Source organism: Glaciecola sp. SC05 (genome assembly GCF_041380235.1).
Lineage (GTDB): Bacteria > Pseudomonadota > Gammaproteobacteria > Enterobacterales > Alteromonadaceae > Glaciecola.
This window is the reverse complement of sequence record NZ_JBGIYY010000006.1, coordinates 1-57671: the sequence shown is the minus strand read 5'-3', so window position 1 is coordinate 57671 and position 57671 is coordinate 1. Positions and strand designations below refer to the sequence as shown.

Genomic DNA, 57671 nt, shown 5'->3' with positions numbered 1-57671 from the left:
TGGACCCGACTTTACGTAAAGTAGAATTGGCAGAAGTCGGTTCTGCTATATTAGCCGATACGGTTGGTTTTATTCGCCATCTTCCCCATGATTTAGTGGCTGCGTTTAAAGCAACCTTACAAGAAACTCAAGAAGCAGACCTGTTGTTGCACGTTGTTGACTATTCTGACGCGCAATATCGAGAAAATATGGAACAAGTCAATGAGGTTCTTACCGAGATTGAGGCGCATGAAGTACCGCAGCTCATTATTTGTAACAAAATAGATTGTTTGGAAAACGTTGAGCCAAAAATAGACAGGGACCAAGAAGGCCGTCCAATTCGCGTTTGGCTGTCAGCCCAAAAGGGCCAAGGCATTGATTTATTAAAAAAAGCCCTCACTGAGTGTCTAAGGAAGTCAATGGTGACTCATACTTTGCGTATTCCGCCAGATGAAGGCAGACTGCGAGGCATGCTGTATGAGCTCAATTGCATAACAGAACAAAGCTACTCAGAGCAGGGTGATTGGCTTGTTGATATTAAGATGTTGACCGCCGATTGGCACAGAATTGACAAAAAAGTGGAACATAAGCTTAGCGGATTTGTCATTCATTAGAACGAAGCACAATATATATTTGCTGAAGAGCAAAACTATTCGTAGCTAGAACTAGTATATTAATTAGTATCTTTAATTTCGGAGTATGAGTATGGCTTGGAATGAGCCGGGTGGTAATGACAAGAAAAACGACCCGTGGAAAAATCGTGGCAGCAAAGATCAAGGCCCGCCTGATTTAGACGATGTATTGAAGAACCTTTTTGGTAAGTTTGGCAAAGGTGGCGGCGGTTCCGGCGGCACTGGCGCAAGCTTCACTGGGAAAGGTATTGGTATTGTGGCAATTTTGGCCATAGTGATTTATGTACTCAGTGGCTTTTACACAATAAAAGAAGCTGAACGCGGAGTGATATTACGTTTTGGTGAATTCCATTCTCTTGCCCAGCCAGGCTTGCAGTGGAAGTTAACGTTTATCGACCAAGTTTTGCCGGTTAATGTTCAGTCTATTCGCAACCAAGGGTCTTCTGGCTCGATGCTTACTGAAGATGAAAATATGGTAAGCGTTGAAATGGAAGTGCAATATCGCGTATTTGACCCTCAGCAGTGGGTGTTTGCGGTAGTCAATCCAGAACAAAGCTTAAGCCAAGCCTTCGATAGTGCTATTCGTTACGTGGTGGGTCATTCAAGAATGGATGATGTGTTGACGGAAGGTCGTGAAGTGGCTCGCCAGAGAGTACTTGAAGAACTCCAAGGAATAATAACTCCATACAACATGGGTGTGGATATTATTGATTTAAACTTTACGAATGCCCGCCCGCCTGAGCAAGTAAGAGCGGCCTTCGATGACGCGATCGCTGCACAGGAAGATGAACAACGTTTTATTCGAGAAGCTGAGGCCTATCAAAGAGCGATTGAACCTGAAGCTCGCGGTAGGGTGAATCGTATGAACGAAGAGGCACAAGCGTATAAAGAACGTTCAATTTTAGAAGCTCAGGGTGAAGTTGCCCGCTTCGAAGAGTTGTTACCTCAGTATGTTGCAGCGCCTGAAGTAACGCGTCAGCGTATCTATCTTGAAACGATCGAAAGCGTTTTTAGCAATACTAGTAAAATAATGGTGGATACTGAAGGCGGCGGAAATATCATGTACTTGCCACTAGATAAGATCATGGATCAACGCGATACTTCAAGACAAACGATTAATCGTAACTCAACTAGTTTTGAAGAGATTCGAGATAGAGTGAATAATAGCCCGAATGCTGCACCTATGCTGAATAATAATTCGCGCAACGATGCTGGTAGGCAGGGGAGAAACTAATGAAAAATATAGTTGCTATACTAATTGTAGTGCTGGCAGTTTTGGGCTTTAGTTCAATCTTTGTGGTTGCTGAAGGGACTAGAGCAATAGTCATTACCTTTGGTAAAGTCGGTCAGAACGCCGACGGAAGCACAATGGTGTATGAGCCTGGTTTGCATTTAAAGATCCCATTCTTTGACCGTGTGCAGCGTTTAGATGCACGCATTCAAACACTCGATGAGCGCGCTGATCGTTTCGTTACGGTTGAAAAAGAAGATTTGATTGTTGATTCATATGTGAAATGGAAGATTGAGGACTTTGGACGTTACTGGCTGTCAACTGGTGGTAACAAAGAACAAGCTGAAATCTTATTGAAGCAAAAAGTGAACAATGGACTGCGCTCAGAATTTGGTTCTCGCACCATACAACAGATTGTATCGGGTGAGAGAAGCGAATTGATGGATGAAGCAATGATCCAAGCATCAGGTAGCTCGAATGAGCTGGGAGTTCAGATTGTTGATGTCCGAGTAAAGCAAATCAACCTGCCGCAAGAAATCAGTAACTCAATCTTTGAACGTATGCGTGCTGAGCGTGCTGCTGCCGCTAGAGAGTATCGTTCAGAAGGTCAGGAGCAAGCTGAAATTATTCGCGCAAACGTCGACGCTAAAGTCACCGTTATGTTGGCAGACGCAGAGCGTAACGCCAGACAGTTGCGCGGTGAAGGTGATGCACAAGCGGCACAAATCTATGCGCAAACATATTCGAAAGACCCGGAGTTTTTCAGTTTCTTGCGCAGTATGGATGCCTACCGAGCTAGCTTTAATACCAAGCAAGACGTGATTGTGATTTCGCCGGACAGTGATTTCTTCCGGTACTTGAATAATCAATCTGGTGTCAGATAAACCCAATAACTTTATACCTTAGAAAAAGCTGCTTTTTAGCAGCTTTTTTATTGCCTATTTCTTGCTCGAATCAGTGTAAATAAAGCGCCATATGCAATTAAATATGAAAGTTAGACAGAACTTAGGTAATATTTACAACATAATAACAACACATAAAGAGATCTACCTTTTGTCTTCTAACACTCCGCAATCATCTTCAACTCAAAACGACCTCGCAAACAGCGGTTGGTTTTCTCGATTTTTGAGTGGCGTTGAGTGGTTAGGCAATCTGCTGCCTCATCCAATTACCCTATTTGCTTCCCTTGCGCTTTTTATCGTTTTTCTCAGCGGCATTCTGGGTTATTTCGATGTTAGCGTAATGGACCCACGCCCACTCGGCGCTAAAGGGCGTGAAGCTGACGGCATTATCGAAGTCATCTCTTTAATGAATGCTGAGGGCCTGCAAAGAATTGTTACTGGCTTGGTCACTAACTTCACTGGTTTTGCGCCCTTAGGCACAGTGTTGGTTGCTTTGCTAGGTGTGTCTGTTGCAGAACATTCAGGCTTATTAAGCACGGTAATGCGCTCCATGGTGATGAACGCGTCTAAGCAAGTTGTAACAGTGGTTATCGTATTTGCTGGTATCGTCTCTAACACTGCTTCTGAGCTAGGCTACGTGGTGCTGATCCCGTTAGCGGCGATGATATTTCATTCTTTAGGAAGACACCCATTAGCGGGCCTTGCAGCCGCCTTTGCGGGTGTTTCGGCTGGATACAGTGCAAATCTATTACTTGGAACCGTAGATCCTCTGCTGGCAGGGATTACGCAAGATGCTTCTCGAATGATTGACCCAGAATATGTCGTGGGCCCTGAAGTGAATTGGTATTTTATGTTTGTGAGTACTTTTGCTGTGGCTATCATGGGTGCGATTGTAACTGAAAAAATTGTTGAGCCGCGATTGGGTGTCTACAATCCAGACGATGCCTCGATTGATTTAGGTAAGCAGCAGATGGATGCACCTACCCCGGTTGAAATAAAAGCGATGAAATGGGCAGGATTTACCTTTGTTTTAGTGTGTGCTCTGCTGGCCTTTACTATTGTTCCTGAAAACGGAATTTTACGCCATCCAGAAACCGGAGAAGTCGCAGGCTCACCGTTCTTGCGCGGTATCGTAGCGTTCATTTTCATTACCTTTGCCATCCCGGGCTTTGTATATGGGCGAATTGCCGGCACCATGAAAAATGATCGTGATGTTATAGATGCTATGGCCAAAAGTATGAGCTCGATGGGGCTTTATATTACCCTAGTGTTTTTTGCAGCCCAGTTTGTGGCATTTTTTAAATGGACCAATTTAGGCACTGTATTAGCGGTTAAAGGCGCAGCATTTTTGCAGGCCACAGGCTTTGATGGGCCCGAAGTTTTCATTCTCTTCATTTTAATGTGCGGTATTGTGAATCTTTCCCTAGGCAGTGCCTCTGCGCAGTGGGCGGTAACTGCCCCTATTTTTGTTCCAATGTTGATGCTAATTGGTTTTGCGCCAGAGCTTATTCAGGCTGCTTATCGAATAGGAGATTCGGTGACCAACGTTATCTCTCCAATGATGAGCTATTTTGGCCTGATACTCGCGATAGCTGCTAAGTACAAAAAGAATCTTGGTATGGGGACTCTCATCGCTACGATGTTACCGTACTCACTTGTGTTTATAGTTGGGTGGACAATTCTATTTTACGTTTGGGTGTTTTTGTTTGGTTTACCTGTCGGGCCAGGTGCAGCAACGTATTATTCTCCGGGGCCATAGAGGCGCCCACTGTATCGTGGCAAAAATAGAAATTAGCTTTGGACTAGTCCAAAGCTAATGTTAATACGTATTTTTAAACATTCGCCCTAAAGACAACATTAATAATTCTATGAAGTATCGTTCGCAAGAAGCCTTTACCCATGTGCAAGCTGACAAAATCGGAGTGTTGATTAGTAATCTTGGCACACCACAAGCTCCTACTAAACAGGCGCTTAGACCCTATTTAAAACAGTTTTTGTCTGATCCACGAGTAGTTGAAGTACCAAAACTAATTTGGTGGTTTGTTTTGAATATTATCATTTTAAACATTCGCCCCGCTCGTTCGGCAAAGGCATATCAAACCGTTTGGACAGACGAAGGCTCACCTCTACTCACTCATACCAAGCATCAAGCTGAGGGCTTAGCAAAACGCTTTAGTGAAAAGTATGGAGATGATGTGGTTGTGGAGTTTGCCATGCGTTACGGCGAGCCATCGGTATCAACCGCTGTGGAGAGTTTGCTGGCGCAAGGTGCACGTAAGATTATTTTATTGCCACTGTATCCTCAATATTGTGCGTCTACTAGCGGCTCAACCTTTGATGCTTTGGCAGAAGATTTTACCAAGCGTCGTTGGTTGCCTGATTTTAGGTTTGTTAGCCACTATCACGATAACGACAATTATATTGCTTGTTTGGCTGACAAAATACAGGCTCATTGGGACAAACATGGGCGTGCTGACAAGTTGATATTTTCTTATCACGGAATTCCTAAGCGATATTTGAAAAACGGCGACCCTTATCACTGCGAGTGTCACAAAACTTCTCGATTAATTGCTGAAAAACTCTCTCTTAAAAGTGATGAGTACATGACGACATTTCAGTCTCGCTTTGGACGCGAGGAATGGTTAACGCCATATACTGACGAAACCTTTAAGAAGCTGCCTAGTCAAGGTGTGAAGTCTTTGCAAGTAGTCTGCCCTGGGTTTTCCTCTGATTGTCTAGAGACAATTGAAGAGATAGGCGAAGAAAATTGTGAGTATTTTATGCATGCTGGCGGAGAGCGTTATGAATATATCGAATGCTTAAATAGCGACGATGCGCATTTAGACATGCTGTTTACCTTATTGGTAGACAATATGCAGGGCTGGAAAGTTGGGGATGACTACCAGCAGCGTGAGCAATTGGCAAAGGGACTGGGTTCAGAAAAATGAGTCAGGATCTGCAGCCCACTCAGGCAAAGCCTCTTGCCGAAACGACGGAAGCTTTAAAGGCGCCAGATGCCCTTTTAGAGGCGCAAGGTCTTGCGAACTTATTGGATACCGCAGTACGCATTCCATTCATCGGGATTAAAGTCGGTTTGGATTTTTTGGTGGGCCTGATTCCGGTCATCGGTGATCCTATTATGATGCTTGCTTCTTTTAGAATTATACAGTTAGGGCATTCTTTAGGTGTTCCGAAGGCATTAAAAATCAAGATGTTAGGCAATTCCCTCATCGATTTTTTATTGGGTTTTGTGCCAATATTAGGAGACATCGCCGATATTTTCTTTAAAGCTAATCAGCGCAATGTCAGAATTATTGAACAATGGTGGGTCTCAGAAAATAAAGACAAAATCGATGCCTTGAGGGCTCAGATGGTAAAAGATTGGGAAGATAAGCAAAAAGTGCCGTCTGATCAGGACGACACCAGCCATTAGGTTTTTAGTGCATATTCTTGTAGTACTTCTAATGGAATAAGCGCTAATGATTTGCTGTTGGTTGCTCCTAGGATGACTGGAGGCGCAACATTAGCAGCAATTGCTTGATACCATCGACTCGCGCACAAGCACCAGCGGTCGCCCGCTTTAAGGCCTTTAAAGTCATACATCGGGTTGGGGGTGATTAAATCATTGCCGCAAGCTTTAGAATATTGCAAAAATTCGTCGGTCATCACAGCACAAACACTGTGATTGCCATAGTCACTGTTAGGTACATAGCAAAAGCCCTCTCGGGTGTAGCCAGTGTTGCCGCAGCAAAGTTGCAAAGGGTCGCCTAATACGTTGGTTTCGTTCGCCATGTTGGTCCTTTTAAATTACATACTTATGAGGGTATACGATGTTAGATAAGAGTCAGCTTAGTTCAGTGACAAAAGAAACGGAAAATATTTCTGCAGAAGAAATTGCTAAGTTCGACAAACTCGCTGAAAACTGGTGGGATCCAAACGGCAAATACAAGACTGCATTGATTTTTAATAAAGCCCGTTCTGAATATTTTATCGAACAGATAGCAAAGCATTTTGGCCGCAACCATCATTCAATCGACTGCCTCAAAGATCTCACGATACTCGATGTAGGCAGTGGCGGCGGTTTAGTCAGTGAAGCACTTGCTAAAGCAGGGGCGAGGGTCACAGGTATTGACGCGAGCGAAATGAGCGTGCAAGTTGCCCGCCGTCATGCTCTCAAGAGTAAGCTCGATATTGAATATCGCCATATGCTGGCTGAACATGCGCTTAAAGACAATATTCAATATGATGCGGTGATCAACGCTGAAGTCGTGGAACATGTGCCAATGCCCAAAGAGTTGGTGCAAGAGTGCAGTCAATTGACAAAGCCGGGCGGTTGTTTGGTATTCGCTACTTTAAATCGTACCTTGCGCTCATACTTAATTGGGATTGTTGGTGCAGAATACATTATGCGCTATTTACCCATCGGTACGCATAACTGGCATATGTTTATCAAACCTATTGAGCTAAACAGCTGGGCCTCTATCAATCGTTTACAGTTAATTGACGAAAAAGGTATGGTTTATAACCCTTTCACTAAGCAATGGCGTCTAAGCAAGAGCCTTGCGGTGAACTACATTCAAATTTATAGAAAACTATCACCTAAATAAGTAAGTGCTTAGATATAGGTGTATTACTATAAAGCTCGATATAAAAGGGTGCACACTTTTCAAGCACAGTTAACGATTGACCACAGGATATTGTTTACATGAAAATTTACGATACTAAGACTGCTCCTACGCCGCGCCGCGTCAGAATATTTTTGGCTGAAAAAGGCATTGAAATGGAATATGTACAGGTCGATATTGAAAAGGGTGAAAACCTTTCCAAACACATGCGCGCAAAGAACCCGATCGGTAAAGTTCCTATTTTAGAGCTAGATGATGGAACCTGCATTAGTGAAAGCGACGCAATATGCACCTATTTTGAAGCTCTGCAACCTGCGCCCTATTTGTTTGGTGAAACGGCTCTAGAAAAGGGGCAAGTAATGATGTGGCAGCGCCAAGTAGAATTTTGCTTGTTCATGCAAATTGGTATGTGTTTTCAGCATAGCACCGGCTATTTTAAAGATAGGATGACGCCCGTGCCTGAGTATGGAAAAGAAGCCGGTATCAATGCTGTAAAGTTTCTTAAAGTTTTAGAGCGGCGTTTGGAGCAAAGCGAATACATTGCGGGAGATAAATACTCGATTGCCGATATTACCGCGTTTTGCTCAATCGATTTTGCGCGGGTGGTTGACATAAAGTTGGGCGATGAGCACCCGCAATTAACCCGATGGTACCAACAAATGAGAAATAGACCTTCTGCCAAAGCATAAGCTACATTCTATTTGGGCTGATGATATTCGTATGCTCACCAGCCATTTACTGAATGCAACTGTGCTAAAACCTCAGTGCCAGAAACCAAATAGTATGTTTCGTACTGCGCGGCGGTAGCGCATGCATGATTGGGCAGTACTCTTAGTACATCACCAATGTTAAATTGATTCAGTTGCTTGAGCTCTTGTTCGTTTGAGAGAGTTTGAGAGCGAGTGCCAACAATGCCGTGCTCTTGATTGGCACTATGTATTATCAGCCCAGACTGTATCTCGCCCCTGTGATTACAAATCACGCCGTAGCCTTGGTCAACTGCTTGACCGCTGGTGCCTCTGTCTCTAGACATAGCCATCCAACCCGCATCAATTAGTACATGCTGTTTTTGTTTTTGAAAACCAATGACGCTACCAAGCACACTGATCGCGATATCGGTCTCATTGCATACACCTAAGCCAGACATTACTAAATCAAACAGCACATAAACACCGGCTCTTACTTCAGTGACTCCGCTAAGGTCATCAATTGCAAAAGCCGTGGGAGTCGATCCGATAGAAACAACTGGGCAGGGTATCTGGTGTTTTCGGATGCGCTCAGCCGCAAATACCGCAAGATCACGCTCTTGTGTTGCCAATGCTTTTTGCGTATCAAGGGTAGCGCATTGATATGAACCTCCGGCATGAGTCATTACACCCAGAAAGTCTATATTAGCAGCGCATGCGAGTGCTTTTGCAATTTCGATTAGATCATCGCTTGACGGGTTAACACCTGCACGATGATTATCAACATCTAACTCAATGAGAACGCTAAACCAACAACTGTTTTGACGTGCATAGTCTATCAGCAAGATGGCAGCCTCTAGGCTGTCTAAGATAACTTTAATATCGCAGCCTTGCTCACGCAATGCGCGCACTTGAGCAAATTTGTTAGGAACAATCCCTACTGCATATAGAATATCGCTAAAGCCATTCGCAAAAAAATGTTGAGCTTCTTTTATCGTAGACACAGTTATGCCACTTACATTGCCACCTGCAATGATCTCTTGGGTGATTTCTATGGATTTATGTGTTTTAACATGCGGACGTATTTTGCAGGCGAGCCCTTCGATATGCGTCGATAGCCTTGCTATATTGTGGCGCATTTTTTGTTGGTCAATTAATAGGCAAGGCGTATTCAGTTCATTGATATTCATATTAATTCATCTTGGGTAATACAGTTTTTCCCGTTGCGTTTGGATTGATATAATAATAAATCAGCACGCTTTAAAATTTCGCTTGCCTCAATATTATTGCGCCCACTAGCGCTAAAACAACCTAAGCTTAAGGTTACATAACTGGCTACATCCGAGCTTTCATGCATGATATTGAGCGCTTTAATGCTTGCCTGCATCGATTCCATAATATGCTTGGCATCTGCCATATTCGTTTTAGGTAAAATACAAACAAACTCTTCGCCACCATAGCGGGCGATATGACCACTTTCAGAATTGACTATTTTCAGCAATGCACTGGCAATGGATTGTAAACATTGGTCGCCTTCAATATGCCCATATTCGTCGTTATAATTTTTAAAGCAGTCGACATCAATCATCGCTATTGAAAAGTCATCGCCATTGGCCTTGGCTAAGGCCCATTCAGACTCAAGCTTTTGGTCAAACCAGCGCCGATTGCCTAAGTCAGTTAAGCTGTCTTTTTCGGATATTCCGGTAAGCCATTTATTCGTATCCTTTTCTATCTTAATACGCTCCATCAACTTGTTAATTTCGGAGCCTAAGCGCGATAGTTCGTCATTACCTGCCAAGTGTATAGCATCATCTTGATCGGAGTGCTTTTCTTGAATTTGTGATAATAAATGTCCAAATCTATTTAAAATCAGTTTTTTGGTGATGATATGTATGATAAAAAAACTGATGAGTACTATTAAAGTCGCGCTGACTAGTAGAAAAATCCGCAGATTCGTTTTTGTTTCTGCCAACAGTGAATCATCAAAATCTATTTGTAAAAAGGCTTTAAAACCGACTCTGCGATACGATTGTAAGTCTACATGCTGAATAATTGATTTACTTTGCTCGGCTTGCCGATAAGTGCCATTAAATAGACTTCTTGCTTTATCTTCCTCAATTCTGACACCGGGATTGAACAATGACCACTGATCAACGGGGCTTAAAATAAATAGGTCAATTCGGCTAATCGTTTTATATTTTGCGACTAGTTTTTTGACATAGTCACCAAATAAATAATCCGCTACTTCGTTTTTATTTTCTGAAAGCAAGCGCTCTTTAAGGTCTATGTCGCCATTAATTACGATGTCGCTGCCTTTTTGGCTGAAATAAGCATACTTTTTTAAATTTCCGGTAATGGTTGATAATGAAACGCGATGAGTAAAAAACAAATCTTGGTTGAGCACACCTTGTATATTTTTTACATAGTCGTTGCCATAAGCGTTCATATCTAAGCCTATTTCAGACTCGAAGGTGCTTGCAAAAACGGTCATGTCTTTATCGATCAAATGTAAATCTGAAAGATTATATTTGCTTTTGAGCGCTTCTAGGACAGCGATAGAAATGTCGTTGTTATCTAAAGATAGCTCGAAAAGTTCCTTCGCCAGCGCGGGTAAAGAAGTTTTTAGCTCTGATTCCCACTTTTCTTCTGCCAGTAGCAACAAGCGATCGAATACTTCAATATCTTGTTGAATACTGCTGGTCAGCGCTTGTGTTTGATCGGAGTTTTTTTTGGCAAGAAAATTATCGAGGACCCATACGCTTACACCATAGCTAAGCAAGGCGGTCAACAGGCCAGTTAAGGCAATAAAGAAGTTTAGCTTGTGCCGAAGCAGCATAGATAGCTTTACCTTATGAAAACTATGGTTGAAAACATTAATCCAAGTATACGCTGTTTAAAAAATCTAGTTTGCTTAAAAAGTATCAGCAACGTAATCTATTGTATCAAATCTTTTAAATCAGAAAGTTGGTTGGCTTCACTTGCGGGCTTATCCCAACGAATTCTATGTACTCTCGGAAATCGCATAGCCACTCCCGATTTGTGTCTTTTAGAAACATGTACAGAGTCAAAAGCGATTTCCAAAACCAGCGCTTTATGTACTTCTTTTACCGGTCCAAAACGAGCCATTGTGTTTTTTCTGATCCAGTTGTCGAGGCGCTTAAGTTCTATATCGGTAAATCCGCTATACGCTTTACCAACGGGCAGTAATAAATCCCCCTGCCAGCAGCCAAATGTATAGTCGGAGTAAAACGAAGAGCGTTTGCCATGTCCGCGCTGAGCATACATCATTACCGCATCAATTAATTTTGGATTGCGTTTCCACTTGTACCATTTGCCTTTGGGTCGGCCCGAGTGATACTGACTGGTTTTACGCTTTAACATTAGGCCCTCGATATAGCCTTGTTCAAGTCCAGCGGCTTGTTCTCTTAACTTTCGCAGTTGCTCGGTATTAGAAAATCTAAGCGCAACAGACAGATGCAGATGCGCATAGGGTTGAGCACTGAACCAGCTCTGTAGTGCATTACTTCGCTTTTCTAAACTCTTATCTCTTAAGTCCACGTTGTTCAGTAATAAAGCATCGTAAAGAATGATCCCCGCCGGAAATTCAGCGATGAGTTTTTTGCTGGGCTTCTTTTTGTTTAATCTTTGTTGCAGTTGATTAAATGAGCCTATGTGCCACTGCTGAGTATCATTTTTTACGTCCAAAATACCTTGGAAGGGGATTGAGGGCTTTGAAAATGTGCTTAGGTCTTCGTTCTGTACTGGATTAAGCGCAATCAGTTCGCCGTCAAAAATGCCATGAATATGCTCGATATCAAGCGCTTCTAATATTTCAGGAAACGAAGCGCTGATGTCATCGCCTGTTCGGCTAAATAGCGCTTTACCGGCTTTAGTCACTACTAACTGCACACGGATCCCATCGTATTTCCATTCGGCCTGCCAAAGCTCTGGCGTAATGGCTTCAATTTCATTTTCATCAAACGGATGGGAGAGCATCACCGGTTGGAAGGTCACGCTATCGCTGACGTCGGGTATCTCAGTTTTTCCCTCAAGCCAGCTTAGTAATGATTGGTATGGTGGGCTTAACCCATGCCAAAGGCGTTCGATGTCTTCGACGCAAATGTCGGGGTTAAATTGCTGTCCGTATTCAGCTAATACTTTTTTTAAAAAGCGCACAGAAACGCCAATTCTTAGTCCGCGAGTACCTAATTTTAAAAGTGCCCAACGTTGGGATGCTGACATGCTGTTTAAAAGACTGATAAGAAATGTTCGATTTTCGCTGCGCGAGCCTTCGGCGAATCGCTCTATTACAGAATGTAAATTGGGTAAGGTAGCAAGGGCCGGTGGGTCGTCATTCTCGCTTACCCATAAATGCGATACGGTTTCGCTCATCTCTCCGACATAGTCGTAGCTTAGCGCAAATAGCAAAGGGTCAACCCGTTCTTCGATAAGATCCTTAATTAACTTGCGCTTAAAAAAATCAAAATTCAAGGTGCCTGCAATAGCAGCAATTGCCCATCCTCTATCGGGATCTTTAGTATTGCTTAAATATGCTTTTATCAATGCTGATTTCGCGAGATTACTAGACGTAAAGTAGAGTTTGTCTACTAGCTCCGCAAAGCTTTCCATATTTAGCTCTCATCCTCATCGTAACCAATCAATGAAAGGGCTTTGGCCTTGTACCCCATCTTTTGGGCTTGATGCACCAAGGCTTGCTCACGCCCATGAGTGACCCATACTTCTCTTGGATTTACCTGTGTAATGGTTTGGATCAATTCAGGCCAGTCACAATGGTCACTGATAATCAGCGGTAACTCTGCCCTTCGTTGTTTAGAACGTGCGCGAATTTGCATCCAGCCTGATGCCATTGCGGTCATGACATTTGGCAGTTTGCGAGACCAACGATCGCTTAATGCAGATGGTGGAGCAAGCACTAACTCACCTTTCAGACTCTTTAAATCAGAGACTTCGGTAACGGGTATCCAAGCACCTAAGTCAACTCCCTGACTTTGATAAAATTCACATAGCTTAATTAGGGCGCCGTGCAGATAAATAGGCTTGCTATAGCCCAGACCTCGCAGTGACAGCATCAAACGCTGACATTTGCCAAGTGCATAAACACCGACTAAATGACAGCGGTCTGCAAATAATTGCATAGAATCAAGTAGCTTTTGCATTTCGTCATCAATATTGGGGTGTTTAAACACCGGCAGACCGAAGGTTGCCTCAGTAACGAACACGTCACAAGGTGTTACTTCAAACGCTTCACAGGTGGGGTCATAATGACGTTTATAGTCGCCAGAGAGCACTAAGCGATGCTGCGCAAAATCAATGACCGCTTGCGCTGAGCCCAATATATGTCCGGCGGGTGCAAAATGCAGTTGCCCCTTTTTGATGTTTACGGTTTTACCGTATGGCAGAGCTCGAGGTGTTTCACAAAAATCATCACCATAGCGAATCTGCATAATTTGCAGTGTTTGCGGGGTGGCAAACACTTCGCCATGGCCTGGTCTAGCGTGATCAGCGTGCCCATGGGTGACAATCGCACGTTTGACCGGCTGCATAGGGTCGATGTAAGCATCGAGTGCACTGCAGTAAAGTCCATTACTATCGGTTTTAATCCACTTATCGGGATGCTTAGGAGCCGCCAAGCCAGATCTCACTGTTGCTTAATGTACACTTGGATACGCAAATATACATGAGAAAGATTTACGATTGTTGCAATGTTCTCAAGCTTAGCAGTCCGAATTTCTTCGCAAAGTTCAAATCTATTAGCGCAGTAAAGATGGATGGACGCTAAACTTAAGTCTGCAATTGGCAGTATCTAGTGGGTATTGACTGCTTGTGTAGAGCATAGAATAAAACCCTCTAAAACAAAAAAATAGACGAGCGGTGCGCAAATTAGTCATTCCAGAGCAGGGGGCATGTTGCAGTCAGGATTCTTATCATAGAATTTAAGTAAACTGGCTAAGCGTTTGTAGGGCAAAATAAGGAACCATCACATCAGCGATTTTTCGAATAAACGTGCGCGCATCCCCGATATTTTCAAGCAATGGTTTGATGCCAAGGCTTGGGACATTCGCCCTTATCAGTTAAAAATGGCCACGGCATTTACACGCAAGCAATCCAGCCTGCTTATTGCACCTACGGGAGCGGGGAAAACCCTTTCTGGGTTTTTGCCCAGCCTTATCGATTTACATCAAACAATAAACGCTCAAAAAGAGCTGCATGGCAGTCAAAAAAAGGCTCGACCAGCGAAGCGAATCGGTCTACATACGCTGTATATTTCACCTTTAAAGGCATTGACTTACGACATCGAACGAAATTTACATCAGCCTATCAGCGATATGGGCCTAGACATTGAAGTGGCCAGCCGCACTGGAGATACCACCGCTTATCAACGACAAAAACAGCGTAAGGCGCCGCCCCATATCTTGTTGACTACGCCTGAATCCTTGATGTTGATGTTGTCATATACAGATGCTCCGATCATTTTTGCTAAGCTGAAATGCTTGATTATCGATGAGGTACATAGCTTTGCGCATACTAAGCGAGGCGATTTTACCAATCTTGCGATGGCGCGATTAGAGCACTTATGCCCTGGCTTTGTGCGTTTTGGCCTGTCTGCAACGGTGGCTTATCCTGATGTCTTAGCAAGCTGGTTAGGAGCCCGCTCGGAGCCTGTGAATATCATTGAAGCAAAAAGCCGCGTAAAACCTAGTGTGAAAATTCTCAATAGCAAAGCGCGTATGCCTTTTGGCGGCTACATGGCGAAATATGCGGTGCCAGAGGTATATCAAGCGATTGTTAAAGCTAGCACTACCATCGTATTTGTGAATACCCGCGCCAGCGCCGAATTGATATTTCAGGCGCTTTGGGAACAAAATAAGCTAGCGTTGCCGATTGCGATTTATCACGGCTCATTAAGTAAAGACCAGCGTAAGAAAACCGAAGCGATGATGGCACAGGGCAAGTTAAAGGCCATTGTCGCCACATCTGCTTTGGAATTGGGCATTGACTGGGGAAATGTAGATTTAGTTATTCAGATGGGCGCGCCAAAAGGGGTAAGTCGTTTGCTGCAGCGCATTGGCCGCTCTAATCATCGTCTTGATGAGCCCTCACAAGCTTTGTTGGTGCCAGGCAATCGTTTTGAAGCTTTAGAGTGTTTGTCAGCCATTAATGCGATAAAAAAAGGCGAACTAGACGGTGATACGCCGCTCTCGGGTGCTTTGGATATTTTGCCTCAGTTCATTTTAAACTGTGTTTGCAGCGCAGCTGCCGGTATCGATGAAATCTACCAGCAGGTTCTCGATTCGCCTCCCTACAGTGGACTCGACAAAGACACATTTTTGCAGCTTTGGGCTTTTACAAAAAACGGAGGTTATGCGCTGCAAGCATATGAACGCTATAACCGTTTGGAAGAGTATCAGCCCGGTTTATATCGGCCAGCCTCAAAACGTGTAATTATGCGCCATCGCCAAAATATCGGCACTATCGTTGAAGCAGGAAGGCTTAAAGTCAAACGTTTGCGCCGTGCTCATCAAGGTAAAATCATTGGTGAAGTGGAAGAGTACTTTGCTCAACAATTGGTAAAGGGGGATACTTTCTTTTTTGCCGGAGAAGTGCTTAGGTTTGAAGGTATCCGCGACATGATGGTAGAAGCTAAACCGGGTAAGGCCAAAGAGCCTAAAATTCCCAGTTATATGGGCGGACAAATGCCGCTGTCCACTTATTTAGCCGACGCTGTTAGAGCCTTGCTAAACGAACCAGAGAGTTGGCGGCAGTTGCCTAAGCAAGTTCGTGAGTGGCTTGCCCTGCAGCAAGCGTTTTCAATGATACCGCGTCGAGATAAGGTGCTCATCGAGCAGTTTCCATTTAGGAAAGCCGAATATATCTTGTTTTATACCTTTGAAGGTCGCAAAGCTAATCAGACATTGGGGATGTTAATCACTCGGCGCATGGAAAAGCTTGGTCTGCAACCACTGAGCTTTTCTATTACTGACTATGGGCTCTCTATTTGTGCTTTAAATAAAGTCGAGCAGAGGCATATCCCGCAGTTGTTTAATCCCGATGTGTTAGGCGATGAATTAGAAGATTGGATGCTTGAGGCAGCCATGCTAAAACGCTCTTTTAGGAGGGTTGCGGTGATCAGTGGCTTGATTGAACAGCAGTATCACAGCACAAAGAAAACCATGCGACAGGTCACATTTTCAACGGATTTAATATACGACACTTTGCGTGAATACGATAAAGAGCACGTGCTGCTGAGAGTTACTCGAGAAGACGCCGAACGGGAGTTACTAGATTTGTCACGAACTGCTGATCTGCTCATACGTTTTGACGGTGCATTCGATTTTAAAACGCTGCAAAAGCCATCGCCGATGGCTATTCCAATTGTCTTAGATGTACGCAGTGAACAAGTCACTGGGGCTGGCATGCAGGCGTTGTTAGAGCAGGCAAATCTATATCAAGAGGCCGAAAACATGATGGACGACATTCGAGATTTATTGAGCACAGCACAACGTGAGGATACCGAGTGATTGCCGCTGAAGACCTGCATAATCTGGTGAAGAACAACACGGTTATCCCTGTCAGGTTCTGCGATAAGCGGTTAATCGTAGATGGGAGAGGCGTACTTTTTTGGCCCATGTATGATTTACTGGTTTTTTCTGATTTACACTTTGAAAAGGGGAGTTTTTTGACGCAGTTTGCGCACCCTTTACCGCGCTTTGATACGCGAGAGACAATTTCGCGCATGCGGGATTTAATCAATGAGTATGCACCAAAGCAAGTGTTGTGTTTAGGCGACAGTTTTCATGATGGCAATGCCGAAAAACGCATGCAGAGTGACGATATCCATGCAATAAACACACTGATCGAAAAAGTCGAGGTATGGACATGGGTGTTGGGAAATCACGACCCTGATATTCCTGTGAGTTTAGGCGGTGAGCGTGCACATTCGCTTGCTTTGGATACCGTGCTATTTGTACATGAGCCAGAGGATATATCAACGTATTCTTCTTGTAAGGGGCAAATAGTGGGGCATTTTCATCCAAAAACAAGTTACAAATTGAACAATAAAAAGCTTACCGGAAAGTCTTTTTTAATTGGCGAAGAGCTATTGCTAATGCCTGCTTTTGGCAAGTACACAGGCGGCTTGAGCAGCGAACATGCAGCGATTAAAAGCTTATTTACACAAAAAAAACCACAAATATTATTGACCTACCATAAAAAGCTGTTTATGTTATGAAAAAGCATACTTTTGCATGGTTTTAGTCAGCAACTATCTGTTTTGACTTACTTTTTCAATGCACTCATAGAGCTTACTTGCTGTGAACGCACCAACTGATGCATCGGTACAAAAATAATAACAATATCAACCTAGCGATGAGCAAGATGCGACTAGTACCTCTGCCTTTCTTAATAATTTTACTTTTTGCCTTGCCTGTATTGGCTTCGAGCTTGACCTTAAATAGAGCGCCAATTGATGAGCAGTACCGACAAACAAATGTGCTTTTAGTACAGGCCTATGAAAAGCTAGGGATCCGTATAAATTACACTCAATTACCGTATATGCGAAGCGCAGTTAGCGCTAATGCCGGCGTAATTGACGGTCTAGATTTACGTTTAGAATCGCACACTCAGTCTTACCAAAATTTGCTAAAAGTAAATGTTCCCCTATTAACAAGTAAAACACTGGTGGTGATCAACCGTAAACTTTGTCCAAAGTGTGAGTTGGGCCAACTAAAGTCATTGGGCGTCGTGTCTGGCTTTACATTTCCCGCCAATGAATTAAATTTGAGCGATTTGGATAATCGAGTGATTGAACTAGCAGAGCATCAAGGTTTATTTAAATTCTTTAAGGGCAACCGTGTCAATGCAATTGTCACCAGTGAATTGTTTTTGCCCGTTTTTTTAAGAGACAATGAACGGTATCGCTATATTGAAATTAGTCGCCAGCCTGTTTATCACTATTTACATAAACGCAATAGCTCACTTATTGCGCCCCTTGAAATTTCCATAAAAGAAGTGACAAAGACACTTGCAGCGACTGAAAACAGTGTCGAAAATTTGTGGCTTGAAGAGAAAAAAGACCCGCAACCTTCAGCGGGGTCTATGCAACAGCACGGAACAGATACCGGCATGGCGCCTTTTTAATATTCGCCTATCCAAATAGGCTTATTTACCCCAGCGTTGATTCAATTTATCGTAGGCATCGATGCGCCTGTCTCTAAAATACGGCCAAATTCGTTTGATGTTTTCACTGCGTTCCATATCAAGTTCCACCGAAAGGGTTGCTTCTTGCTCATCGCTTGCCATGGCGAGTAATTCACCCTGCGGACCAGCTATAAAACTATGCCCCCAAAAGTCGATACCTACATCTGGGGAATCGGGCGATGCTTCAAAGCCAACTCGATTGGCAACCACAACCGGCAATGAATTTGCCACACCGTGGGCTCGTTGAATAGTCTCCCAAGCGCCCTGCTGGCGATATTGCTCTTCTTTTGTATCGTTACGATCCCAACCAATCGCGGTAGGGTAAAATAGAATTTCAGCGCCATTCATCGCCATAAGACGAGCGGCTTCTGGGTACCATTGGTCCCAGCATACTAAGACCCCTAACTTACCGACACTGGTATCAATGGGTTGGAAACCTAAATCACCCGGAGTGAAATAAAACTTCTCATAAAAACCAGGATCATCTGGAATGTGCATTTTACGGTATGTGCCTGCAATCTTGTCACTGCGATCAAATACCACTGCGGTGTTGTGATATAGGCCGGGTGCACGTTTTTCAAATAATGAGGTAACCAAAACGATATTGCATTCTCTCGCTAAGGCGCCAAAAAATTCTGTGGCAAGACCAGGAATTGGCTCGGCAAGATCGAATGCATTGACGTCTTCATTCTGGCAAAAATATAGGGTTGAGTGTAGTTCCTGCAATAAAATACATTGGCAGCCATCGGCGGCTAATTCGCGGACTTTATCGGCTGATTTTTTCCAGTTTTCTTGTTTATTATTTGAGGCAACAGACTGCTGAACCAAGCCGACTTTTAAACGTCGATTAGCGGTATTAGATTTCATAAACGGCCACTCCATGCTGAGCCAAGTCCAAAATTTCGGGCTTCAAAGTATGTTCAGGTATTTGCATAGTAATGCAGTGCAAAGAGCCATACTGCTGGACAATGGTCGAGCAATCAATGGCAATAATTTTGTGATTCGGGAAGGCTTTTTGCAAGATTTCGACGGCTAATTGGTCTTCAGCCTGCTGGTAAACCGGAGCAAGCACACTCTCATTACAGATTAAAAAGTTAGCATAGGACGCGGGTAAGCGCTCACCATCGCTATTGCGCATGTCTGGTAGGGGTAGCTCAAAAATGGGGTAGCCTTGAAAGGCGTCTTGAAGCTCATTTTTAAGGGCGTTTAAGCCTTCAAAATGAGGGTCGTCTGGGCGATTAAATGCGCTTTGCATGACAATACTGCGCAAAGGCGTAAATCGAGCCAGTGTATCGATATGCCCGTCAGTATCATCGCCAATCAAATGCCCATTAGCAAATATGTTGATTTGCCTAGCCCCTAAATATTGTTCAAATATCCCATGGTATTGTTCATTTGTCATATCCCCGTTGCGTTTGGGATTGAATAGGCAAGATGAGGTGCTCATCAGAATGTTATTTTGGTCGATTTCAATCGCGCCGCCTTCGAGCACGATGTCGCATGAAACCAGAGGGTTTATACAGAGCTTGCTTAAGCCTTTATTCACAAGGTTATCAGCGCTAGCATCAAATTTTTGGCCCCAGCCGTTGAATAAAAACTCGACCGGTTGGTTGCCCAGTGCACTCTCACAGGTTACAAATACATAGTCTCGCGTCCAAGTATCGTTATATTCGGTAGGCACAATCAGCGTTTTTGCATTCAGGCTGACCATTGATTTTACGATGCCTAGTTCGGCTTTTGAGCAAAGCAAAATGACCGTCACTTGCGCGTCGTTAAGTGCCTCTATTAACTGCACATAAGTGGCTCTCGCGGCATCTATCCATGGCAACCAATCGCTTTGCATATGCGGCCATGCAATCACTACCGCTTCTTGTTTTGCCCACTCAGGAAGCAATGTAACTTGTTGTTGTGTTGTTGATGACACCTAAGTAACCCTTACAGTATCCACTTAATGCTAACAAAAGCACGGCGTGGCTGACCTACAAAATATCGATATCCACCAAATGCAAAATCAGCGCGTTCGGCGTAATCTTCATCGGTAATGTTTAAGATGTTAATTTTAGCAGAAAGACGCTCGCTAATAACATACCTGAATGTTAAATCTAACAATGAGTGGCCATCGTATTCGGCGGTATTCTCTGGATCAAGATAATATTTAGATAAATGCTGCCATGCAAACTCTGCAGATAGTTTCTCATTTGGCTGCCACAGTGCTTGTAAGCCAAATAAACGGTCTGGAGAAGTATCCACACGATTTCCTTTAATTGACACATTTGAAATAGCTTGGTCACTTGCATAGCTATGTTTTTGCCACGTAAGGTTGCTGGATATACGCAGTACATCAGTGACTTGCCAAAGGTATTCTATTTCTAGCCCTCGGTGTGAAGTCTCACCGCCAGCAATGTTTTGGCGATTGGTATCCCGAATGATGACATTGTCTTTTTGCATATCGTAGGCAGCAATATGCAGTGAATGGCCATCTAGGTTATAGCGCAGGCCAAACTCTATGGCATCAATGCTGACTTCTTCGAAATCAGTTGATATTTGATTATCTTGTAGTCGAAACAGTTCGGTCGCCTCTGGTGCGCGGAAGCCTTGCGAAATCTTTGTGTAAGTAAGTAAGTCTTCTGTTGGCTGATATTCAAGCACAAGAGCGGGTGAAAAGGCTGAAAATGATAGTTTTTGATCGCTCGGGCGCGTAAATCTGCAAACGGCTACACTGGCGTCACATGCGCTGCCATCACTAAGTAAATTATCATAATCGTACTCGGTTCGTTCGAAACGTCCGCCTAAACTAAGCGCCCAGTTTTGCCATTGCCAATTCGCCTGCGCGTAGGCGGCGATTGCTCGCGCATCTACATCGTAGTCATAGTGGTTACCGGCAGGAATACTAGGTGAAAAGGCTTGTGCTTGGGTCTCGGTTAAATTAGCACCAGTGGCGTCAATGTCTATGCCTGTAACCCAGTTTGCGCCTGCAAAATCAATATCGTACTGAGCCTGTAAACCAAGGCTAGAGTGGCTATTTTCTTCTAAGGCTTGCCACGGCAAAAAATGTTGTAAAAATTGCATTTCATTCCATCGCAAGTAAGGCTTTAAGCTGAGAGTTCCATCCCCGAATGCTCGCGTAAATTGGCTATATGCACGCAGTGATTTAGCATCCCTAAAAGCTTCAGGGTTAGGATTTATTTTTCTAAAGTTTTCGTCTTTATACGACTCAAAGCCGCGAATAAAACCAGCGGTCTCCTGATTTAAATTGGCAATATCGATAAGCGTTTTGTTGTTCCAAGTAGTTGTGCGCTGTTGATAGATAAGCGTGACTTTTTGCTGGTCATAGCCGCTTTCGGTTTGATAGCCATCTTCTTGAGTGAGATTACTCATCAAGCTGAATGCTTGAGTCTCATTTTGCCAGTTCAACTGAGTACTTACGCGTGCAAAGTCATAAGCACCTAGTTGCAATCCAATATTATTTCGCGTGGGGTTAAATGCATCAGGGCTAATAATGTTAATGGCGCCGTGCACGGCATTTGTTCCGTACAGAGTGCTAGCGGGGCCTTTAAGTACCTCAATCCGGGCTGCTTGCTCGGAGTTTGCATCAAACAACTGATTCGCATTACAAAAGCCTGGGGCGCGCAAAGCAATGCCATCAAGTGCCATGAAAAACGCACCGCAACCACCTGCTCCGGTGAGCACTGGCGAGCGAATAGCGGTCAAATGTTCTTGGCCATTGCCACGACTTATCCATGTTCCCGCCACGCGAGATAATACTTGATTAATATGCTGGCCCTCAATACGCGCCAGCGTCTCAGTATTGATTACCGATACGCTAGCCGGTATCTCGTTGAGGGTTTGCAGGCGCTTGGAGGCCGTTACGCTAATCACCTCCAAGTCGTCTTCATCCGTCATCGCTTGCGTATCAAACGACCACAGAGTGCTGATACTGAGGCCCACTAACAGAGGAGTTAATAATGGATGGTACAAAGAGGCTTTAGGTTTTATAACTGCCATTATTTTAAGTGTCTCCCACCGTTAAGATGCAATGTTTGTCCGGTAACATACTGACTGCTAAGTAGGTAGTTGACAGCTTTTACCGCTTCGGCTGCGCCTGGACAGTTTTGTAACAGCGATTTTTGCAGGGCTTTGGCACGGTACTCATCACCGTCGTGCTCATTAAACATCACTAACGCGGGGGCAATGCTATTGACTTTTACTTTCGGAGCAAGCAACGCGCTAAATGATAAGGTGAGGTTATGCAATGCGGCTTTACTCGCGGCATAAGCGATGTGCTTTTTACTGCCTTTTTCCTGCACATAATCGGTCATGTGAATAATATCTGTAAACTCTGCTGAACAGGTCAGCATATCACTAAATGCAATATTCAATTGATAGGGCGTATTGGCGTGTATCTGCATCATTTTAAGGAACAGAGCGTTGTAGTCCTCAGTTGCTGATTCTTGGTCCCAATCTGAAGCATTATGAATGATACCGCGCAGTTCAGGAGTATATGCTTTGACCTGTGCGATACAGTCATCAATACCATCAACAGTGGCAAAATCAGCCTGTATTAGGTGTGCACCTAGGTTCTTTAAGTGCTCTACCGATGGTTTTTTTGTGCGATATGTTACAATTACTGGAATTTCTTGTTCCAATAAACTGAGCGCGACGGCTAGGCCTAAGCGCTGTGCGCCGCCGGTAATTAAGATGGGTGCAGTCATAGCTGAAGTATGCGTCCTTATTGAATGAGAAAATGCAAGATTGACGTGTGTGGTTACGCGAGTTAAGCGAAGCAAGATCGCGCATATTTAAATAGTAGGGATCAATTGTAAACCATAGTTGTATAAAAATGCGTATATGATTCTAAGATCTCCGAAAATGGACAAACTATGTTAGCAAAAGAAGCTATTGTAATGCATGAAGCCACCGAATTAGCGTTGTCACCGCAAGCAGTAATTGTGCGCGACGCCTTGATTGCAAGCGGCTTAGAGACCCCTATGGTCGAAAATAAGCTGTCGAACGAAGAGAAACGTGTTCGCATTCAGGCCGCTATGAAGGATATTATGCAAACCCTTGGGCTTGATTTAAGAGATGATAGTTTGCAAGATACGCCTCGGCGTATTGCAAAAATGTACGTGAACGAAATTTTCTCGGGCTTGGATTATCGTAGTTTTCCAAAAATCACCCAAATCGAAAATAAAATGGCTATTGAAGAGCCTGTGCAGGTTACGGATATCAGTCTAACGAGTACATGTGAGCATCACTTTGTGACAATTGACGGTACCGCATCCGTCGCCTACATACCTAAGCATACGGTAATAGGCTTGTCTAAAATTAACCGTTTGGTTAGTTTTTTTGCGCAGCGCCCGCAGGTTCAAGAGCGTCTTACTCAACAAGTTATGGTCGCTCTCCAAGCGCTCACTGGCTCTAAAGATGTGGCTGTTAGCATCAACGCTACACATTACTGCGTGAAAGCTCGTGGCGTGAGAGATACTAGCTCTTACACGCGCACATCGTCTTTAGGTGGTGTGTTTAAAACTGACAATCAGTTAAAGCGAGAGTTTTTTCGGGTGTAATTGTTATTTAAACCGAACTCGGAATAATAAATAGGGTTCGACAATACCATCGCTTTTCCCAAAGTGAATTTTATTAATAAAACGAAAATGCCGCTCAGATAATCTTTCAGCGGCATTTTTTGTGTGAAGTCATATGTTACTTTGTAGATATTTATATTGTCTGTAAACAACGCTGATTTTGTTCTAACGAATAAGATGAAATTCAGTTTGTCGGCCGTCCATGTATGTAACGGTCTGACCGTCAAAAAACGCGTTCTCTTCAAGCATGATGCGTACTTCTTTTCCCCATTGCTCGATAAAACTGGCGGCATTTAATTCAATTGAATATGCGGTGTTGGCAAATAGCGGATAGTCACCTTGCACTGGCACACCCGCTTGCGCGTCCCACATGCCTAAGGTTGTGCCAGCGGCATGACCGTGATAACCCAGTGGATGGGTATATATAGAGGGTTTTATTCCTTCGCTAATGGCCTGCCTTCTGGCCTCGGCCAAGACTTCGTTACCGCTTTTACCAACGGCGAATAATTGAGTGAATATATCTTGTAAACGATTGGCCTTTGCTAAGGCTTGCTTTAAGTATTCAGGGGCGTCAGTTTCCCCTTCTCTGAGCACGTAAGCATGCTGCTGCTGATCGGTATTGAGCCGTAAATAGGTGATTCCAAAATCCATATGCACTAAGTCACCGGGCATGATCACATTGTTTGCTTTGTTTTTACTGAAGGCTTGGATATGGTCAAATTTATCAGCGTCTGCTCGCTGCATTGACACACTAGGGTGAAACCAATTTTCTAAGCCTGCGGATTTAGATTTATCACGCAGCCACCAAACAACATCGTCAGTGCTAGTGATGCCAGGACGAATAAAGCCGCTAGTGTAGGCTTGTTTAATGATTTCATGCCCCATTTTTACAATGCTTGGATAATACTCCATTTCCATCTTTGTTCGGGTCTCAAGCCAGGCTACAGCCAGCATCTCTGCACTGATGACCTTGTTGGCCAGAGGCTCAGGCAAAACTGCAAAAAAATCTTCATATTCAGTCGCGGTCATGCCATCGGCCAGTGCAAAGTGCTCTGATTTATTTATGCCAATAACTTTGGGCTGTTTTTGTTCAATAAGCTCTACTAAGCGCTGCCACTGGCTAGGCTGCGACTCTTTGTCCCAGGCTTTTTGAAACATGGTATCGACTTGATAGCGGGCGACTGCATAACGCTCTAGCGCACCGCCGTCTGGGGGGTTAAACAGTACCAATATGGTTCTGCGCCTTGCCGAGAGCCATGTTGCTGGTAGCATGGTTTTCAGCACGGGATCTTCGTTATATTCTCGCGAAATTAACACCCACATATCGATACCCGTGCGCTCCATTAGCTCAGGTAGAGTGTTATTGAGCTTGTCATTGAGCATCATATCAATGCGCGCCGCTCTTTCTTTCATAGACAAAATATTGCTCAAAGCTTCGGATGATGGCGGCTGATTTTCTGCAATGCTTGCTAGCTGATAGTCGATGCTGGTTTCGCATGCGGAAAGTAAAAACACTAACGGGGCAAAAATAACAAAGCGTAAATTAATTGACATATGGAGGCTCACAAATAGATATAGTCCTAGACTAAACGGAGTATGAATTGGATATCAAATGTTTTTTTACTTGGCGTGAGCTATTTTTTCTTGGCCGACTGTCAAAGTCCGCCGCATAAAATGTTGTAAACCAACGCCGTATCAAAAGATATATATCAAGCTAGAGTCATCGCCATTTAGGTAATACTATTTACACGAACCGCACTTTTTACTCGCGCAAGTGTATTTTGAGATGCGTAAATATGGCGCTAGCCGAAAATCGCTTATTACCGCGAAAACCTTAGCAAAAAACTCAGAGGACGCACAGCGCTATCAAGCGAAACTTTACGCATTGAAAGCGCCGTAGTTCTATTCTAAGTGTTTTCTACGGTACACCTTGTCCTCGACGGGCTTGCAGAAGTTCGTACCACTGAAGCCTAGTCAACGATATCTGATTCGCCTGATTTGCTTCAACAATCCGATGGCTGACGGTTGTGCCAATTACAGGCTGTATATTAGCTGGGTGCATCATTAACCAACTCAATACAATTGCGCTGGTTGAACAGTCATATTCTTCGGCAAGTTTCTTCACCAATAGCGCGGTATTTTTAATATTGATATCTTCTGCTTCGGTATTTGCAAATCGACCTTGGGCAATCGCACCCCAGGCTTGCAATTGGATACCTTGTTGCATGCAATACTCTAGCGTTCCGCGCGGGAACCCTAAGGCAGCATTGTCAGTCATATTGGTAGTAATGCCCTCTTCCACAAAGCCAGTATGACCTAAGCTTAATTCAAGTTGATTGCAAACAATGGGCATATCTACATGGGATTGAATGTAGGCCATCTGACCGGCGTGCATATTTGATACTGCTAGGCAGTCAAAGGTGTCTTGAGTGTGCAAGTTGTTGAGCACTTGGGCTAAATTTTCTACTTGCATTAAGGGGTCAGGACGGTGCAAAAAAAGAACATCTAAACTATCGACCCCAAGACGTTTTAAGCTGCCATATATAGCTTCAGTTACCCATTTTCCAGACAGGTCATAGTGGTTGATTGGCACGTCAGGTGTTAAGCGTATTCCAACTTTGGATTGTAAAATGAACTGCTGGCGAAGGGATTTTTTTGCTGCAAACACTTTACCAATTGCCGTTTCTGATTTTCCATAAGTATATATGTCGGCTAAATCAATCACATTTATACCGAGTTCGAGGCAAGTCTCCAAGAGCGCTTGAGTTTGAGAAATATCTGCTTTGCATAAGGGCTGAGTATTCCACCCACCGCCAAGATTCATGGTGCCAAATACTAGGCGGCTAGCGTCTGGGAAATACTGGTGTAAGGGCAATGTCTGCATAGATAATCCGTATAAATTGATAGGCAGTGTGTTGCCAAAATATATCATGATTTTTAATGTGAAGACGCATTTGAACTTATGTTTTGCATTAGATGGTGTATCCTTAGACTTGAACGTAGATACTTTTTTGGCGAGTAATAAATGAATGGACGGTTAATATGTTTGCTTATTGCGGCTGGGCTTACCTTATTTGGCTGCACAAATATACCTGATGGGGTTACGCCCGTTAAGGGGTTTGAAAAGCAGCGCTATCTTGGAACTTGGTATGAAATTGCTCGGCTTGATCATTCGTTCGAGCGTGGCCTAGAACAAGTCACTGCCACTTATACTGAGCGCGAAGACGGGGGAGTTAAGGTCATCAATCAAGGCTTTAATCCAGAAAAAAATGAATGGAAAAGCGCAGAAGGAAAAGCGTACTTTGTGGATGAGCCAGACATCGGACATTTAAAAGTGTCTTTTTTTGGCCCCTTTTATGCCAGTTACGTTATTGCTGAACTAGATAAGGAAAACTACGATTACGCTTTGATCACTGGTCCTGATACCAGTTTTTTGTGGATCTTGTCGCGAACACCGACTCTGTCTGAGAACACATTAGAAAGGCTCGTTAAGCAAGCTCAACAATATGGATTTGATACTTCAGAGTTGATTTTGGTGAATCATAAATCTTAATCTCAACATTTTTGAAATAAAAGTGTCCTATATCGGGTCTACACTTATACAAATATTTATGCAATGCTTAGAAAAAGGGTCGTCAAAACAACATGGAAGCCGACCGAAGGAATATTATGCCCAATAGCTATACCGATGTCGTTAACCAAGCAATTTCACTTTTAGATGACTTATCCAATAATGAATACCAAACCCTAATTACGCCGCATTTCGCCAGTAGCATTGGCGCGCACATCCGCCACATCATCGATCACTTTTTAGCGCTTCAAGATGGGCTTGCTAAAGGACATATCAACTACAACGTCCGCCATCGGCATAATCAAACAGAAAAATTTGTAGATATAGCCGTTCAGGCTCTGCATGATATTAATCAATGGCTGTCGAATCTTGATGAAGCGATCTGTCAACAAACGATATTGGTAACGAGCGAAATTGACATTAGTCACACCAAATCATCGACCTGCTCTTCAACGCTTGAACGTGAGCTTGTTTTTGTGAGCAGTCATGCTATTCATCACTATGCCTTAATTCGAATAATGTGTTCTATGCAGAACATAAGCGTACCTGACTTTTTCGGATATGCGCCTGCTACCATAACCCACATAAACCGCTCCGCTTAAGTAATTAACCTGAGCGCTGTTTCTTATCCATAGTTCAGGTTAATTAAAAGCGTCGCTTATTTACCCTAGTAACATGATAATATTAGGCAGACGATCCCCGTAGTTGAGCAATAACAAAAGATTCCAAACAAGGTACTACTGAATGCATGCTTCTATTATGTCTCGCGCCGATGGTAAGTGTGAGCTTTGTCAAAACATCGAAAGTTTACAGGTTTACCCTATTCCAGAATCTCCTGATTTAAGTGCAAATTGCGCAGTTTTACTTTGCGATAAGTGTTTGCAACAAATATCAGGAGGCGCCGATCTCGATGCCAATCATTTCACTTGCCTAAATCAAAGCATGTGGTCAACTACGCCTGCGGTGCAGGCATTAAGTTATCGATTGTTGCATTTATTTAGCAGCGAAAGTTGGGCACAAGATGCGATAGACATGCTGTATTTAGAAGAAGACACACTCGCATGGGCACAGCGAGGCATTGTGCACAATGTTGAGGCCACTTTAGACGCGAATGGCGCCGTATTAAGGGCAGGCGACAGTGTCACTATTATCAAAGATTTAGATGTGAAAGGGGCTAATTTTACCGCTAAACGCGGCACTCCGGTGCGCAATATCGGTTTATCTGACAATCCACTGCACATTGAAGGCAAGGTAAATGGTCAACGTATTGTAATCATCGCGGCCTACACAAAGAAAAACTAGTATCTAAGGTCGCTTGTACTGTTGGTAGCCATCAAAACCATCTCCCAGATAGAGTTGTAATAGTTTTTTAGGGGCTTTGGGTAATTCAACGCTAAGTAACAGCCCTGGGGTATGATTGAAACTAGTATCAATGCCTAGTGCATGATACTGGGCGCCCATCTTAAAATATTGTTTGGCTAAGATTGGAATGTCTTTGCCGTCATGCTCTATACTTTTTAAGAAGGCACTCAAGTGAACAGTGTTGATGCCTTTTACGTCCTCTTGTAAACGGTACTCATCACAAAATTCACTGATCTCTGGGTGCATATCAAAATGCATGTGGTGACGAGGGCTCACCTGTTGGCTTGCGTTCTTGGAAATTAAGAGATGTTGAATGAGGTTTACACTTCTGGCATCGTACAGTTTGCTAATAGACACCGTCCCATAAAGTGTCCGGTATTGTGGAAATAAACATACGAATGCGCCAATGCCTCGCCATAGCAGTAATAAGCCTTGATATGAGCCTTGATACTCTGGGATCAGGAATGAGCGTCCCATTTCCATCGCGGGCTGGTTTTGGTTAGCAAACTCGGGTCCAAACTTGAACATGTTGTTTAAGTACAAACCTTCAAGTCCGTCTTTTTCAATAAGTTTGTCGGTTAAGCCCATTCTATAGGCACCGACAATGCGCGCTGAATCGGTTTCAAGAATAAACAAATGAGTATAGCTAGCATCAAATTTATCTGTGTCGATGGGCTCGCCGCTGCCTTCATTATGCAGTCTAAATACTAATTCTCGCAGGCGCGCAATTTCTTGCACCACCAGCGGCGCTTGATGTTGGTAGACAAAATAGACTTCAAAGCCTTTTGAACGGGTTAACAATTGATTCGCCGGAAGTTTATCAATTTCACTGCGTATACTTTGTGCGGGAACTGGCTGCGCCAAGGGTTTTTGAGTAGTTATCGTATCTGCTGGCCACTGATAGCGCCATCGCGGGTCTTGAGCATAGCTTAAGGTGCGCGCAAAAGCGGCTTTTTGCTCAAATGTTCGGTCATTGATATATTTATTTGGGATCGCAAATCCGCTGGCAATTTCGATTTTTGCGCCAGTTTTGTTAAGCAGTTCACGACCCAATAGAAACATTCGCAAACGGAAGTAAATGCGCTCTATGCGATAAAAAAAGCGAGAGTTTTCGCCGCTAACAAATACAGGAACGTATTGACAATTATCGATGCTAATAAGGCGCCCGACGATTTTATTCCATTGATGTTCTGAGATTGCGTTCTTGTGAGCTTGAAAATACGAAACTTTCCCTGCAGGAAATATTAGCAAAGCATGCTGTTTTTTTACATGCTCGATACAGCGGCGCAGGCTTGGTCCGTTTTTAGGATCTTTTTGAGAAAGCGGATTAGTAAATATAAAATAATCGCTGAGCTCACGAAAAATACCCAAGCCTTTGTTTGCCAATACCTTGAGGTCTGGACGAACTTCGCCAATGGCTCTTGCTAGGATGACCCCCTCAATGCCACCAAAAGGGTGATTGCTTGCAATGACCACCGGGCCGGTTACTGGGATTTTTGCCTTGAGCTCATCTAAGCCGTGAATACGCAACTCAAGCAAGGCAATCAGCTTATCGGCAAAAGATTCCTTGCTGAGCCCCTGCATTTTGTTCAGTTGATAAAGCTGATTCATTCTTGCAATGCCTAGGACTCTGTCTAAAAGCCAAATGAATAGACGGGTCAGCCAAGATGAATTTTCAACTAAATTGTTTATACTAATTACTTGCGACATCGACGGATGGTTTTCCATATTGCTGCGCCTACGTTTGGCGCATGATTATCTAGTAGATACACTATTGCCAGTGTACAAAAAGACCGAGCCTATGTGTATTTACTTTCACTGTATGGCGCACAAAGCTGCAGCTAAGCGCTGAACTGCGGTTTTACATATAGTGATATTAGTTTTACTAAATTCATCATCAGTGAGAGTCACACTATATTACAGTAACATCGTGGATGGTATAGGCATGTAATTAAGTCAGACGCAAAGGTCATTTAAGAGCACGCTAGATGTATGCCTATTTTCCAAAAAGTGATAACAAAGTAAGTGAAGTTATGCGTCTTTTGCCATTTTGAGGCATAATACACACAGTTTAGCTTTTGAAATGACAATTGATGAATAATACGCTTACCATTCAGACCCCCGACGATTGGCATCTGCATTTTCGTGACGGCGAAATGCTTAAAGAGACTGTGCCGGCCACTGCCCGCTGTTTTCGACGTGCCATCGTGATGCCTAATTTAGTGCCTCCTGTTACTACCACCGAGATGGCCCTCGCTTATAAAGCAAGAATTTTAGATGCTGCGCCTAAAAACGGATTATTTGAGCCATTAGTTACGCTTTACTTAACCAATGACACCACCGCCGATGAAATTAAAAAAGCGAAAGCCAATGGCATCGTGGCGAGTAAACTTTACCCTGCTGGAGCTACGACTAACTCGGATGCGGCTGTAAAGGGTATAAGGTCTTTGTATCCGGTGTTTGAAGCAATGCAGGAAGTTGGGATGTTATTGCTAATACACGGCGAAGTAACAGACGGTGAAATAGATATTTTTGATCGCGAAAAAGTTTTTATTGATCGTTATCTGAAAGACATTACCGACAGTTTCCCAGGCCTAAAAGTAGTGTTTGAGCACATCACCACGAAAGATGCTGCAGATTTTGTACTAAGTGCCTCTGACAATGTCGCTGCAACTATTACGCCGCAGCACTTGTTACTCAATCGCAACGATTTATTGGTTGGTGGAGTACGTCCACATAACTATTGTTTACCGGTATTAAAACGAAACACCCATCAACAGGCCTTAAGAGCGGTTGTACAAAGTGGCTCGCCAAAGTTTTTTTTAGGCACCGATTCAGCGCCTCACGAAAAACACAAAAAGGAGTCGGCCTGTGGTTGTGCTGGTTGTTACAGCGCTTGGAGCGCAATTGAGCTGTATGCAAAAGTATTTGATGACCTTGGGGTAATTGAGAAGTTGGAAGGTTTTGCTAGCCATTTTGGTCCAGATTTTTATGGTTTGAAAAGAAATACGGGGACCATAACTTTGAGTCAGCAAACATGGTCTGTTCCTGAATTGGTTACCTTGAGTACGGGTGATGACATTGTGCCATTCTTTGCCGGTGAAAGCCTTGCCTGGAAACTGACCAACGTGAGCGTAAATTAAATGTCTAACTTTCAGCAGTATGAGCTATGTGATGAGCTGTTGACGTCTTTAACCGATCTTAAATATAGCGAACCTACAGCTACTCAAGAAGCTTGTTTACCTGACTTGCTCAGCGGCAAAGATGTGGCGGTAGAAGCCAAAACCGGGAGCGGCAAGACACTTGCCTTTGGTTTAACCATTTTAAACAAGCTGTCGCAAACGCCTGCGAGTGCCCAACATCCCCATGCGCTAGTATTGTGCCCGACGCGAGAGCTAGCAGAGCAGGTGTCGTATCAACTTCAACTGTTAGCAAAAAAGATGGCGAATACCAAAATTTTACCACTTTTTGGTGGAGTTGCGCTTGCTCCTCAGTTGAGCTCATTGCGTCATGCTCCTGCGGTGGTGGTAGCCACGCCTGGTAGAGTGTTAGATATTATCAGTCAAGGAAAATTGGACTTAAGTGGGGTAAAAACCCTTGTTCTTGATGAAGCTGATCGAATGCTCGACATGGGATTCTCAGACCAAATGGACTGGATCCTATCGGCTGTGCATAAACAAGCAAAGGGTGTGCAAACTCTGCTGTTTTCAGCCACTTTTGGCGGCAATATTAAATCGCTATCAAAAACCTATCAAAAAAATGCAGAAATAATCGCGCTAAAAGATGCGCATACTCGCGCTAACATTGACCAAGTTGCCTATAAAGTTCAGGCCGACAAGCGTGAGTATGCAGTTGCTGCTTTGCTAAGTGAATACCAACCAGATTCTGCAATTGTGTTTTGCCAAACCAAACTCGAGGTGGCCAGCCTTGCCCAAAAATTAAGCGACGATGGCTTCACTTTGGTTCAGCTACAAGGCGACATGGAGCAGTTTGAGCGTAGCAATGCGATTATTCTATTTAGTGCAGATTGCGCCAACGTAATGATTGCCACCGATGTAGCTTCAAGGGGCTTAGATATTGCCAACGTTGGTATGGTGATTAACTTTAGGATCAGTGATGATTTGGATATACATACCCATAGAATAGGTAGAACGGGTCGTGCAGGTGAAACGGGTATTGCGATTACGCTGATTGATGACAGTGATGAAATAAAGCTTATTGGTTTTAACGCGCAGCTTAGCGAAGATATTCCGATTAAGCAGTCACAGGCTTTGCGGTTTCATGCTAATCGGATCAAACAACCGGCATATGTTGGTATACAAATCGATGCCGGTAAAAAACACAAACTAAGCAAAGGCGATATTTTAGGTGCAATCACCAAGCAGGCTAAAATACCGTCTAAAGATATTGGGAAAATACAGGTTGCTGCTCAAAAATCATTTGCTGCAGTCAAACTTCGCAGTGTAAAACGTATCCTGATGATGTTCAGAGAAGAAAAAGTAAAAGGCAAGCGCATCCGTGCGCGCAAGATTGAATAAGGATGCTTAGCGCTACATTTTATGGCGATTAAGTACGTTGGTTCCACGGCATCATTGCAATGATACGACCGAGTCCGCAAAACCCTGTGCTACCGGCTATAAACAATCCCACGCCAATAAACGCGGTTGCCCATCCAAAGCTATTTGAAACAAACAACGAGAGCAAGCTAAACACTACCAATAATACGCCAATACTAACTTGTACTTGACGATCTAGCGGCATCAGCTTGGCACCGGTGCTTTGCGTTGTTAAGCCGGCACTTTCCCAAGCTTCGATACCACCGATGATATTAAATACCTTAAGTTCAGCATTTTCGGAGGTGAGCTTTTCACACGCTTTTTTGCCTCTCATACCTTTTTGACAATAAATCATTAGGGTTTGCTGTTTGTCTTTTATATCGGCGTCACTTATTTTCCCAACCGGGTGAAGAAGTGACTGTGGAATATGTTTAGAAGCATGTTCTGCAGGCTCTCGAACGTCAATTAATATGGCGTTTTCAGCCTCTAGTATTTGCTTTGCTTGCTGCGCCGTCACTTCTTTATACAACATATAATTCTCTCAGGTTATTCGGGTTAAGCTAAATTGCGACTGGCCACATTATAAACCTTTGATTGCAAGATGGGTTAAAAAATACGATGCTTAACAAAGATTTGCCAGCCATTCAAAAAAGGAACAAACATGAACGCAACTATTTTAGCTTTAACAGGGTATATTTTTTGGGTAATGCTGTTGTTACTGGCATTAGCAACATATCGCAGTGTATTTTCACAAATGCAGAAACGAAAGTCCTTAGTATTTAAGGCTGATGGTAGCGATGTAGGTGATATCGGGCAGCGCTTGACCCGAGCACATCTAAATTGTGTAGAGTGTTTTCCATTTATTGGCGGTATCTTACTGCTTGCTTTAGCGACCGATTCAAGCACCATCACCAATGGATTAGCATTTGTGTTATTGGGTGCCCGCGTGTTGCAGTCTTTAGTGCATATTGTCTCTATCAGCAATATTGCAATCAGTGTTCGCTTTGTATTTTTCTTAGTGCAGTTTGCTATATGCGGATATTGGATTGTGAAGTTACTCGAAAAGTTCATGTAAAAAAGGCAGTAGCAAAGCTCACAGAGCTGGGTTTTGATGGCCCTTTTTACATGCGATATATGCAGAGCGCTGGCATTTGTTGTGCGCATAACTTTAAGCGATAAATAGGTTTTTTCCTCCAGAGTTGAGCTGCACAATAACGGCCATTCGTTACAAAATGTTATAGTGGTATATGGTAGACTGCCGCTTAGTTTTTAATAGTTAGATTCAATCAAGCAATAGAGAGTTCATGTTTTCATTCTTTGAAAAGTTAACGCAGCCGTTCCCGGCAGAGTATCCAACGCAACCCCCAAAAACCCTTTTTGCCTTCTGTAAGTATTACTCCAAAGGTATGTGGCCGGTGCTCATTGCAGTCTCCGTTTTAAGCGCCTTGGTCGCCATGCTCGAGGTTTCGTTATTTGGATTTATGGGACAGTTTGTTGATTGGTTTGCTGAAAGTGATCCAAAGACCTTTCTAGCGCAAGAAAAATGGTCGCTTATTGGAATGTCTATATTGGTATTAGTGGCATTGCCAATGTTGGTTATTTTGGAGTCCATGATCACTCATCAATCTATTATGGGTAATTATCCGATGCGTATTCGTTGGATGGCTCATCGGTATTTACTCGGCCAAAGCTTATCTTTTTATCAAGATGAGTTTGCGGGCAGGGCGGCAACAAAAGTGATGCAAACGGCCCTTTCTGTGCGCGAAACAGTCACTAAAATTATGAATTTGGCGGTGTATGTTAGCGTCTACTTTATTTCAGTGGTTGCGCTAGTATTCGCTACAGACTGGCGTTTGGCTATGCCGTTACTAATTTGGTTGGTGGTTTACATCATAATTTTGAGAGCTTTGTTGCCGCGTCTAAAACAAGTGTCACAAAAGCAAGCTGATGCGCGCTCGATCATGGTCGGTAGGGTGGTCGATAGCTACACCAATATTATGACGGTAAAGTTATTCAGCCACCACAAGCGCGAAGAAAACTACGCAAAAGAAGGGATGGACGGCTTTTTGCAAACGGTTTATCCACAGATGCGCTTAGTCACCGTGCTGCAATCATGTGTTTGGCTCAGCAATGCTCTGTTAGTATTTAGCATCGCTGCACTTTCAGTGTATTTATGGATCGCTGGCATCGTTACTCCTGGCGATATTGCGATTGCGGTAAGCCTTAGTTTACGCCTAAATGGCATGTCGCAATGGATCATGTGGGAAGTATCTTCGTTGTTTGAAAATATTGGCACCGTTCAAGATGGTATCGACTCTTTAGGCGTAGCGGCGTCAATAGTGGATAAAGACAACGCTAAGGAATTAATTGTTAGCGGTGGCGCAATATCATTTGAAGACGTCAATTTTGCCTATGCGGGCAAAGGGGATGAGCTTATCGCTGTGTTTGATGAGCTGAATATTGTCATCCCTGCCGGTCAAAAGGTCGGTTTAGTCGGGCGTTCTGGAGCGGGTAAATCGACCTTAGTAAATCTACTGCTGCGTTTTTATGACATCCAAAGTGGGACAATAAGTATTGATGGGCAAAGTATTACAGACCTTACCCAAGAAAGTTTACGCTCACAAATTAGTATGGTTACCCAAGATACTTCATTGATGCATCGCTCCGTGCGGGACAACATATTATATGGCCGTATGGATGCCACTGATGAACAAATGATCAATGCAGCCAAGCAAGCCGAGGCGCACGATTTTATTATGACGCTCAGCGATAGCAAAGGACGCACTGGCTATGACGCACATGTTGGCGAAAGAGGCGTAAAACTGTCAGGGGGCCAACGTCAACGCATTGCGATTGCGCGAGTGATGCTCAAAGATGCGCCTATTCTAATCTTGGACGAAGCAACTTCAGCCTTAGACTCTGAGGTAGAGGCAGCGATCCAAGAGTGCTTGATAAAAATAATGGAAAGTAAGACGGTGCTTGCAATAGCGCATAGGCTTTCAACGATTGCGCAAATGGACCGACTGCTGGTTTTGGATGACGGCAAAATTATTGAATCGGGCTCGCATGCTGAATTATTAGCAAAAGGTGGTATTTATGCCAAACTTTGGGCGCATCAGACAGGCGGGTTTATTGGCGTCGAATAGTCGATAGTTAGCATGATAGTCCAGATAGGGGGCAAGAAGGCTGTGTTATGACGCAGCTTTAATCAGCTTAGTTATCTTCGCAAAGGGTAGAGACTCGATTCTTCCCCTTGCCTTTCGAAACGAACATGGCTCTGTCTGCTTTTTCAACCATGATGTCTAAACTGTCCGAATAATCACGAGAGGCACAATACCCGAAGCTAGCGGTTACACTGGTGGGGTGTTGATCGATTTGGATCGGTGTCCGTTCTAAGAGCTTTCTGCATCCTTCAGCAAAAACGGCCGCTTCGGCGTTTGTGGTTTCGGGCAGAATGAACGCAAATTCTTCTCCCCCCCAACGAACTAAAAGGTCTTGGCTTCTAATTTGTTCCGCAAAAATTTCAGATACTGCCTTGAGTACCTCATCTCCTTTGCTGTGGCCAAATGAGGCATTTAACTTTTTGAAATCGTCTATATCAGCGATGATGATTGCAATTTGACGTTCATGTTTGCGCACACGATTAAAGAAAACTCGCGCATGGTCTCTATTTGCAAGGTTCGTTAGTTCATCTTTATTTTTATTGCGGCTAAGTCGGCTAAGATAAATATCGATTATACGATACAGTAGTTTATAGCCAATCACTGCTAAAAACAGACCTACCGCAATATACATAGTGAACGACAAGTTAACTTCATTTTGACGAACATTCAAAGGCGTGAGTATGTACAAACTCCAATTTAAACTTTCTAAATTCAGTTTGGATACGAGGAGATCGCCCTGAACATCACTAACGATAACGCTGGGCTCGGAGTTATTGGCCGATTTTTGTGTGAACTCCTCAAACCATGAAATATCACTTGTGCTTTTAATACCAATTCTAGCAGTCGCGTCATCTGCTTGTTCCGGTGATAGGTCACTCAATGAGGATAAAACAATTTCTTCGTTGTTATTAACAAATACAAACTCATGCCCATATTGGCTGCGAAACTGCTGGAACGAGCCCAAAAAGTCGCCCAAGGATTTTCCGACGCCCACAAAACCGATGAATTCGCCTTCGTCATCATATTGTCTAACGTCAATAAACAAATGCACGTCTTCACGTTTACCGAGCACAGCCTGCACGGGATAATCGTTCTGTTCTTTTAGCGCGAAGTACCAGATCACCTCACCCTCAATGAGATCAAATACTCGTCCGTCAGAATTAAATTGTTTGCGTGATTTTTCATGAGCGAGATAGAAGGGCAGTTTAAATTTATCTTCATACTTTTTTAACTGTGCCATTAAGGGAGCTTGATCAGGATTTTCGCTTAAGAAATATTCGTCATAGACACCGACTTTTGAAAGCGTTGTGGCAATTTGCAAAGGATTTAATAATTCACGCTCTATTAGTGCAAAGACTGGTGATATTGACTGTTGCTGCTGCTGACTTTGTTTGCCTGCCAGGTCAGCAATCGTTAAATAGCCAGAAACCGCTATCACGATAAACACCGCTATGCTTATAACAAGCGATCTTTTTGATTGGTTCTGATTTGAGGCCACGATGCGTCCTTTCAAGGCGATGATTTACTGAATACATAGCAATAGTATTGCCTCTAGAAAATAATGTAAACAGCTTGTGATAAAGCCGCGCAATAGTAAATGTAATCATCGCTCAATGAAATTCGTCTAAAGTATAGTGTTAGAGGTAATTATTTGAACTGCTTTTTTAATTTGCTGTGTATTTTGGCCATGCTATTGTCGTTTTTGTCTAAGTCGATGCGCTTAAAGGCGTCAATGGACTTCACTTTTTCATTGTTTGCGAGGAGCAGGCCACTCAATCGTAAATATGCCCAGTTTATTGAAGGCAAGCCCGCGGTATCCATCACGCCAATGGCATCGGGGTTTTGCAGGGTATCGATAAATATTTGCATATGGCTAATCCCTTCATCAAGTCTGGTGTTGCCCAAAAGTGCAATGCGTCCGATTTGGTAGTGCGCGTTTAACTGGCGATAACGCGATTCGTCATAGGCTTCGAGCACACCGATTTCGTCTTCAAATGGTCGTCGTATTAAATCAATCGCGGCCAGTTCAATGAAGGCATCAATAGCTTTTTCAAAGTTATCTTCAGACAAGTAGTGACTCGCTAATGCGTTAAGCACACTGATATTGTTGGGAACATCTAAATTAGCTTGCTGTAAAACTGCTAATGAAGCAGGGACATTGTCAATGGTCCGGTAATACCACGCTAAATTTACCTTGCCCTGAATGACGTCCATGCCTTCAATTATTTTAATTTGTTGTAACGCGATATCGGTGTCGCCTCCGGCAATCGAAGGGGCATTTAGATGAAAACTGACCAGTGCTTCTCGATACTCAATTGAATTTGGGGCGAGCTCAATCGCTTTATTTAAACTGTTCACCGCTTTTTGAGCATAGCTAAGTGCACTGAATATAGAGTTGCTCGCTTGAGAGCCCATAATGCTGGCGTGCATTAGATAGACATCGGGTTCATTTGGTAGTGCACTTATGGCTTGTTCAGCTACGCGCTCAGCAGCGTCCAAATCTGTTTCTGCGTAGCTGTAGATTAGATAACGGTAATGATCAGCGCTCATGTCAGCTTTTGCGACTTGCTTTAGATTATTAATTACCGCTTTATAGTTTTGTTGTTTATACAGGCTATCGAGGTGTTCTATGTTGCCAATAAGCGTGCTATTTTTCGCATAGACTGACGTACTCAAAGCAATTAAAAGCACTGCTAAGCAGCAGTATTTGATCTGTGAAACAGTGAATGCCTGCATTAACAAAAGTTCCTGTCCTGATTGATTCACTTAACCCATGACAATCATTATGACAGTTTGTTTGATGAATGAAATAGGCTAAAAGTCACAAGGTGCTTTTTTATAACAAAGGCAACTGCTACACATCAGTCTATTTATGTCAGGCGAAGGGGTGATGCCCTAGGGGCGCTTTTTATAACCATCACGAAGCTGCATATCGATAGCATTGAGAACTTCTGAACGATTGATAGAACCCAATAGACAGGCGTTGTCGTCAACTACCGGGTATATTTTGGGCTTTTCTTTTAACATGGTTTGTGCAAGCTCGAGCACGGAGTCATAGCCTTTTACTGAAAGCACTTTAGTTTGCATGACATCTTTGACCCTGCATACTTGTTCGCGATAATAGCTTGACGTGATCATTTGACTCAGACAGTCTTGTTCAGATAGAAACCCCACGACTTTATTTCTATCGTCGACAACCGGCGCCCCCGACTGTTTACCAACTAGCAGTGCTTCAACTGCTTCCGCTACCGGCATGTCGATGAGAAGTTTGACCGCTCGTCGGTTCATGTGGTCTGCGACCTTTAAAGATTCCATTGTAGTTCCTTGTTAGCTTTGCTCAGCAGAGGGTTAATATTTTTAGCCTTAAGCGTAGACCGGTATGCCTAAATCGCAAACTTATAATCATAAGTATGCAGTTGTAAATTCCTCACAAGATAAAGTCAAGACGATTAAAGTCGATTGATAGCAAATAGCAGTGAGTGCTGTTTAGAACAATCTGCTAATATCAAGATAGAAATGCTGAAAAAATTTACTGTAATTTATTCACGGGATACACATGCAACAAGCAAATGTTTGGCAAAGTATTTATACAGATAAACGCTTTTCTGTAAGGGTGTATTGATATGAAGCGTAGCTACCTAAGTGTGCTATTGCTGCTCGCTATTTCTGGGTGCAATAACGCACCAAAATATGTAGAAAAAATGCCTCCATTGATTTTAGAAAATGGGCTGGAAGTAAGTAGTTGTCATGATTATGAACAAATGCGGTCGGTGTTTAAAGTGGGTGAGAGTGTTGCCAATAAACGAGTATCCGCAGATTATTTGGTATGTAGTTTAGCAATCGATTTGACTGAGGATCTTGATTCGGAGTCTACGATGCGAAGGATTTTTCACGGGTTGATGTTACGCGATATACCTACATCCCTGTCGGCTGGTGTATTCAAACAAAGTGCTCTCTCTGGTGCGGGTTTTCAGCTGTGGCTAGAAAAGTCGATGTTAACCTTTGAGAACGACCAAACATCTATCCAAATCCAGTACAAAGGCAAGCTTAAAAACGGCAATCATTTAGTTTGGGTTTCAGACCTCGCGCAAAATGCAAACTACGCGGCTTTTTTCCCCGCGATTATCATCATGCAAGATGGTAAGGTTCTTGGAACCGCACCTATATATGCGAGCGGATATTAAACATTCCTGCATAAACTAAAACACATTACAAAATGCTGCATATTTGCTCTAATGATTTTTTTTTCAAAGCATGCGCTGGCACGCTGGCATCTTCTGCTGGGTAGCCGGTAACTAAAAGCATGTAGGGTCGCTCATCGTCTGGCCGCTGGCAAATTTTGGACAAAAAACTCATGGGTTTTGGCGTATGAGTTAAGGTAGCCAAACCGGCATGATGCAGTGCGGTAATTAAAAAGCCGGTAGCGATGCCGACCGATTCGTGAATATAATAATTTTGTTGCTTTTGCCCTTCTTCAACTCCCCCTTTTTTCTGACTAAATATTGCAATTAACCAAGGTGCATGCTCTAAATACGGCTTCTGCGCATCTGTACCTAAAGGTTTTAAAGCATCTAGCCATTGATCACCCGCTGAGCCTTCATAGAATCGTTGTTCGTGTACTTCCGCTTGTTCACGTACCTGCCGCTTAACGTCAGCAGATTGTATTGCCGCAAAATGCCATGGTTGATGATTTGCGCCATTGGGCGCAGTGCCGGCTGCTTTGATACAGTTTTCAATGATGTCTTGCGAAACCGGCCTATCACTAAATTTGCGAATGCTGTGGCGACGTTTGATATCCTCATAAAATGCTAAAGATCGAGCGCGCATCTGTTCTTGTGGATATTCGATAAAATCACTTAGAGGATATTGTTCATGTGGTTGCATGGCGTGTCCGTTTTTATTTATATGTTTTGGAACTAGCGACTTTGGCCTTATTTTAACGAAGTAATCATACAGATTGCGCTAGCCTCATCTTACTGTATATATGTTCTTATTTCATGCTCAGATTAATAGGATTTTTTACTCAAAATCTGTATGGATGTGGCTAATTGTCAATATTGGCGCTTATACAAGGTTTTTAGCTTGTATCATTTGAATGGATAAGTATAATACGCCTCCCTCCCTTATGACGCTGACGATTCCCACAAGACTCACAACTTCACAAGGGTAGTGTAACTATAGAATAGTGATCAGAGTTTAGGGGTGTAGTTCGAATTGGTAGAACAGCGGTCTCCAAAACCGATGGTTGGGGGTTCGAGTCCCTCCACCCCTGCCACTCTGATTGAACAAAATAGATTTCTAGCATTGCAGCAATTCAGATGCAGTGTGTCGCGAAGGTAACACGAATGAGTGAAAAGGCAGAAAACACATCAAATCCACTAGACATGTTTAAATGGATAGTGGTAGCAGTACTGTTAGGTGGCCTTGTATATGGCTACGAAACCTATGAAGAAGTTTCTGTTTTATATCGTGCGCTAGTCGCCGTTGCGGTTGTTGTAATTGCTTTAGGTATTGCAGCTACTACCTTGAAAGGTCAAAGCTTTTTAACCTTCGCGAAAGATGCGCGCATGGAAGTACGCAAGGTCGTATGGCCATCGCGTCAAGAAGTGGTACGTATGACCTTAATTATACTGTTTGCAACTGCGGTCGTTGGTTTGATGCTGTATTTAATCGACATGGTGCTTGTTTGGGGCATTGGTTTAGTAACGGGTATCGGAGCATAAGCTATGGCAGATAAAAAATGGTACGTAGTGCAAGCCTTTTCTCAGTATGAAGGCCGCGTGAAGAAAACCCTTGAAGAATATATCAAGATGCACAACATGGAAGATTACTTTGGTGAGATTTTAGTACCTACCGAAGAAATCGTTGAAATGCGGGCCGGACAAAAACGTCGGTCAGAACGCAAATTTTTTCCAGGCTACGTGTTAGTCCAAATGGAAATGAACGAAGACTCATGGCATCTAGTAAAAAGTATTCCGCGTGTACTTGGTTTTATTGGTGGTACGTCTGATCGCCCAATGCCGATTACTCAGACTGAAGCTGATGCTATCTTAAACAGATTAGAAGAGTCGGTAGACAAACCGAAGCCGAAAACGCTTTTCGAAGCCGGCGAAGTGGTGCGCGTGACAGATGGTCCTTTTGCAGATTTCAATGGCGTAGTTGAAGAAGTTGACTACGAGAAGAGCCGCTTGAAAGTCTCTGTATTGATTTTTGGACGTTCAACTCCGGTTGAATTAGAGTTTGGTCAAGTCGAAAAAGGCTAGTTGACTGCATGCTTAAAAGACCAGCTAAGGCTGGTTTTTTTGTGCTCAAAATAAGGTTGAAATTAGATATTTATTAAGGTCACAACCTCAAAAGAGGTCGGTTCAGCAATGAGGTATTAGATCCACAACACCTAAGTCAGATTACGCGAGTGTTTAGGTGTTTATACGCCTATAAATTAAGCGTAATTACAAAAATCATGATAAAACCCCTTTAAACCATCCTTTTCGCTAAATAAGCGCTTGCTATGGAATATCAAAAAGCCTATACTTTGCGCCCTTTTTTATGGATGGGAAGCCGACGAAATAGATATTCTCTTTATCTATTAGGCGTTTAACCCGCAACTTAGAGAGCATTAAAAACATGGCAAAGAAAGTCTCTGGCTTAATCAAGCTACAGGTCAAAGCAGGCGCTGCTAATCCTTCGCCGCCCGTTGGTCCAGCACTTGGTCAACACGGTGTAAATATCATGGAATTCTGTAAAGCGTTTAACGCAAAAACAGAATCATTAGAGAAAGGTTCTCCAGTACCAGTTGTGATTACTGTGTACGAAGATCGTTCTTTTACCTTCGAAACTAAAACTCCACCTGCATCATTTTTATTATTAAAAGCTGCCGGCGTGAAGAGTGGTTCTGGTCGTCCGAATACCGAGAAAGTTGGTTCAGTGACTCGCGCGCAATTAGAAGAAATAGCGAAAGCGAAAGAACCAGATCTTACTGCAGCAAGTTTAGACGCGGCTGTTAACACGATTGCGGGTTCTGCTCGCAGCATGGGCTTAAAGGTAGAGGGCTAAGAACGTGGCTAAATTAAGCAAGCGCATGCGCGCTATCAACGAAAAAGTTGATTCAACTAAAGAATACGCATTTGAAGAAGCTGTTGCACTATTGAAAGAATTTGCGACAGTAAAATTTGCAGAGAGCATCGATGTATCAGTTAATCTTGGTATTGATGCACGTAAATCTGACCAAAACGTTCGTGGCGCAACTGTGCTTCCAAACGGCACAGGTAAAGATGTGCGTGTAGCAGTGTTTACTCAAGGCGCAAACGCTGAAGCCGCTAAAGCAGCTGGTGCAGACATCGTTGGTATGGATGACCTAGCCGAGCTAGTGAAAAAAGGCGAAATGAACTTTGACGTAGTAGTAGCTAGCCCAGACGCAATGCGTGTGGTTGGCCAATTAGGTCAAATCTTAGGCCCACGTGGCTTAATGCCTAACCCTAAAACGGGTACGGTAACGCCAGACGTAGCAACTGCTGTAAAAAATGCAAAAGCAGGTCAGGTAAGATACCGCAATGATAAAAACGGTATTATTCATGCCAGTATTGGTAAGATCGCGTTTGAACCAACTGCAATTAAAGAAAACCTTGAGTCGTTATTAGAAGCACTTAGAAAAGCTAAGCCGTCTTCAGCTAAAGGTACCTATATTTCAAAAGTAAGCCTTAGCACCACTATGGGTGCAGGTGTGACCTTAGACCAAGGGTCAATCAGTCAACCTAAAGGCTAATTCTCTGTAAAGGTTATGGGTTGGAGTCGATGCGGTTAAACGCATCAACTCCCGTCCTAGACCGCAGGTGCAGGTCAGCAGGAGAGGTAAGAGAACTCCCGCACTCAATGACCCGCTTAATTAATCGCCTGCGCAGACGGTGGTATAACTCAGACTCTCTGGGAATGTACACCGTAGAGCGGTATCAGCAGCTATTGGGTTGATATCAATCTGTAAACCCTGATGGTTTTGACAGTCACAATTGGGTGACCAAAGAGCTATCAGATTTTAAGAGGTGAAAGCAGTGGCATTAGGCTTAGTAGCTAAGAAAGAGATCGTAGCGGAGATATCCGACGTTGCTTCTCGTGCACTATCCGTTGCCGTCGCTGAATACCGTGGTATGGGAGTAGGAGAACTTACTGCTCTACGTGTTAAAGCCCGCGAGCAAGGTGTATATTTACGAGTTATTCGTAACACCTTAGCAAAACGAGCTTTAGCCGACAGTAAGTTTGCTGATATCGATCCTGCGTTAACTGGTCCGTTAATTTACGGTTTCTCTATCGATGCACCTGGTGCAGCAGCGCGTTTGTTTAAAGACTTCGCGAAGGGTAACAATAAATTAAATGTAACTGCGTTAACAATTGGTAACGGTCTAATGGGTCCTGAGAAGTTGGACGCAGTAGCATCATTACCTACCAGAGACGAAGCATTAGCACAACTACTTGCTACCTTCAAAGCACCGGTTGGCAAATTCGTTCAAACAATCAACGAAATTCCATCCAAGTTTGTACGCGTATTGGCGGCGGTCAAAGACACCAAATAATTGGCGTTTTTGGCAATTTGAATTTTTAACATTATACCCAGGAGTTTAGAGAAATGGCTCTAACAAAAGAAGATATATTGAACGCAATCGCTGAGATGCCAGTAATGGACTTAGTAGAATTGATTGAAGCAGCTGAAGAAAAATTCGGTGTGTCGGCAGCAGCAGCAGTAGCTGTAGCAGCTGGTCCAGCGGCAGCAGCAGAAGCAGCTGAAGAACAAACAGAATTCGACGTAATTCTTACTTCTTTCGGCGCTAACAAAGTTGCTGTAATCAAAGCTGTACGTGCAGCTACTGGTCTTGGCTTGAAAGAAGCTAAAGACGTGGTAGAGTCTGCACCTAAAGCGATTAAAGAAGGCGTTGCTAAAGCAGAAGCAGACGAACTGAAGAAGACGCTTGAAGAAGCTGGCGCTGAAGTTGAAGTTAAGTAATTAGTATTAATTATTTAGCTGGCCTTTATTAGGCTTAGGCTGATGGTTTTTAACCATCAGCCTTTTTGCGCTATATCAATTATAAAATTTCACCCTTTATTTATAATTGAAAAAAGTGCGGGGAATGTGCATAAGTTTATGATTTCCTTACAGCATTATCGGCTGTTATGGTTTATTCTTAAGCAAAGTCCCTAAAAGGGTACTGGAAGTTTGTTACACAAAATGTAGTGGTGTAGCAGGTTGGGTCTAAAATCAGTCGGCTGAGGAACCCATGGTTTACTCTTATAGTGAAAAGAAACGTATCCGTAAGGATTTTGGCAAGCGCCCTCAGGTATTGGAAATTCCATACCTTCTATCAATACAACTAGATTCATTTAAGAAATTTATTGAACTCGATGTGGAAGGCCAGTATGGCTTAGAGTCTGCATTCCGTTCAGTGTTTCCAATAAAGAGTTATTCTGGTAATTCTGAACTTCAGTACGTGTCTTACCGGTTAGGTGAGCCAGTATTTGACGTTAAAGAATGTCAGATCCGTGGTGTTACATACTCAGCACCGCTGCGTGTGAAATTGCGGCTCGTATTGTTTGATAAAGAAGCAGCCCCTGGTACCGTAAAGGATATCAAAGAACAAGAAGTGTACATGGGTGAAATTCCCCTAATGACACAAAATGGGACCTTCGTTATAAATGGTACTGAGCGTGTTATCGTATCTCAGTTACACCGTTCTCCTGGTGTTTTCTTCGATCACGATAAAGGCAAAACACATAGCTCAGGCAAAGTATTGTATAACGCTCGGGTTATTCCTTACCGTGGTTCATGGTTAGACTTTGAGTTTGATCCTAAAGATAACTTATTTGTGCGGATTGACCGTCGCAGAAAGTTGCCTGCAACTATTATATTGCGAGCGCTTGAAATGGGTACCGAAGAAATCCTCGATTTCTTCTTCGAAAAAGTATCTGTTCGCATCCACGAAGAAAACTTCATGATGGAAGTTGTGCCTGACCGTTTACGCGGTGAAACAGCACAATTCGACATCCTTGATAAAAAGGGTGAAGTCATCGTAGAAGAAGGTCGCAGAATATCTGCGCGTCATACTCGTGCGCTCGAAAAAGCAAAAGTAAAAGAGTTACCGGTGCCGGCAGAGTACTTGCTCGGTAAAGTAATTGCCTCTACTTATGTCAATGAAGAGACCGGCGAAGTCATTACAAATGCGAATGACGAGATCACGCTAGAAATTCTAGAAGGTTTGAAAGTTGCTGGAATCAATGAATTCAATACCCTTTATATTAACGAACTCGATCATGGCTCGTATATCTCTGATACCATTCGCGTGGATCCAACTAGCAATCGTTTAGAAGCGCTCGTTGAAATTTACCGTATGATGCGTCCGGGTGAACCACCCACGAAAGATGCCGCAGAAAACTTATTCGATAACTTATTCTTTTCAGAGGACCGCTATGATCTGTCAGCGGTTGGCCGAATGAAGTTTAATCGTCGTTTAGGTCGCGAAATCTCTACTGGCGCTGGTACCTTAGACAAAGACGATATCGTTTCAGTTATGCAGCAACTTATTACCATCCGTGATGGTAAAGATGAAGTTGATGACATCGATCACCTTGGTAACCGCCGTATTCGTTCGGTAGGTGAGATGGCTGAAAACCAGTTTAGAGTTGGTTTAGTCCGTGTCGAACGAGCCGTTAAGGAGCGTTTGAGCTTAGGCGATTTAGACAACGTCATGCCACAAGACTTAATTAACGCGAAGCCGATTTCGGCTGCGGTTAAAGAATTCTTTGGTTCAAGCCAACTATCTCAGTTTATGGATCAAAACAACCCGCTATCAGAAGTCACGCACAAGCGTCGTATTTCTGCATTAGGCCCAGGTGGTTTGACTCGTGAACGTGCAGGCTTTGAAGTACGAGATGTGCATCCGACTCATTACGGTCGTGTATGCCCAATCGAAACGCCAGAGGGTCCAAACATTGGTTTGATCAACTCATTGGCTAGTTTTGCACGTACTAATGATTTTGGTTTCTTAGAAACCCCATATCGTAAAATTGTAAACGGTGTCGTTACTGACGATATCGAATATTTATCTGCTATTGAAGAAGGTCAGTATGCGATTGCACAAGCAAACGTGCTGCTCGATAAAAACAATGGCTTAGTAGAAGACTTGATTCCATGTCGTCTGCGCGGTGAAACTACATTGGTTCAGCGCGAAGACATCACGTTCATGGATGTTTCACCCCAGCAAATCGTTTCCATTGCCGCGAGTATCATCCCGTTCCTAGAACACGATGATGCAAACCGTGCATTGATGGGCTCGAACATGCAACGTCAAGCCGTTCCAACTTTGCGTGCTGATAAGCCGCTAGTGGGTACGGGTATGGAGAAGATTGTTGCAGTCGACTCTGGCGTAACGGTTGTCGCTAAACGTGGTGGTTCAGTCGACTATGTTGACGCAAGCCGCATCGTGGTGAAAGTAAATGATAATGAAATGACACCAGGCGAAGCCGGTATCGACATTTATAATCTTACTAAGTATACCCGTTCAAACCAAAATACTTGTATTAACCAACGTCCAACTTGTAACGTCGGTGAACCAGTAGTAGCAGGAGACGTGCTGGCCGACGGTCCGTCAACTGATATGGGTGAACTTGCACTTGGTCAGAATATGCGTATCGCGTTCATGCCTTGGAATGGTTATAACTTCGAGGATTCAATCCTTATTTCTGAGCGCGTTGCTCAAGAAGATCGCTTTACTACTATACACATTCAAGAATTAAGCTGTATCGCTCGCGATACTAAGCTTGGTCCTGAAGAAATCAGTTCTGATATTCCAAATGTGGGTGAATCTGCCCTTGGTAAGTTGGATGAATCTGGTGTTGTGTATATTGGCGCTGAAGTAAAAGGCGGCGATATTTTAGTAGGCAAGGTAACGCCAAAAGGTGAGACCCAGCTTACGCCAGAAGAAAAACTATTAAGAGCCATATTCGGTGAGAAAGCGTCTGACGTTAAAGACACCTCTTTACGTGTACCAAACAGCGTAACGGGTACGGTTATCGACGTTCAGGTATTTACTCGAGATGGCGTAGAGAAAGACAAGCGTGCTGTAGAAATTGAAGAAATGCAGTTGCGTCAGGTTAAGAAAGATTTAGGTGATGAATTTGGTATTTTGGCTGACGGCATCTTTGCTCGTGCGCATACCTTGTTGCTTAAGTCAGGTATTGACCAAGCAAAACTTGACAGTATGCCACGTGAAAAATGGTTTGATATTCCGCTGAAAGACGATGATGCGCAGACGGAGCTAGACCAAGCCGCTGAGCAGCACTCTGAAATCAAAAACGACTTTGATAAGAAATTTGAAACCAAGCGTCGCAAAATCACCCAAGGTGATGACTTAGCGCCTGGCGTATTGAAAATTGTTAAGGTTTATCTAGCGGTTAAACGTAGTATCCAGCCCGGTGATAAAATGGCCGGCCGCCATGGCAACAAAGGTGTTATCTCTGCAATTCAACCTGTAGAAGACATGCCTTATGATGCTGACGGCACGCCAGTTGATATCGTGTTGAACCCATTAGGCGTTCCATCACGAATGAACATCGGTCAGATACTTGAAACGCATTTAGGTATGGCTGCTCACGGTCTTGGTGTGAAAATTGACCGTATGGTCAAAGAGCAACAAGAAGTGGCTAAGCTTCGTAGCTTCTTAAAAGAAGTGTACAACCTAGGCGAGTCACATCAGAAAGTAGACTTAGATAGCTTTACTGACGATGAAATCAAACGTCTTGCTGAAAATCTTCGTAAAGGTGTCCCCATTGCTACACCAGTATTTGATGGCGCCCGTGAAGAAGAAATTAAGCAAATGTTAAAATTGGCTGACATTCCAGAGTCAGGTCAAATTACCTTGTTTGATGGTCGTACTGGCCGTGCATTTGAGCGTCCTGTAACTGTTGGTTATATGTACATGCTCAAACTCAACCACTTAGTGGATGACAAAATGCACGCACGTTCGACAGGCTCTTATAGCTTGGTTACACAGCAACCGCTAGGTGGTAAAGCACAATTTGGTGGTCAGCGCTTCGGAGAGATGGAAGTGTGGGCACTAGAAGCTTATGGTGCTGCATATACCTTGCAAGAGATGCTTACTGTGAAATCAGACGACGTTAACGGCCGTACTAAGATGTATAAAAACATCGTAGACGGCGACCATAGAATGGAGCCTGGCATGCCAGAATCGTTCAACGTGTTGTTGAAAGAAATCCGTTCGTTGGGTATTAACATCGAACTTGAAGAACAGACAAATAATCGTTAGAGCAAAATGACAGCTTGGCCCAGCGCGCTCTATTAAAGCCGCTGGGCTGTTTCCAGACTCTGTCGGGAGAGATATGTGAAAGACTTATTAAAGTTTATTAAACAACAAAACAAGACTGAAGAATTTGATAACATCAAAATCGGTCTTGCATCGCCAGATATGATCCGATCGTGGTCATTCGGTGAGGTGAAAAAGCCTGAAACTATTAACTACCGTACGTTCAAGCCTGAGCGTGATGGTCTTTTTTGTGCGCGCATATTCGGCCCAGTAAAAGATTACGAATGTCTTTGTGGTAAGTATAAGCGCTTAAAGCATCGCGGTGTTATTTGCGAAAAATGTGGCGTTGAAGTTACCCTTACTAAGGTGCGCCGTGAGCGTATGGGTCACATTGACCTAGCAAGCCCAGTTGCCCACATTTGGTTCCTAAAATCACTTCCGTCTCGCATTGGTCTAATGCTCGATATGACGCTTCGTGATATTGAACGTGTACTTTATTTTGAATCATATGTTGTAACTGAACCTGGTATGACAGAGCTTTTGCAAGGTCAGCTTCTAAATGAAGAAGAATACCTTGATTCACTAGAAGAGCACGGTGATGATTTTGAAGCGAAAATGGGTGCAGAAGCAGTATTTGAACTACTTAAAGACCTTAATGTTGAGTCTGACGTAGCGTCAATGCGTGAAGAGTTGCCAAGCGTAACCTCTGAAACCAAGCGTAAGAAAATTACCAAACGTCTAAAATTATTAGAGTCGTTCCAGCAGTCTGGTAACAAGCCAGAGTGGATGATTTTAACCGTTTTACCGGTATTGCCGCCAGAGTTACGCCCTTTAGTACCCCTAGACGGTGGACGTTTTGCAACTTCAGATCTAAATGATTTGTACCGCCGAGTAATCAACCGTAATAACCGTTTGAAGCGTTTATTAGACCTTGCTGCGCCAGATATTATCGTACGTAACGAAAAACGTATGCTGCAAGAAGCAGTTGATGCCTTGCTTGATAATGGCCGTCGCGGTCGCGCAATCACCGGCTCTAACAAACGTCCTCTCAAATCACTTGCCGATATGATCAAAGGTAAGCAAGGTCGTTTCCGTCAAAACTTACTAGGTAAGCGTGTTGATTACTCAGGCCGCTCAGTAATTACTGTTGGTCCTACTTTACGCTTGCATCAATGTGGTCTGCCGAAAAAAATGGCACTTGAGTTATTCAAGCCATTCATTTACGGAAAGTTAGAAGCCCGTGGTCTTGCCACTACTATTAAAGCGGCTAAGAAATTAGTTGAGCGTGAAGCACCGGAAGTATGGGACGTTCTCGACGAAGTTATTCGTGAACATCCAGTGTTACTTAACCGTGCACCTACGCTTCACAGACTGGGTATACAAGCGTTTGAACCAACCCTAATTGAAGGTAAAGCTATTCAATTACACCCATTAGTATGTGCGGCCTACAACGCCGACTTCGATGGTGACCAAATGGCGGTTCACGTACCATTAACCATCGAAGCCCAGCTTGAAGCTCGCGCATTGATGATGTCTACCAATAACATCTTATCACCGGCTAACGGCGAACCTATTATTGTTCCTTCACAGGATGTTGTATTAGGTTTGTACTATCTCACTCGTGACCGCGTAAACGGTAAAGGCGAAGGCATGGTATTTACCAGCCCGCACGAAGCCGAAAAAGCATATCGCACCGATACTGCTGAATTACACGCACGCGTGAAAGTTCGTATTACAGAATACGATGTTGATGCCGACGGCAACAAACACGAAAAAAGGTCAATCATTGATACAACGGTTGGTCGTGCGATTTTCTCTTTGATTTTACCGAAAGGCTTACCTTTTGAAATCATCAACCAAGCGATGGGTAAAAAGCAAATCTCTAAATTGCTTAACGAATGCTACCGTACGCTTGGCTTGAAAGACACCGTAATTGCAGCCGACCAAATCATGTATTCTGGCTTTCATTATGCGATGATCGCTGGTGCTTCAGTTGGTATCGACGACATGGTTATTCCTGATGCGAAGAAAGAGCTTATCGACGCAGCAGAAGCCGAAGTTATTGAAATCCAAGAACAGTTTAACTCTGGTTTAGTTACCGCGGGTGAACGCTACAACAAAGTAATCGATATTTGGTCTCGCGCCAACGATGAAGTAGCTAACGCGATGATGGACAACTTGAAGACCGAAAAAGTGATGAATAGACACGGCGAGATGGAAGAGCAGAAATCTTTCAACTCGGTATACATGATGGCCGATTCAGGCGCTCGTGGTAGCCCCGCTCAGATTCGTCAGCTTGCAGGTATGCGTGGCTTGATGGCTAAACCAGATGGTTCAATCATCGAAACTCCCATTACTGCAAACTTCCGTGAAGGTTTGAACGTACTTCAGTACTTCATCTCGACTCACGGTGCTCGTAAAGGTTTGGCCGATACCGCACTTAAAACAGCTAACTCGGGTTACTTGACTCGACGTTTGGTTGATGTCGCACAAGATTTGGTTATTACCAATGTTGATTGTGGCACATTCGAAGGTGTGAAAATGACGCCGTTAATCGAAGGTGGTGACGTAGTTGAGCCATTGCGTGAGCGTGTTCTAGGTCGTGTTGTCGCAGTTGACGTTATTAAACCAGGCACTAAAGACGAAGTGTTAGTAGAACGTAATGTACTGTTAGATGAGCAGCTAGTAGATATGCTAGAAGCCAACTCAGTAGACGTTGTAATGGTTCGTTCTGTTATCACCTGTGATAACGACCATGGTGTATGTGCACAATGTTACGGTCGTGACCTTGCACGCGGTCACATGGTTGGATCAGGTGAAGCGGTAGGTGTTATTGCAGCACAATCTATCGGTGAGCCAGGTACACAGCTTACCATGCGTACGTTCCACATCGGTGGTGCAGCATCAAGAGCATCTGCTGAAAACAGCGTTCAAGTAAAAACAGGCGGTACGCTTAAATTACATAACGCGAAGCACGTTCGTAACTCAGATGGCAAACTGGTTATCGTTTCTCGCTCAACAGAATTGACAGTTATTGACGGTCAAGGACGTGAAAAAGAACGTTATAAAGTGCCATATGGCGCGACGTTATCAGTAGATAATGGTGCTGAAATTGCGGCTAATGAACTCGTCGCAACTTGGGACCCGCATAGTCACCCAATCGTGACAGAGCGCGCATCTAAAATTACCTTTGCTGATATCGATGATACAAACACTGAAATGCAGCAAGATGAGCTTACCGGCTTAACGCGTATCGTAGTGAAAGACTTAACTAAGGCAAATGCAAAAGAGCCTAAGCTAATTCTTGAAAGTGAAAACGGTACATTGCAAGAGATTCGTTTACCTAGCTTTACTACCATTGAAGCCACTGATGGCAAGATGGCGGTTGAAGGTGATGTATTAGCGCGTATCCCGCAAGAGAGTTCAAAAACTCGCGACATTACTGGTGGTCTTCCACGTGTTGCCGATTTGTTCGAAGCGCGTAAGCCAAAAGAGCCAGCAATATTAGCGGAAATCTCAGGTGTGATTGGCTTTGGTAAAGAAACCAAAGGTAAGAAACGTCTTACGATTATGCCAAAAGACAACGATGCTGCTCGCTTAGTGGACCTTAATGCTAACGGTGCATACGAAGAGATGATTCCAAAATGGCGTCAACTTAACGTGTTTGAAGGTGAAAGTGTTGAGAAAGGTGAAGTTGTATCTGACGGACCTGAGTCTCCACATGACATCTTGCGTTTACGCGGTGTAAGTGCAGTTTCTAACTACATCGTAAACGAAGTACAAGAAGTATATCGTTTACAAGGTGTAAAAATTAACGATAAGCACATCGAAGTCGTTATACGCCAAATGCTACGTAAGTGTATGATCAGCAATGCTGGTGATACTCGCTTCTTAGAAGGCGAGCAGGTTGAAGTTTCTGCAGTGAAAATTGCAAACCGCGAAATGGAAAAACAAGGCAAGATACCCGCATCTTATGAAATACAGCTCTTAGGTATTACAAAAGCTTCGCTTTCTACTGAGTCGTTTATTTCGGCTGCGTCATTCCAAGAAACTACACGTGTACTTACTGAAGCTGCAGTGCAAGGGAAAGAAGATGATTTACGCGGACTCAAAGAGAACGTAATTGTAGGTCGCTTAATCCCAGCAGGTACAGGTTTTGCGTATCATCAGCAACGGGCTGAACGTAAAAATCTTGCCCTGCATCAAGAGCTTTCAGTATCTGCTGACCAAGCACAGGCTCAGCTTGCTGAAGCCTTGAATGCTGGCGGTGATTCTGAGGACGACGAATAGTCGTTTGTTAGACCAGTCTGATTGTGTACTAGGCCAAGTGCTTACTCGCTTTAAAGTAAAGTAAGTACTTGGACTGGCTTGACAAGTTAGGCATTGATCTATAACATTCCGCGACCCTAATTTTGGGATATCCCTTATGTGTCGCGGTTTTTTTATAGGCCAACATAGCGCCTTTGTCAGTCAACGCACAAACGGATTTAATAGTAAGTTGTTGAATATTAACTTGGTATATCAACAGTTTACATACGCACCCGAGCATTCATGAGAATAGCATCGGGTTTTATAGTTTTAATCAGGAGCTAGTTAATGGCAACAGTTAACCAGTTAGTGCGTAAGCCCCGTAAGAAGCCGGTCGAGAAATCGAACGTTGCTGCCTTACAAGCTTGCCCACAACGCCGTGGTGTATGTACTCGCGTATATACTACCACTCCAAAGAAGCCGAACTCTGCGTTACGTAAAGTATGTCGTGTTCGCTTGACCAACGGTTTCGAAGTTTCTTCGTACATCGGCGGTGAAGGTCATAACCTTCAAGAGCACAGTGTTGTGCTTATTCGTGGTGGTCGTGTTAAAGATTTACCAGGTGTTCGTTATCACACAGTTCGTGGAACATTAGATTGTTCTGGTGTGAGCGATCGTAGACAAGCCCGTTCTAAGTACGGCGCGAAAAGGCCTAAGTCTTAACGGTTCTCCGTTAGTAAGGCCAAACTATTAATTTAGAGTTTTGGGAAACCCCTGAATTCCACGGAGAATTAAGATGCCAAGAAGAAGAGTCGTAGGTCAACGTAAAATCCTACCCGATCCTAAGTTCGGATCAGAGTTACTTGCAAAATTCATGAACGTTGTCATGTTAGACGGCAAGAAGTCCACCGCTGAAAAAATCGTTTACGGTGCCCTTGAAATTGTTGCTGAAAAAACCGGCAAACCACACCTAGAAGTATTTGAAGATGCTTTAGACAACATCCGTCCTACCGTTGAGGTTAAATCTCGTCGTGTGGGTGGTTCTACTTACCAAGTACCAGTAGAAGTTCGTCCAATTCGTCGTAATGCATTAGGTATGCGTTGGATGGTAGATGCGGCACGTAAACGTGGTGAAAAATCCATGGCGCAAAGACTTGCAGCTGAAATGATTGACGCTCAAGACAATAAAGGTAGTGCAGTGAAAAAACGTGAAGACGTTCACCGCATGGCTGAAGCTAACAAAGCGTTTGCTCATTATCGCTGGTAGGCTTCTGACTTTACGTCATATATATCCAACAGTCTGTCTGTAAAAGACAGACTGTTTTTCCATTAAAAAGCAATAAAAGAGACATTAATGCCACGCCAAACGCCCATACAACGCTATCGTAACATTGGTATTGTTGCGCACGTAGATGCAGGCAAAACCACCACGACTGAGCGTGTATTGTTTTACACGGGTATCTCACACAAGATTGGTGAAGTGCACGATGGTGCGGCAACGATGGATTGGATGGAGCAAGAGCAGGAAAGAGGGATCACTATTACCTCTGCTGCGACCACCTGCTTTTGGCAGGGAATGGAAAAGCAGTTTGAAGAACATCGCATCAATATTATTGATACTCCAGGGCACGTTGACTTTACTATTGAAGTTGAGCGGTCGCTGAGAGTCTTGGATGGTGCGGTTGTTGTGTTTTGTGGCTCTTCTGGTGTTGAGCCGCAATCAGAGACAGTTTGGCGTCAAGCCGATAAGTATGAAGTTCCGCGCATTGTGTTTGTGAATAAAATGGACCGGGCCGGAGCAGATTTTGAAAGAGTGGTAGGGCAAATTCGTAAGCGTTTGGGCGCCACATGTGTACCGATTCAAATTAATGTAGGCAGTGAAGAAAACTTTACTGGCGTAATTGATTTGATAAAAATGAAATATATTAACTGGAATGAAGACGACAAGGGCTTGACCTTTGTGTACGAGAACATTCCTGCTGATCAGCAAGCTCGCGCAGAAAAATATCGTACGGATATGATTGAAGCGGCTGCTGAGGCAAACGACGAGCTTATGGAAAAGTACCTTGGTGGAGAAGAGTTTTCTGAGGCTGAGATTAAACAAGGTTTACGTCAACGCACGCTAAACAACGAACTTGTGTTAGCTACGTGTGGAAGCGCATTTAAAAACAAAGGCGTACAGGCGGTGCTTGACGCCGTGGTCGATTATTTACCGTCGCCTACTGAAGTAAAAGCCATCACGGGTATACTCGATGATGGTAAAGAAACACCTGCTGAGCGCCATTCTGATGATGATGAACCGTTTTCGGCACTTGCGTTTAAGATTGCGACTGACCCATTTGTTGGTACATTAACGTTTTTCCGTTGTTATTCGGGTGTTGTAAAAACTGGGGATGCGGTTTATAACCCGATTAAAGGCAAAAAAGAACGTATTGGTCGCATGGTGCAAATGCACGCAAATGATCGAGCAGAGTTAAAAGAGGTTCGCGCTGGAGACATCGCTGCAGCGATTGGACTAAAAGATGTCACCACGGGTGAGACCCTTTGTGATGTGAACAATGTGATCACCTTAGAGCGAATGGATTTTCCGGATCCCGTGATATCTATTGCGGTAGAGCCAAAATCACAAGCCGATCAAGAGAAAATGGGCATTGCATTAAGTAAACTTGCAGCAGAAGACCCATCGTTCAGAGTAAAAACTGACGAAGAAACGGGTCAAATAATCATTTCAGGAATGGGTGAACTGCATTTAGATATTATCGTTGAACGCATGAAGCGCGAATTTAGCGTATCGTGTAAAGTTGGTAAACCACAGGTCGCTTACCGAGAGACTATACGTAAGTCGGTAGAAGTGGAAGGTAAGTTCATTCGACAGTCTGGCGGTAAAGGTCAGTTTGGTCATGTATGGCTTAAGCTTGAACCACTTCCAGAAGGCGGTGGTTATGAATTTGTTGACAATATTGTGGGTGGCTCAGTACCTAAAGAGTTTATTCCTGCAGTGGACAAAGGCATACAAGAACAGTTACAAAACGGCGTGGTAGCAGGTTACCCTGTACTCGATATTAAGGTAACCTTGTACGATGGTTCGTATCATGATGTTGACTCCTCTGAAATGGCGTTTAAAATTGCTGCTTCAATGGGATTCAAAAATGGAGCGGTTGAGGCTTCTCCAGTGTTGCTTGAGCCTATGATGAAGGTTGAAGTAACCACTCCCGAAGATTGGATGGGTGACGTAGTAGGTGACTTAAATCGTCGTCGGGGTATTATAGAAGGCATGGAAGAAGGCGTTGCAGGCATAAAGATTGTGCGTGCTAAAGTGCCACTTTCTGAGATGTTTGGCTATGCCACCGATTTGCGTTCAGCAACGCAAGGACGTGCGTCATACTCAATGGAATTTCACAACTATGCGGAAGCACCCAACAATGTCATAAAAGCCATTGTTGAGTCACGCATGTAGTTAATATTTTTGATTCGGTCCGGTCTAATGTTGGAACGGGCGTTAAACTTAGGAAATAAAAGCAATGGCAAAGGCAAAGTTTGAACGTACGAAACCGCACGTCAACGTTGGTACAATCGGTCACGTCGATCACGGTAAAACGACGCTAACAGCA

Annotated in this window: 49 protein-coding genes and 1 tRNA gene (1 of these 50 running past the window's edge); 33 read left to right on the top strand and 17 right to left on the bottom strand. The window is 43.6% G+C overall.

Going from position 1 to position 57671, the window contains the following annotated elements; genetic code table 11:
- The 6 genes from hflX to AB9H30_RS07060 form a co-directional block, all read left to right on the top strand.
- A protein-coding gene (hflX, locus tag AB9H30_RS07085) for a ribosome rescue GTPase HflX (RefSeq protein ID WP_371193954.1) crosses the window boundary here: on the top strand, positions 1–593 show its end. 694 nt of this gene lie to the left of the window's left edge; only the last 593 of its 1287 coding nucleotides appear in the window; its start codon lies beyond the left edge, outside the window; its stop codon occupies positions 591–593.
- 91 nt (positions 594–684) lie between these two features.
- The gene (gene hflK / locus AB9H30_RS07080) at positions 685–1845 is read left to right on the top strand and encodes an FtsH protease activity modulator HflK (RefSeq protein ID WP_371193953.1); all 1161 of its coding nucleotides are present in this window, start codon (positions 685–687) and stop codon (positions 1843–1845) included.
- Positions 1845–2726: a protease modulator HflC gene (gene hflC, locus AB9H30_RS07075; RefSeq protein WP_371193952.1), complete on the top strand. Its 882-nt coding sequence runs from the start codon at positions 1845–1847 to the stop codon at positions 2724–2726. The genes hflK and hflC overlap by 1 nt, the downstream gene beginning before the upstream one ends.
- Before the next feature lie 169 nt (positions 2727–2895).
- Positions 2896–4503 (top strand): AbgT family transporter, encoded by a 1608-nt coding sequence (locus tag AB9H30_RS07070; protein WP_371193951.1) that lies wholly within the window; start codon positions 2896–2898, stop codon positions 4501–4503.
- 109 nt (positions 4504–4612) lie between these two features.
- Positions 4613–5692 (top strand): ferrochelatase, encoded by a 1080-nt coding sequence (gene hemH / locus AB9H30_RS07065; protein WP_371193950.1) that lies wholly within the window; start codon positions 4613–4615, stop codon positions 5690–5692.
- On the top strand, positions 5689–6177 hold the full coding sequence (locus AB9H30_RS07060; RefSeq protein WP_371193949.1) for a DUF4112 domain-containing protein: 489 nt from the start codon (positions 5689–5691) through the stop codon (positions 6175–6177). The genes hemH and AB9H30_RS07060 overlap by 4 nt, the downstream gene beginning before the upstream one ends.
- On the opposite strand, the gene AB9H30_RS07055 is transcribed toward AB9H30_RS07060, so the two are convergent.
- The gene (locus tag AB9H30_RS07055) at positions 6174–6536 is read right to left on the bottom strand and encodes a DUF2237 family protein (RefSeq protein ID WP_371193948.1); all 363 of its coding nucleotides are present in this window, start codon (positions 6534–6536) and stop codon (positions 6174–6176) included. The two genes, AB9H30_RS07060 and AB9H30_RS07055, sit on opposite strands and share 4 nt — an antisense overlap.
- Before the next feature lie 38 nt (positions 6537–6574).
- Here AB9H30_RS07055 and ubiG point away from each other — a divergent pair, with 38 nt between their 5' ends.
- Both ubiG and AB9H30_RS07045 read left to right on the top strand, forming a co-directional pair.
- Positions 6575–7351 carry a bifunctional 2-polyprenyl-6-hydroxyphenol methylase/3-demethylubiquinol 3-O-methyltransferase UbiG gene (ubiG, locus tag AB9H30_RS07050; protein WP_371193947.1) on the top strand — a complete coding sequence of 259 codons (777 nt, stop codon included), beginning with the start codon at positions 6575–6577 and terminating at the stop codon, positions 7349–7351.
- A 98-nt stretch (positions 7352–7449) separates the two neighbouring features.
- Positions 7450–8058 (top strand): glutathione S-transferase family protein, encoded by a 609-nt coding sequence (locus AB9H30_RS07045; protein ID WP_371193946.1) that lies wholly within the window; start codon positions 7450–7452, stop codon positions 8056–8058.
- A 35-nt stretch (positions 8059–8093) separates the two neighbouring features.
- Here the strand turns inward: AB9H30_RS07045 and AB9H30_RS07040 are convergent, their stop codons facing one another.
- The 4 genes from AB9H30_RS07040 to AB9H30_RS07025 form a co-directional block, all read right to left on the bottom strand.
- On the bottom strand, positions 8094–9245 hold the full coding sequence (locus AB9H30_RS07040; RefSeq protein WP_371193945.1) for an alanine racemase: 1152 nt from the start codon (positions 9243–9245) through the stop codon (positions 8094–8096).
- Positions 9242–10891 carry a diguanylate cyclase domain-containing protein gene (locus AB9H30_RS07035; protein WP_371193944.1) on the bottom strand — a complete coding sequence of 550 codons (1650 nt, stop codon included), beginning with the start codon at positions 10889–10891 and terminating at the stop codon, positions 9242–9244. Before AB9H30_RS07035 ends, AB9H30_RS07040 begins: the two co-directional genes overlap by 4 nt.
- A 98-nt stretch (positions 10892–10989) precedes the next feature.
- Positions 10990–12684: a cisplatin damage response ATP-dependent DNA ligase gene (locus tag AB9H30_RS07030; protein ID WP_371193943.1), complete on the bottom strand. Its 1695-nt coding sequence runs from the start codon at positions 12682–12684 to the stop codon at positions 10990–10992.
- 2 nt (positions 12685–12686) lie between these two features.
- Positions 12687–13706 carry a ligase-associated DNA damage response exonuclease gene (locus AB9H30_RS07025; RefSeq protein WP_371193942.1) on the bottom strand — a complete coding sequence of 340 codons (1020 nt, stop codon included), beginning with the start codon at positions 13704–13706 and terminating at the stop codon, positions 12687–12689.
- A 351-nt stretch (positions 13707–14057) separates the two neighbouring features.
- Between AB9H30_RS07025 and AB9H30_RS07020 the strand changes: the two genes are divergently transcribed.
- The 3 genes from AB9H30_RS07020 to AB9H30_RS07010 all read left to right on the top strand — a co-directional run bounded on the left by AB9H30_RS07020 (position 14058) and on the right by AB9H30_RS07010 (position 18213).
- On the top strand, positions 14058–16595 hold the full coding sequence (locus tag AB9H30_RS07020; protein WP_371194082.1) for a ligase-associated DNA damage response DEXH box helicase: 2538 nt from the start codon (positions 14058–14060) through the stop codon (positions 16593–16595).
- Positions 16592–17305, top strand: coding sequence for a ligase-associated DNA damage response endonuclease PdeM (pdeM, locus tag AB9H30_RS07015; RefSeq protein WP_371193941.1), 714 nt, complete (start codon positions 16592–16594; stop codon positions 17303–17305). The genes AB9H30_RS07020 and pdeM overlap by 4 nt, the downstream gene beginning before the upstream one ends.
- A gap of 146 nt (positions 17306–17451) precedes the next feature.
- The gene (locus tag AB9H30_RS07010; protein WP_371193940.1) at positions 17452–18213 is read left to right on the top strand and encodes a hypothetical protein; all 762 of its coding nucleotides are present in this window, start codon (positions 17452–17454) and stop codon (positions 18211–18213) included.
- Between the two features lie 21 nt (positions 18214–18234).
- Here AB9H30_RS07010 and AB9H30_RS07005 read toward each other — a convergent pair whose 3' ends face one another.
- The 4 genes from AB9H30_RS07005 to folM are packed head-to-tail and all read right to left on the bottom strand — an operon-like array spanning position 18235 to position 22985.
- Positions 18235–19140, bottom strand: coding sequence for a carbon-nitrogen hydrolase (locus AB9H30_RS07005; protein ID WP_371193939.1), 906 nt, complete (start codon positions 19138–19140; stop codon positions 18235–18237).
- A complete protein-coding gene (locus tag AB9H30_RS07000; protein WP_371193938.1) occupies positions 19130–20197 on the bottom strand; it encodes an agmatine deiminase family protein in 1068 nt (355 codons plus the stop codon). The genes AB9H30_RS07005 and AB9H30_RS07000 overlap by 11 nt, the downstream gene beginning before the upstream one ends.
- A gap of 11 nt (positions 20198–20208) precedes the next feature.
- The gene (locus AB9H30_RS06995) at positions 20209–22278 is read right to left on the bottom strand and encodes a TonB-dependent receptor (protein WP_371193937.1); all 2070 of its coding nucleotides are present in this window, start codon (positions 22276–22278) and stop codon (positions 20209–20211) included.
- Positions 22278–22985: a dihydromonapterin reductase gene (folM, locus tag AB9H30_RS06990; RefSeq protein ID WP_371193936.1), complete on the bottom strand. Its 708-nt coding sequence runs from the start codon at positions 22983–22985 to the stop codon at positions 22278–22280. The genes AB9H30_RS06995 and folM overlap by 1 nt, the downstream gene beginning before the upstream one ends.
- A 168-nt stretch (positions 22986–23153) precedes the next feature.
- Between folM and folE the strand changes: the two genes are divergently transcribed.
- Entirely contained in the window at positions 23154–23840 is a 687-nt protein-coding gene (folE, locus tag AB9H30_RS06985) for a GTP cyclohydrolase I FolE (protein WP_371193935.1), read from the top strand.
- 183 nt (positions 23841–24023) lie between these two features.
- On the opposite strand, the gene AB9H30_RS06980 is transcribed toward folE, so the two are convergent.
- Together AB9H30_RS06980 and AB9H30_RS06975 are read right to left on the bottom strand one after the other, a co-directional pair.
- Positions 24024–25412 (bottom strand): M24 family metallopeptidase, encoded by a 1389-nt coding sequence (locus AB9H30_RS06980; RefSeq protein WP_371193934.1) that lies wholly within the window; start codon positions 25410–25412, stop codon positions 24024–24026.
- A 364-nt stretch (positions 25413–25776) separates the two neighbouring features.
- Positions 25777–26742 carry an aldo/keto reductase family oxidoreductase gene (locus AB9H30_RS06975; protein ID WP_371193933.1) on the bottom strand — a complete coding sequence of 322 codons (966 nt, stop codon included), beginning with the start codon at positions 26740–26742 and terminating at the stop codon, positions 25777–25779.
- 141 nt (positions 26743–26883) lie between these two features.
- Here AB9H30_RS06975 and AB9H30_RS06970 point away from each other — a divergent pair, with 141 nt between their 5' ends.
- The 3 genes from AB9H30_RS06970 to AB9H30_RS06960 all read left to right on the top strand — a co-directional run bounded on the left by AB9H30_RS06970 (position 26884) and on the right by AB9H30_RS06960 (position 28731).
- Complete coding sequence (locus tag AB9H30_RS06970) at positions 26884–27411, top strand: lipocalin family protein (protein WP_371193932.1); 528 nt, start codon at positions 26884–26886, stop codon at positions 27409–27411.
- 116 nt (positions 27412–27527) lie between these two features.
- The gene (locus tag AB9H30_RS06965) at positions 27528–28031 is read left to right on the top strand and encodes a DinB family protein (RefSeq protein ID WP_371193931.1); all 504 of its coding nucleotides are present in this window, start codon (positions 27528–27530) and stop codon (positions 28029–28031) included.
- A 142-nt stretch (positions 28032–28173) separates the two neighbouring features.
- Positions 28174–28731 carry a PhnA domain-containing protein gene (locus tag AB9H30_RS06960; protein ID WP_371193930.1) on the top strand — a complete coding sequence of 186 codons (558 nt, stop codon included), beginning with the start codon at positions 28174–28176 and terminating at the stop codon, positions 28729–28731.
- Between the two features lie 3 nt (positions 28732–28734).
- On the opposite strand, the gene AB9H30_RS06955 is transcribed toward AB9H30_RS06960, so the two are convergent.
- Positions 28735–30501 (bottom strand): lysophospholipid acyltransferase family protein, encoded by a 1767-nt coding sequence (locus tag AB9H30_RS06955; RefSeq protein WP_371194081.1) that lies wholly within the window; start codon positions 30499–30501, stop codon positions 28735–28737.
- 383 nt (positions 30502–30884) lie between these two features.
- Between AB9H30_RS06955 and pyrC the strand changes: the two genes are divergently transcribed.
- Both pyrC and AB9H30_RS06945 read left to right on the top strand, forming a co-directional pair.
- Positions 30885–31934 (top strand): dihydroorotase, encoded by a 1050-nt coding sequence (gene pyrC, locus AB9H30_RS06950; protein ID WP_371193929.1) that lies wholly within the window; start codon positions 30885–30887, stop codon positions 31932–31934.
- The gene (locus tag AB9H30_RS06945; protein ID WP_371193928.1) at positions 31935–33329 is read left to right on the top strand and encodes a DEAD/DEAH box helicase; all 1395 of its coding nucleotides are present in this window, start codon (positions 31935–31937) and stop codon (positions 33327–33329) included.
- 28 nt (positions 33330–33357) lie between these two features.
- On the opposite strand, the gene AB9H30_RS06940 is transcribed toward AB9H30_RS06945, so the two are convergent.
- Positions 33358–33879, bottom strand: coding sequence for a rhodanese-like domain-containing protein (locus tag AB9H30_RS06940; RefSeq protein WP_371193927.1), 522 nt, complete (start codon positions 33877–33879; stop codon positions 33358–33360).
- Between the two features lie 129 nt (positions 33880–34008).
- Here AB9H30_RS06940 and AB9H30_RS06935 point away from each other — a divergent pair, with 129 nt between their 5' ends.
- Together AB9H30_RS06935 and AB9H30_RS06930 are read left to right on the top strand one after the other, a co-directional pair.
- Positions 34009–34422, top strand: a complete 414-nt coding sequence (locus AB9H30_RS06935) for an MAPEG family protein (RefSeq protein WP_371193926.1) — start codon at positions 34009–34011, stop codon at positions 34420–34422.
- A gap of 229 nt (positions 34423–34651) precedes the next feature.
- Positions 34652–36493, top strand: coding sequence for an ABC transporter ATP-binding protein (locus tag AB9H30_RS06930; protein ID WP_371193925.1), 1842 nt, complete (start codon positions 34652–34654; stop codon positions 36491–36493).
- Positions 36494–36560: 67 nt separating this feature from the next.
- Here AB9H30_RS06930 and AB9H30_RS06925 read toward each other — a convergent pair whose 3' ends face one another.
- From AB9H30_RS06925 to AB9H30_RS06915, 3 genes are all read right to left on the bottom strand, one after another.
- The gene (locus AB9H30_RS06925) at positions 36561–38009 is read right to left on the bottom strand and encodes a diguanylate cyclase (protein ID WP_371193924.1); all 1449 of its coding nucleotides are present in this window, start codon (positions 38007–38009) and stop codon (positions 36561–36563) included.
- Between the two features lie 149 nt (positions 38010–38158).
- Positions 38159–39247: a tetratricopeptide repeat protein gene (locus AB9H30_RS06920; RefSeq protein WP_371193923.1), complete on the bottom strand. Its 1089-nt coding sequence runs from the start codon at positions 39245–39247 to the stop codon at positions 38159–38161.
- A gap of 159 nt (positions 39248–39406) precedes the next feature.
- Positions 39407–39826 carry a CBS domain-containing protein gene (locus tag AB9H30_RS06915; RefSeq protein WP_371193922.1) on the bottom strand — a complete coding sequence of 140 codons (420 nt, stop codon included), beginning with the start codon at positions 39824–39826 and terminating at the stop codon, positions 39407–39409.
- A gap of 308 nt (positions 39827–40134) precedes the next feature.
- On the opposite strand from AB9H30_RS06915, the gene AB9H30_RS06910 reads away from it, so the two are divergent.
- A complete protein-coding gene (locus tag AB9H30_RS06910) occupies positions 40135–40695 on the top strand; it encodes a hypothetical protein (protein WP_371193921.1) in 561 nt (186 codons plus the stop codon).
- Between the two features lie 25 nt (positions 40696–40720).
- Here the strand turns inward: AB9H30_RS06910 and AB9H30_RS06905 are convergent, their stop codons facing one another.
- Complete coding sequence (locus AB9H30_RS06905; protein WP_371193920.1) at positions 40721–41395, bottom strand: nitroreductase family protein; 675 nt, start codon at positions 41393–41395, stop codon at positions 40721–40723.
- A gap of 314 nt (positions 41396–41709) precedes the next feature.
- Between AB9H30_RS06905 and AB9H30_RS06900 the strand changes: the two genes are divergently transcribed.
- From AB9H30_RS06900 to AB9H30_RS06840, 13 genes are all read left to right on the top strand, one after another.
- A tRNA-Trp gene (locus AB9H30_RS06900) sits at positions 41710–41786 on the top strand.
- Between the two features lie 70 nt (positions 41787–41856).
- Positions 41857–42234 carry a preprotein translocase subunit SecE gene (gene secE / locus AB9H30_RS06895; RefSeq protein WP_371193919.1) on the top strand — a complete coding sequence of 126 codons (378 nt, stop codon included), beginning with the start codon at positions 41857–41859 and terminating at the stop codon, positions 42232–42234.
- A 3-nt stretch (positions 42235–42237) separates the two neighbouring features.
- Complete coding sequence (nusG, locus tag AB9H30_RS06890) at positions 42238–42774, top strand: transcription termination/antitermination protein NusG (RefSeq protein WP_371193918.1); 537 nt, start codon at positions 42238–42240, stop codon at positions 42772–42774.
- A gap of 361 nt (positions 42775–43135) precedes the next feature.
- The gene (gene rplK / locus AB9H30_RS06885; protein ID WP_371193917.1) at positions 43136–43564 is read left to right on the top strand and encodes a 50S ribosomal protein L11; all 429 of its coding nucleotides are present in this window, start codon (positions 43136–43138) and stop codon (positions 43562–43564) included.
- A 4-nt stretch (positions 43565–43568) separates the two neighbouring features.
- Complete coding sequence (rplA, locus tag AB9H30_RS06880; protein WP_371193916.1) at positions 43569–44273, top strand: 50S ribosomal protein L1; 705 nt, start codon at positions 43569–43571, stop codon at positions 44271–44273.
- A 283-nt stretch (positions 44274–44556) separates the two neighbouring features.
- Positions 44557–45075, top strand: coding sequence for a 50S ribosomal protein L10 (gene rplJ / locus AB9H30_RS06875; RefSeq protein WP_371193915.1), 519 nt, complete (start codon positions 44557–44559; stop codon positions 45073–45075).
- Between the two features lie 53 nt (positions 45076–45128).
- Positions 45129–45503 (top strand): 50S ribosomal protein L7/L12, encoded by a 375-nt coding sequence (gene rplL, locus AB9H30_RS06870; protein WP_371193914.1) that lies wholly within the window; start codon positions 45129–45131, stop codon positions 45501–45503.
- A gap of 271 nt (positions 45504–45774) precedes the next feature.
- Positions 45775–49815 carry a DNA-directed RNA polymerase subunit beta gene (gene rpoB, locus AB9H30_RS06865; RefSeq protein WP_371193913.1) on the top strand — a complete coding sequence of 1347 codons (4041 nt, stop codon included), beginning with the start codon at positions 45775–45777 and terminating at the stop codon, positions 49813–49815.
- Positions 49816–49890: 75 nt separating this feature from the next.
- A complete protein-coding gene (rpoC, locus tag AB9H30_RS06860) occupies positions 49891–54102 on the top strand; it encodes a DNA-directed RNA polymerase subunit beta' (protein WP_371193912.1) in 4212 nt (1403 codons plus the stop codon).
- A gap of 306 nt (positions 54103–54408) precedes the next feature.
- A complete protein-coding gene (gene rpsL, locus AB9H30_RS06855) occupies positions 54409–54783 on the top strand; it encodes a 30S ribosomal protein S12 (RefSeq protein ID WP_371193911.1) in 375 nt (124 codons plus the stop codon).
- 73 nt (positions 54784–54856) lie between these two features.
- Positions 54857–55327, top strand: coding sequence for a 30S ribosomal protein S7 (rpsG, locus tag AB9H30_RS06850; protein ID WP_371193910.1), 471 nt, complete (start codon positions 54857–54859; stop codon positions 55325–55327).
- An 87-nt stretch (positions 55328–55414) separates the two neighbouring features.
- Positions 55415–57517, top strand: coding sequence for an elongation factor G (gene fusA / locus AB9H30_RS06845; protein WP_371193909.1), 2103 nt, complete (start codon positions 55415–55417; stop codon positions 57515–57517).
- Between the two features lie 64 nt (positions 57518–57581).
- The coding region (locus AB9H30_RS06840) for a GTP-binding protein (protein ID WP_039573609.1) at positions 57582–57671 on the top strand (90 nt) is incomplete at its 3' end.

Excerpts from the sequence above, each read along its gene's own strand:
- hflK (WP_371193953.1), top strand. The coding sequence starts at position 685 with ATGGCTTGGAATGAGCCGGGTGGTAATGACAAGAAAAACGACCCGTGG.
- hflC (WP_371193952.1), top strand. The coding sequence starts at position 1,845 with ATGAAAAATATAGTTGCTATACTAATTGTAGTGCTGGCAGTTTTGGGC.
- hemH (WP_371193950.1), top strand. The coding sequence starts at position 4,613 with ATGAAGTATCGTTCGCAAGAAGCCTTTACCCATGTGCAAGCTGACAAA.
- AB9H30_RS07060 (WP_371193949.1), top strand. The coding sequence starts at position 5,689 with ATGAGTCAGGATCTGCAGCCCACTCAGGCAAAGCCTCTTGCCGAAACG.
- AB9H30_RS07055 (WP_371193948.1), bottom strand. The coding sequence starts at position 6,536 with ATGGCGAACGAAACCAACGTATTAGGCGACCCTTTGCAACTTTGCTGC.
- ubiG (WP_371193947.1), top strand. The coding sequence starts at position 6,575 with ATGTTAGATAAGAGTCAGCTTAGTTCAGTGACAAAAGAAACGGAAAAT.
- AB9H30_RS07045 (WP_371193946.1), top strand. The coding sequence starts at position 7,450 with ATGAAAATTTACGATACTAAGACTGCTCCTACGCCGCGCCGCGTCAGA.
- AB9H30_RS07040 (WP_371193945.1), bottom strand. The coding sequence starts at position 9,245 with ATGAATATCAATGAACTGAATACGCCTTGCCTATTAATTGACCAACAA.
- AB9H30_RS07035 (WP_371193944.1), bottom strand. The coding sequence starts at position 10,891 with ATGCTGCTTCGGCACAAGCTAAACTTCTTTATTGCCTTAACTGGCCTG.
- AB9H30_RS07030 (WP_371193943.1), bottom strand. The coding sequence starts at position 12,684 with ATGGAAAGCTTTGCGGAGCTAGTAGACAAACTCTACTTTACGTCTAGT.
- AB9H30_RS07010 (WP_371193940.1), top strand. The coding sequence starts at position 17,452 with ATGCGACTAGTACCTCTGCCTTTCTTAATAATTTTACTTTTTGCCTTG.
- AB9H30_RS07005 (WP_371193939.1), bottom strand. The coding sequence starts at position 19,140 with ATGAAATCTAATACCGCTAATCGACGTTTAAAAGTCGGCTTGGTTCAG.
- AB9H30_RS06995 (WP_371193937.1), bottom strand. The coding sequence starts at position 22,278 with ATGGCAGTTATAAAACCTAAAGCCTCTTTGTACCATCCATTATTAACT.
- folM (WP_371193936.1), bottom strand. The coding sequence starts at position 22,985 with ATGACTGCACCCATCTTAATTACCGGCGGCGCACAGCGCTTAGGCCTA.
- folE (WP_371193935.1), top strand. The coding sequence starts at position 23,154 with ATGTTAGCAAAAGAAGCTATTGTAATGCATGAAGCCACCGAATTAGCG.
- AB9H30_RS06980 (WP_371193934.1), bottom strand. The coding sequence starts at position 25,412 with ATGTCAATTAATTTACGCTTTGTTATTTTTGCCCCGTTAGTGTTTTTA.
- AB9H30_RS06975 (WP_371193933.1), bottom strand. The coding sequence starts at position 26,742 with ATGCAGACATTGCCCTTACACCAGTATTTCCCAGACGCTAGCCGCCTA.
- AB9H30_RS06970 (WP_371193932.1), top strand. The coding sequence starts at position 26,884 with ATGAATGGACGGTTAATATGTTTGCTTATTGCGGCTGGGCTTACCTTA.
- AB9H30_RS06965 (WP_371193931.1), top strand. The coding sequence starts at position 27,528 with ATGCCCAATAGCTATACCGATGTCGTTAACCAAGCAATTTCACTTTTA.
- AB9H30_RS06960 (WP_371193930.1), top strand. The coding sequence starts at position 28,174 with ATGCATGCTTCTATTATGTCTCGCGCCGATGGTAAGTGTGAGCTTTGT.
- AB9H30_RS06955 (WP_371194081.1), bottom strand. The coding sequence starts at position 30,501 with ATGTCGCAAGTAATTAGTATAAACAATTTAGTTGAAAATTCATCTTGG.
- pyrC (WP_371193929.1), top strand. The coding sequence starts at position 30,885 with ATGAATAATACGCTTACCATTCAGACCCCCGACGATTGGCATCTGCAT.
- AB9H30_RS06945 (WP_371193928.1), top strand. The coding sequence starts at position 31,935 with ATGTCTAACTTTCAGCAGTATGAGCTATGTGATGAGCTGTTGACGTCT.
- AB9H30_RS06940 (WP_371193927.1), bottom strand. The coding sequence starts at position 33,879 with ATGTTGTATAAAGAAGTGACGGCGCAGCAAGCAAAGCAAATACTAGAG.
- AB9H30_RS06935 (WP_371193926.1), top strand. The coding sequence starts at position 34,009 with ATGAACGCAACTATTTTAGCTTTAACAGGGTATATTTTTTGGGTAATG.
- AB9H30_RS06930 (WP_371193925.1), top strand. The coding sequence starts at position 34,652 with ATGTTTTCATTCTTTGAAAAGTTAACGCAGCCGTTCCCGGCAGAGTAT.
- AB9H30_RS06920 (WP_371193923.1), bottom strand. The coding sequence starts at position 39,247 with ATGCAGGCATTCACTGTTTCACAGATCAAATACTGCTGCTTAGCAGTG.
- AB9H30_RS06915 (WP_371193922.1), bottom strand. The coding sequence starts at position 39,826 with ATGGAATCTTTAAAGGTCGCAGACCACATGAACCGACGAGCGGTCAAA.
- AB9H30_RS06910 (WP_371193921.1), top strand. The coding sequence starts at position 40,135 with ATGAAGCGTAGCTACCTAAGTGTGCTATTGCTGCTCGCTATTTCTGGG.
- AB9H30_RS06905 (WP_371193920.1), bottom strand. The coding sequence starts at position 41,395 with ATGCAACCACATGAACAATATCCTCTAAGTGATTTTATCGAATATCCA.
- secE (WP_371193919.1), top strand. The coding sequence starts at position 41,857 with ATGAGTGAAAAGGCAGAAAACACATCAAATCCACTAGACATGTTTAAA.
- nusG (WP_371193918.1), top strand. The coding sequence starts at position 42,238 with ATGGCAGATAAAAAATGGTACGTAGTGCAAGCCTTTTCTCAGTATGAA.
- rplK (WP_371193917.1), top strand. The coding sequence starts at position 43,136 with ATGGCAAAGAAAGTCTCTGGCTTAATCAAGCTACAGGTCAAAGCAGGC.
- rplL (WP_371193914.1), top strand. The coding sequence starts at position 45,129 with ATGGCTCTAACAAAAGAAGATATATTGAACGCAATCGCTGAGATGCCA.
- rpoB (WP_371193913.1), top strand. The coding sequence starts at position 45,775 with ATGGTTTACTCTTATAGTGAAAAGAAACGTATCCGTAAGGATTTTGGC.
- rpsL (WP_371193911.1), top strand. The coding sequence starts at position 54,409 with ATGGCAACAGTTAACCAGTTAGTGCGTAAGCCCCGTAAGAAGCCGGTC.
- rpsG (WP_371193910.1), top strand. The coding sequence starts at position 54,857 with ATGCCAAGAAGAAGAGTCGTAGGTCAACGTAAAATCCTACCCGATCCT.
- fusA (WP_371193909.1), top strand. The coding sequence starts at position 55,415 with ATGCCACGCCAAACGCCCATACAACGCTATCGTAACATTGGTATTGTT.